The 54727-nt window shown below is 64.0% G+C and carries 59 protein-coding genes and 3 tRNA genes (2 of these 62 cut by a window edge); 28 read left to right on the forward strand and 34 right to left on the reverse strand.

The features are described from left to right. Positions 1 to 64 carry the beginning of a hypothetical protein gene (locus IVB41_RS29825; RefSeq protein ID WP_035961364.1) on the reverse strand. Its footprint begins 446 nt before the window's first position, so only the first 64 of its 510 coding nucleotides appear in the window; the start codon lies at positions 62 to 64; the stop codon falls past the left edge of the window. 283 nt (positions 65 to 347) lie between these two features. Here IVB41_RS29825 and IVB41_RS29830 point away from each other — a divergent pair, with 283 nt between their 5' ends. Then, entirely contained in the window at positions 348 to 833 is a 486-nt protein-coding gene (locus tag IVB41_RS29830) for a hypothetical protein (protein ID WP_247437762.1), read from the forward strand. 39 nt (positions 834 to 872) lie between these two features. Continuing rightward, positions 873 to 1406 carry a hypothetical protein gene (locus tag IVB41_RS29835; protein ID WP_247437764.1) on the forward strand — a complete coding sequence of 178 codons (534 nt, stop codon included), beginning with the start codon at positions 873 to 875 and terminating at the stop codon, positions 1404 to 1406. 61 nt (positions 1407 to 1467) lie between these two features. On the opposite strand, the gene rlmB is transcribed toward IVB41_RS29835, so the two are convergent. Continuing rightward, the gene (gene rlmB / locus IVB41_RS29840) at positions 1468 to 2298 is read right to left on the reverse strand and encodes a 23S rRNA (guanosine(2251)-2'-O)-methyltransferase RlmB (protein ID WP_247437766.1); all 831 of its coding nucleotides are present in this window, start codon (positions 2296 to 2298) and stop codon (positions 1468 to 1470) included. A gap of 206 nt (positions 2299 to 2504) precedes the next feature. On the opposite strand from rlmB, the gene IVB41_RS29845 reads away from it, so the two are divergent. Further along, positions 2505 to 2590: transfer RNA gene (locus IVB41_RS29845), tRNA-Tyr, on the forward strand. A 121-nt stretch (positions 2591 to 2711) separates the two neighbouring features. Here IVB41_RS29845 and IVB41_RS29850 read toward each other — a convergent pair. Then, a complete protein-coding gene (locus tag IVB41_RS29850) occupies positions 2712 to 3743 on the reverse strand; it encodes an LLM class flavin-dependent oxidoreductase (protein ID WP_247437769.1) in 1032 nt (343 codons plus the stop codon). A gap of 154 nt (positions 3744 to 3897) precedes the next feature. Beyond that, positions 3898 to 4827: a LysR family transcriptional regulator gene (locus IVB41_RS29855; protein ID WP_407062505.1), complete on the reverse strand. Its 930-nt coding sequence runs from the start codon at positions 4825 to 4827 to the stop codon at positions 3898 to 3900. Positions 4828 to 4934: 107 nt separating this feature from the next. On the opposite strand from IVB41_RS29855, the gene IVB41_RS29860 reads away from it, so the two are divergent. The 3 genes from IVB41_RS29860 to IVB41_RS29870 are packed head-to-tail and all read left to right on the forward strand — an operon-like array spanning position 4935 to position 8052. Further along, on the forward strand, positions 4935 to 6293 hold the full coding sequence (locus tag IVB41_RS29860; protein WP_247437775.1) for an MFS transporter: 1359 nt from the start codon (positions 4935 to 4937) through the stop codon (positions 6291 to 6293). After that, positions 6290 to 6787: a GAF domain-containing protein gene (locus tag IVB41_RS29865; RefSeq protein WP_247396519.1), complete on the forward strand. Its 498-nt coding sequence runs from the start codon at positions 6290 to 6292 to the stop codon at positions 6785 to 6787. The genes IVB41_RS29860 and IVB41_RS29865 overlap by 4 nt, the downstream gene beginning before the upstream one ends. 17 nt (positions 6788 to 6804) lie before the next feature. Further along, complete coding sequence (locus tag IVB41_RS29870; protein ID WP_247437777.1) at positions 6805 to 8052, forward strand: amidohydrolase family protein; 1248 nt, start codon at positions 6805 to 6807, stop codon at positions 8050 to 8052. Here IVB41_RS29870 and IVB41_RS29875 read toward each other — a convergent pair. Next, on the reverse strand, positions 8049 to 10106 hold the full coding sequence (locus IVB41_RS29875; RefSeq protein ID WP_247437779.1) for an ATP-dependent helicase: 2058 nt from the start codon (positions 10104 to 10106) through the stop codon (positions 8049 to 8051). The two genes, IVB41_RS29870 and IVB41_RS29875, sit on opposite strands and share 4 nt — an antisense overlap. A 127-nt stretch (positions 10107 to 10233) precedes the next feature. Between IVB41_RS29875 and IVB41_RS29880 the strand changes: the two genes are divergently transcribed. Next, the gene (locus IVB41_RS29880) at positions 10234 to 10824 is read left to right on the forward strand and encodes a TMEM175 family protein (protein ID WP_247287077.1); all 591 of its coding nucleotides are present in this window, start codon (positions 10234 to 10236) and stop codon (positions 10822 to 10824) included. A gap of 9 nt (positions 10825 to 10833) precedes the next feature. On the opposite strand, the gene IVB41_RS29885 is transcribed toward IVB41_RS29880, so the two are convergent. Next, on the reverse strand, positions 10834 to 11220 hold the full coding sequence (locus tag IVB41_RS29885; RefSeq protein WP_247438242.1) for a YciI family protein: 387 nt from the start codon (positions 11218 to 11220) through the stop codon (positions 10834 to 10836). A gap of 195 nt (positions 11221 to 11415) precedes the next feature. On the opposite strand from IVB41_RS29885, the gene IVB41_RS29890 reads away from it, so the two are divergent. Continuing rightward, positions 11416 to 11595 (forward strand): hypothetical protein, encoded by a 180-nt coding sequence (locus IVB41_RS29890; protein ID WP_247287073.1) that lies wholly within the window; start codon positions 11416 to 11418, stop codon positions 11593 to 11595. Between the two features lie 29 nt (positions 11596 to 11624). After that, on the forward strand, positions 11625 to 11828 hold the full coding sequence (locus tag IVB41_RS29895) for a hypothetical protein (protein WP_247287433.1): 204 nt from the start codon (positions 11625 to 11627) through the stop codon (positions 11826 to 11828). 7 nt (positions 11829 to 11835) lie between these two features. Here the strand turns inward: IVB41_RS29895 and IVB41_RS29900 are convergent, their stop codons facing one another. Continuing rightward, on the reverse strand, positions 11836 to 12549 hold the full coding sequence (locus IVB41_RS29900) for an ABC transporter substrate-binding protein (RefSeq protein WP_247437781.1): 714 nt from the start codon (positions 12547 to 12549) through the stop codon (positions 11836 to 11838). A 361-nt stretch (positions 12550 to 12910) separates the two neighbouring features. On the opposite strand from IVB41_RS29900, the gene IVB41_RS29905 reads away from it, so the two are divergent. After that, positions 12911 to 15331, forward strand: coding sequence for an ATP-binding protein (locus tag IVB41_RS29905; protein ID WP_247437783.1), 2421 nt, complete (start codon positions 12911 to 12913; stop codon positions 15329 to 15331). A gap of 347 nt (positions 15332 to 15678) precedes the next feature. Beyond that, a tRNA-Gly gene (locus tag IVB41_RS29910) sits at positions 15679 to 15752 on the forward strand. Between the two features lie 904 nt (positions 15753 to 16656). On the opposite strand, the gene IVB41_RS29915 is transcribed toward IVB41_RS29910, so the two are convergent. From IVB41_RS29915 to IVB41_RS29935, 5 genes are all read right to left on the reverse strand, one after another. Next, positions 16657 to 16989, reverse strand: coding sequence for a hypothetical protein (locus IVB41_RS29915; protein WP_247287070.1), 333 nt, complete (start codon positions 16987 to 16989; stop codon positions 16657 to 16659). A gap of 64 nt (positions 16990 to 17053) precedes the next feature. Next, the gene (locus tag IVB41_RS29920; protein WP_247437786.1) at positions 17054 to 17317 is read right to left on the reverse strand and encodes a GlsB/YeaQ/YmgE family stress response membrane protein; all 264 of its coding nucleotides are present in this window, start codon (positions 17315 to 17317) and stop codon (positions 17054 to 17056) included. Between the two features lie 25 nt (positions 17318 to 17342). Then, positions 17343 to 17801 carry a YidB family protein gene (locus IVB41_RS29925; RefSeq protein WP_247437789.1) on the reverse strand — a complete coding sequence of 153 codons (459 nt, stop codon included), beginning with the start codon at positions 17799 to 17801 and terminating at the stop codon, positions 17343 to 17345. A 226-nt stretch (positions 17802 to 18027) separates the two neighbouring features. Next, a complete protein-coding gene (locus IVB41_RS29930) occupies positions 18028 to 18234 on the reverse strand; it encodes a hypothetical protein (protein ID WP_027567534.1) in 207 nt (68 codons plus the stop codon). Between the two features lie 95 nt (positions 18235 to 18329). Continuing rightward, positions 18330 to 19193, reverse strand: coding sequence for a formate/nitrite transporter family protein (locus IVB41_RS29935; protein WP_247437791.1), 864 nt, complete (start codon positions 19191 to 19193; stop codon positions 18330 to 18332). Between the two features lie 193 nt (positions 19194 to 19386). Here IVB41_RS29935 and IVB41_RS29940 point away from each other — a divergent pair, with 193 nt between their 5' ends. Genes IVB41_RS29940 through IVB41_RS29955 form a run of 4 tightly spaced genes read left to right on the forward strand, consistent with a single transcriptional unit; the run spans position 19387 to position 21598 of the window. Next, positions 19387 to 19839, forward strand: a complete 453-nt coding sequence (locus IVB41_RS29940) for a DUF2231 domain-containing protein (RefSeq protein WP_247437795.1) — start codon at positions 19387 to 19389, stop codon at positions 19837 to 19839. Next, entirely contained in the window at positions 19836 to 21170 is a 1335-nt protein-coding gene (locus tag IVB41_RS29945; protein ID WP_247437796.1) for a sorbosone dehydrogenase family protein, read from the forward strand. The genes IVB41_RS29940 and IVB41_RS29945 overlap by 4 nt, the downstream gene beginning before the upstream one ends. Before the next feature lie 18 nt (positions 21171 to 21188). Beyond that, positions 21189 to 21392 carry a hypothetical protein gene (locus IVB41_RS29950; protein WP_007611681.1) on the forward strand — a complete coding sequence of 68 codons (204 nt, stop codon included), beginning with the start codon at positions 21189 to 21191 and terminating at the stop codon, positions 21390 to 21392. A gap of 35 nt (positions 21393 to 21427) precedes the next feature. Next, the gene (locus IVB41_RS29955) at positions 21428 to 21598 is read left to right on the forward strand and encodes a hypothetical protein (RefSeq protein ID WP_007611679.1); all 171 of its coding nucleotides are present in this window, start codon (positions 21428 to 21430) and stop codon (positions 21596 to 21598) included. 56 nt (positions 21599 to 21654) lie between these two features. Here IVB41_RS29955 and IVB41_RS29960 read toward each other — a convergent pair whose 3' ends face one another. Both IVB41_RS29960 and IVB41_RS29965 read right to left on the reverse strand, forming a co-directional pair. Continuing rightward, complete coding sequence (locus tag IVB41_RS29960) at positions 21655 to 22038, reverse strand: type II toxin-antitoxin system VapC family toxin (protein WP_085351261.1); 384 nt, start codon at positions 22036 to 22038, stop codon at positions 21655 to 21657. Further along, positions 22035 to 22292: a type II toxin-antitoxin system Phd/YefM family antitoxin gene (locus IVB41_RS29965; protein WP_027567528.1), complete on the reverse strand. Its 258-nt coding sequence runs from the start codon at positions 22290 to 22292 to the stop codon at positions 22035 to 22037. The genes IVB41_RS29960 and IVB41_RS29965 overlap by 4 nt, the downstream gene beginning before the upstream one ends. Positions 22293 to 22637: 345 nt before the next feature. On the opposite strand from IVB41_RS29965, the gene IVB41_RS29970 reads away from it, so the two are divergent. The 7 genes from IVB41_RS29970 to IVB41_RS30000 all read left to right on the forward strand — a co-directional run bounded on the left by IVB41_RS29970 (position 22638) and on the right by IVB41_RS30000 (position 29606). Beyond that, positions 22638 to 24029 carry an MFS transporter gene (locus IVB41_RS29970; protein ID WP_247287064.1) on the forward strand — a complete coding sequence of 464 codons (1392 nt, stop codon included), beginning with the start codon at positions 22638 to 22640 and terminating at the stop codon, positions 24027 to 24029. Positions 24030 to 24151: 122 nt separating this feature from the next. Continuing rightward, positions 24152 to 25000 carry a 3-keto-5-aminohexanoate cleavage protein gene (locus IVB41_RS29975; protein ID WP_247437798.1) on the forward strand — a complete coding sequence of 283 codons (849 nt, stop codon included), beginning with the start codon at positions 24152 to 24154 and terminating at the stop codon, positions 24998 to 25000. Positions 25001 to 25114: 114 nt separating this feature from the next. Continuing rightward, positions 25115 to 26320 carry an MFS transporter gene (locus IVB41_RS29980; RefSeq protein ID WP_247437800.1) on the forward strand — a complete coding sequence of 402 codons (1206 nt, stop codon included), beginning with the start codon at positions 25115 to 25117 and terminating at the stop codon, positions 26318 to 26320. A 167-nt stretch (positions 26321 to 26487) separates the two neighbouring features. Next, positions 26488 to 27717, forward strand: coding sequence for a CaiB/BaiF CoA-transferase family protein (locus IVB41_RS29985; RefSeq protein WP_247437803.1), 1230 nt, complete (start codon positions 26488 to 26490; stop codon positions 27715 to 27717). Between the two features lie 202 nt (positions 27718 to 27919). Next, positions 27920 to 28798, forward strand: coding sequence for a 3-keto-5-aminohexanoate cleavage protein (locus IVB41_RS29990; protein ID WP_247362035.1), 879 nt, complete (start codon positions 27920 to 27922; stop codon positions 28796 to 28798). Between the two features lie 103 nt (positions 28799 to 28901). Continuing rightward, positions 28902 to 29117 carry a hypothetical protein gene (locus IVB41_RS29995; protein ID WP_007602925.1) on the forward strand — a complete coding sequence of 72 codons (216 nt, stop codon included), beginning with the start codon at positions 28902 to 28904 and terminating at the stop codon, positions 29115 to 29117. A 96-nt stretch (positions 29118 to 29213) separates the two neighbouring features. After that, the gene (locus IVB41_RS30000) at positions 29214 to 29606 is read left to right on the forward strand and encodes a RidA family protein (RefSeq protein WP_247437806.1); all 393 of its coding nucleotides are present in this window, start codon (positions 29214 to 29216) and stop codon (positions 29604 to 29606) included. Position 29607: 1 nt separating this feature from the next. Here the strand turns inward: IVB41_RS30000 and IVB41_RS30005 are convergent, their stop codons facing one another. Then, positions 29608 to 30270, reverse strand: a complete 663-nt coding sequence (locus IVB41_RS30005; protein WP_247437808.1) for a TetR/AcrR family transcriptional regulator — start codon at positions 30268 to 30270, stop codon at positions 29608 to 29610. Positions 30271 to 30506: 236 nt separating this feature from the next. Between IVB41_RS30005 and IVB41_RS30010 the strand changes: the two genes are divergently transcribed. The 3 genes from IVB41_RS30010 to IVB41_RS30020 all read left to right on the forward strand — a co-directional run bounded on the left by IVB41_RS30010 (position 30507) and on the right by IVB41_RS30020 (position 33650). Beyond that, positions 30507 to 31742: an acyl-CoA dehydrogenase family protein gene (locus IVB41_RS30010; RefSeq protein ID WP_018460217.1), complete on the forward strand. Its 1236-nt coding sequence runs from the start codon at positions 30507 to 30509 to the stop codon at positions 31740 to 31742. Between the two features lie 132 nt (positions 31743 to 31874). After that, positions 31875 to 32933: a phosphotransferase family protein gene (locus tag IVB41_RS30015; RefSeq protein WP_247396559.1), complete on the forward strand. Its 1059-nt coding sequence runs from the start codon at positions 31875 to 31877 to the stop codon at positions 32931 to 32933. Between the two features lie 90 nt (positions 32934 to 33023). Continuing rightward, the gene (locus tag IVB41_RS30020) at positions 33024 to 33650 is read left to right on the forward strand and encodes a LysE family translocator (RefSeq protein ID WP_247437820.1); all 627 of its coding nucleotides are present in this window, start codon (positions 33024 to 33026) and stop codon (positions 33648 to 33650) included. A gap of 139 nt (positions 33651 to 33789) precedes the next feature. Here the strand turns inward: IVB41_RS30020 and argE are convergent, their stop codons facing one another. Next, positions 33790 to 34962: an acetylornithine deacetylase gene (argE, locus tag IVB41_RS30025; RefSeq protein ID WP_027567519.1), complete on the reverse strand. Its 1173-nt coding sequence runs from the start codon at positions 34960 to 34962 to the stop codon at positions 33790 to 33792. 405 nt (positions 34963 to 35367) lie between these two features. After that, complete coding sequence (locus tag IVB41_RS30030) at positions 35368 to 36153, reverse strand: SDR family NAD(P)-dependent oxidoreductase (protein ID WP_247437822.1); 786 nt, start codon at positions 36151 to 36153, stop codon at positions 35368 to 35370. A 134-nt stretch (positions 36154 to 36287) separates the two neighbouring features. Here IVB41_RS30030 and IVB41_RS30035 point away from each other — a divergent pair, with 134 nt between their 5' ends. Next, the gene (locus IVB41_RS30035; protein WP_027567517.1) at positions 36288 to 36986 is read left to right on the forward strand and encodes a histidine phosphatase family protein; all 699 of its coding nucleotides are present in this window, start codon (positions 36288 to 36290) and stop codon (positions 36984 to 36986) included. A 67-nt stretch (positions 36987 to 37053) separates the two neighbouring features. Continuing rightward, on the forward strand, positions 37054 to 37821 hold the full coding sequence (locus IVB41_RS30040) for an SDR family NAD(P)-dependent oxidoreductase (protein ID WP_247437824.1): 768 nt from the start codon (positions 37054 to 37056) through the stop codon (positions 37819 to 37821). Between the two features lie 166 nt (positions 37822 to 37987). Here IVB41_RS30040 and IVB41_RS30045 read toward each other — a convergent pair whose 3' ends face one another. Beyond that, positions 37988 to 39220, reverse strand: coding sequence for a serine hydrolase (locus IVB41_RS30045; protein ID WP_247437827.1), 1233 nt, complete (start codon positions 39218 to 39220; stop codon positions 37988 to 37990). Positions 39221 to 39382: 162 nt separating this feature from the next. Between IVB41_RS30045 and IVB41_RS30050 the strand changes: the two genes are divergently transcribed. Beyond that, positions 39383 to 39458, forward strand: a tRNA-Trp gene (locus tag IVB41_RS30050). A gap of 73 nt (positions 39459 to 39531) precedes the next feature. Here the strand turns inward: IVB41_RS30050 and IVB41_RS30055 are convergent. The 16 genes from IVB41_RS30055 to IVB41_RS30130 form a co-directional block, all read right to left on the reverse strand. Continuing rightward, positions 39532 to 40566, reverse strand: a complete 1035-nt coding sequence (locus IVB41_RS30055; protein ID WP_247437829.1) for a Gfo/Idh/MocA family protein — start codon at positions 40564 to 40566, stop codon at positions 39532 to 39534. Further along, positions 40563 to 41774, reverse strand: coding sequence for a class I SAM-dependent methyltransferase (locus IVB41_RS30060; RefSeq protein WP_247437831.1), 1212 nt, complete (start codon positions 41772 to 41774; stop codon positions 40563 to 40565). Before IVB41_RS30060 ends, IVB41_RS30055 begins: the two co-directional genes overlap by 4 nt. After that, positions 41767 to 42984 carry a class I SAM-dependent methyltransferase gene (locus IVB41_RS30065; RefSeq protein WP_247437833.1) on the reverse strand — a complete coding sequence of 406 codons (1218 nt, stop codon included), beginning with the start codon at positions 42982 to 42984 and terminating at the stop codon, positions 41767 to 41769. Before IVB41_RS30065 ends, IVB41_RS30060 begins: the two co-directional genes overlap by 8 nt. Next, positions 42981 to 43598, reverse strand: a complete 618-nt coding sequence (locus IVB41_RS30070; protein ID WP_247361960.1) for a WbuC family cupin fold metalloprotein — start codon at positions 43596 to 43598, stop codon at positions 42981 to 42983. The genes IVB41_RS30065 and IVB41_RS30070 overlap by 4 nt, the downstream gene beginning before the upstream one ends. Beyond that, complete coding sequence (locus tag IVB41_RS30075; protein WP_247437835.1) at positions 43576 to 44241, reverse strand: class I SAM-dependent methyltransferase; 666 nt, start codon at positions 44239 to 44241, stop codon at positions 43576 to 43578. Before IVB41_RS30075 ends, IVB41_RS30070 begins: the two co-directional genes overlap by 23 nt. A gap of 25 nt (positions 44242 to 44266) precedes the next feature. Continuing rightward, complete coding sequence (locus tag IVB41_RS30080) at positions 44267 to 44659, reverse strand: LIC12192 family sporadic carbohydrate cluster protein (protein ID WP_247361956.1); 393 nt, start codon at positions 44657 to 44659, stop codon at positions 44267 to 44269. Continuing rightward, positions 44652 to 45458 (reverse strand): sporadic carbohydrate cluster 2OG-Fe(II) oxygenase, encoded by an 807-nt coding sequence (locus IVB41_RS30085; protein ID WP_027567508.1) that lies wholly within the window; start codon positions 45456 to 45458, stop codon positions 44652 to 44654. Before IVB41_RS30085 ends, IVB41_RS30080 begins: the two co-directional genes overlap by 8 nt. Further along, positions 45455 to 46573 (reverse strand): DegT/DnrJ/EryC1/StrS aminotransferase family protein, encoded by a 1119-nt coding sequence (locus tag IVB41_RS30090; protein ID WP_247437836.1) that lies wholly within the window; start codon positions 46571 to 46573, stop codon positions 45455 to 45457. Before IVB41_RS30090 ends, IVB41_RS30085 begins: the two co-directional genes overlap by 4 nt. Then, a complete protein-coding gene (locus IVB41_RS30095) occupies positions 46563 to 47669 on the reverse strand; it encodes a DegT/DnrJ/EryC1/StrS aminotransferase family protein (protein WP_247437838.1) in 1107 nt (368 codons plus the stop codon). The genes IVB41_RS30090 and IVB41_RS30095 overlap by 11 nt, the downstream gene beginning before the upstream one ends. Before the next feature lie 8 nt (positions 47670 to 47677). After that, positions 47678 to 48637 (reverse strand): transketolase family protein, encoded by a 960-nt coding sequence (locus tag IVB41_RS30100; protein WP_247437840.1) that lies wholly within the window; start codon positions 48635 to 48637, stop codon positions 47678 to 47680. Between the two features lie 10 nt (positions 48638 to 48647). Next, the gene (locus tag IVB41_RS30105; protein WP_247437842.1) at positions 48648 to 49496 is read right to left on the reverse strand and encodes a transketolase; all 849 of its coding nucleotides are present in this window, start codon (positions 49494 to 49496) and stop codon (positions 48648 to 48650) included. Further along, positions 49493 to 50521: an aminoglycoside phosphotransferase family protein gene (locus tag IVB41_RS30110; protein WP_247437844.1), complete on the reverse strand. Its 1029-nt coding sequence runs from the start codon at positions 50519 to 50521 to the stop codon at positions 49493 to 49495. Before IVB41_RS30110 ends, IVB41_RS30105 begins: the two co-directional genes overlap by 4 nt. Continuing rightward, on the reverse strand, positions 50518 to 51138 hold the full coding sequence (locus tag IVB41_RS30115) for a hypothetical protein (RefSeq protein ID WP_247437845.1): 621 nt from the start codon (positions 51136 to 51138) through the stop codon (positions 50518 to 50520). Before IVB41_RS30115 ends, IVB41_RS30110 begins: the two co-directional genes overlap by 4 nt. Then, positions 51135 to 52136 carry an SDR family oxidoreductase gene (locus IVB41_RS30120; RefSeq protein ID WP_247396612.1) on the reverse strand — a complete coding sequence of 334 codons (1002 nt, stop codon included), beginning with the start codon at positions 52134 to 52136 and terminating at the stop codon, positions 51135 to 51137. Before IVB41_RS30120 ends, IVB41_RS30115 begins: the two co-directional genes overlap by 4 nt. 27 nt (positions 52137 to 52163) lie before the next feature. Then, positions 52164 to 53735, reverse strand: coding sequence for a PfkB family carbohydrate kinase (locus IVB41_RS30125; protein WP_247437847.1), 1572 nt, complete (start codon positions 53733 to 53735; stop codon positions 52164 to 52166). 83 nt (positions 53736 to 53818) lie between these two features. Further along, a protein-coding gene (locus tag IVB41_RS30130; RefSeq protein ID WP_247437849.1) for an SDR family oxidoreductase crosses the window boundary here: on the reverse strand, positions 53819 to 54727 show its 3' portion. Its footprint extends 120 nt past the window's final position; only the last 909 of its 1029 coding nucleotides appear in the window; its start codon lies off the right edge, out of view; its stop codon occupies positions 53819 to 53821.

Genomic DNA, 54727 nt, shown 5'->3' on the forward strand with positions numbered 1-54727 from the left:
CCATGGCAGAGCCCGTCACCAGGGTCGCCGCAATCGCCGTGGCTCCGAGAAGTTTGATATTCATGATTGTTGGCTCCCATTTTGTTGACGGGGGCTAAACGCCGAAGACGCCGGACGTTCCGCTGAAACCGGCGGATTTTTGTCAGCAACAGTCAAACGGAAGTGAGCACGCGCCTTGGTTCCAGACTGCTGGATCCGGCGGCGTTAATGCTTCGCTAGCTCGCTTTGGCGCATTTGAGCGGCGCGCAATCCTTACACATTAGGCTTACCGGCAATTGGTGAGAGGGCCTTAACCCTCTCTGCGTCGCCATCGGGTAGGTTTGTCGCCGGATAAATGGGATTTCTTCATGCGCGTTGTGGCGCTCGCTGCTTTTCTGATCGGACTGCCCGCGACGGCGTTTGCCGGCGGCGGCTTCGATATCGTCGTTCCCGGTCGGCCGGGCGTGCCCATCATCATCAACAACATCGACGCGTCCTATGCCGTGGTCGAGGGGACCTGGGGCTTGGGGAAGAACGTCCAGGTGCAGCCCACAATCTATGGCGGACGCTATGTCGCCGAGCGCCAGCCCACGGACGTCGGCCACTACTACCCGACGCTGGGCCTGCGGCCCGGCTACGGCCGGCTCGAGGTCGAGCCGCCCGCGAACCGCAAATTGCCCAAGCCGCCCGAGAGCTATCACCAGAGCTGGGGCGCCCAATCGGCGCCGCTGCCGCCGCAGATGGACGTGCCCGTCAATCCGCCGCCGGTGATCCTCGCGCCTGAGATCAACGACCAGCCGCGGCGTCCTCGGCCGCGGCCGCGTGCAGAGATACCCGGCAGGCCGCCGGGTTAAGAAACGAAAACAACAAACGAAAATCAACAGGAGAGAGTAATGCGTCAGATGATTTCGGGACTGGTCGCGGCGGCTGCCGTGATGTTCGTAGCCACCGCGCCCGCCGCGGCCTGCGGCTTCAATCCGTGCCAGCCGGTCGCGCCGGTCTATTCCGGCTGCAACACCGGTTGCGGCGGTTACGGGGCCGGCTACGGTTACGGCTACGGCGCCTATGAGCGTCTCGCCGAGCCCACCACGCAATATTATCACGTCAACCAGGGCCCGACCTACACCGGCCCGGGCGCCTTCGCGCCGTATCCGACCTACCGTGAGGACGCGGTGGTTGCGCCCGCCAATTACGGCTACGGCCGTGGCTATGGCTATGGGCACGGCTATGGCTATCGCGCCGCCGCGGTGGAAGCCCCGGCCGCCTATCCCTACCGCCGCCCGTATTACCGTCCGTATCGCTACGGCTACGGCCCGCGCGCCGGCTATCTGCCGCGCACGCACTATGGCTACGGTCCGCGCTACGGCTACGCTCCGCGCCATGCGCCGTACTATGGCGGCCACCGCGTGCTGCGCCGCTATTACTGATCGCTTGATCGATTGAACCAACGAGACGCCCGTCCGCGATGCGGACGGGCGTTTTGTTTTTTTACCGCTTCATCAGCCCGAGCCGGCTGGCGCCGACATAGAGCGAGAGCACGGCGGCATTCGAGACGTTGAGGCTCTTGATCTCGCCGGGCATGTCGAGCCGCGCCACGACGCTGCAGGTCTCGCGCGTCAATTGCCGCAGGCCCTTGCCTTCCGCGCCCAGCACCAGCGCGAGCGGCTCGCGCAGGGTGACCTCGGAAAGATCGGCGCTGCCTTCACTGTCCAGCCCGACGGTCTGGAAGCCGAGCTCGTTCAGCGTGGTCAGTGCACGGGCGAGGTTTTGCACCGTCACCATCGGGACCAGCTCCAGCGCGCCGGAGGCGGCCTTGGCCAGCACGCCGGTCGCTTCCGGACTGTGGCGCGCGGTGGTGACGATCGCCTTCACCGCAAACGCCGCCGCCGAGCGCAGGATCGCGCCGACATTGTGCGGGTCGGTGATCTGGTCGAGCACCAGCACGATGCCGTCCTGCTCCAAATCCTCGATGTCGGGCGAGGGCAGGGGGTCGGCCTCGGCGAGCAGGCCCTGGTGCACGGCGTCGGGCGACAGCAGCCGGTCGATTTCCTGGGGCCGGACGATCTCGGGCGTGACCGGGATCGCGATGTTCTCGTCCGCCAGACGCCTTGCGGCGTTCTCGGTCAGCGTCAGCTTGCGGATCTGCCGCAGGGGGTTGGCGAGCGCCATGGTGACGGTGTGCCAGCCATAGAGGATGACAGGACCGTCGGTGTCCGAATCGCGATCGCGCCGGGCCTGGCGCCCGGCGGATTTTCCGGGCCTGTTGAAGGGCTTAGACCCGCCGCGGGGGCCCCTCGGGTTGAATTTTCGATCCTTCATGGGCTCGCTTGTGTCACGGGTCCCGGAATATGGCAATTTGGGTGGCTTCGGGGGCGATTTTAGCTGTTCGCCTCGGTTGACTTTACCCCATCGCTTCGCCGATAACCGCGCCCGGTCGCGCCCCCATCCGGGCTGTCGCGGCCTTCACGTTCCATGGCCGTCTTCGGTCGCCGGCAAGGTCCGGCCCGATTGTGCTGCCGTCGAGCGGGGGAGTGTCCCGAGTGGCAAAGGGAGCTGACTGTAAATCAGCCGCCTTATGGCTTCGCAGGTTCGAGTCCTGCCTCCCCCACCAGCCTTCGCTCGCTTCGCGAGCTACGGCTCGGCAAGCCGGCACCGATGGTCATGGCGCGAAGTGAGCGAAGGCTGTCGCGCCGTAGCCCGGAGGGCGCAGGCGGACTGGCTCAGAGCGTAAGTCACCCCATCATCTCCCGCACCATCGGCACCACCTTCCGCCCGTAGAGCTCGATGCTCTTCATCAGCTTGCCATGCGGCAGCGGGCCGGCCGAATATTTCAGCTGAAACCGCGAAATGCCGAGTGTCTTTGCCGTCTTGGCGATCTTGCGCGCGACCGTCTCCGGCGAGCCGACATAAAGCGAGCCGTGCTCGGCCTCGTTCACGAACTCGTCGCGGCCCATCGGTGGCCAGCCGCGTTCCTTGCCGATGCGGTCGCGCATCGCCTTGTAGTCGGGCCACAGCTCCTCGCGCGCCTGTTCGTCGGTCTCGGCGACATAGCCTGGCGAGTGCACGCCGATCGGCTGTGCCGGGCGGCCGAACTCCCTGAACGCGCGATGATAGAGGTCGACGAAGGGCGCGAAGCGCGCGGGATCGCCGCCGATGATCGCGAGCATCAAGGGCAGGTCGTAATGCGCCGCGCGCACCACCGATTGCGGACTGCCGCCGACCCCGATCCAGGTCTTCAGCGTGCCGTTCTCGACCGGGGGATAGACCAGTTGATCCTTCAGCGGCGGACGCAGCTTGCCTTCCCAGGTCACCGGCTTCTGCGACAGCAGTGCGGCGAACAGATCGAGCTTCTCCTCGAACAGCTCTTCGTACTTGCGCAAATCAAAGCCGAACAGCGGGAAGGATTCCGTGAACGAGCCGCGGCCGAGGATTACCTCGGCCCGCCCGTTCGAGAGTGCATCCAGGGTGGCAAAGCGCTGGAAGACGCGGATCGGATCGTCCGAGCTCAGCACCGTCACGGCCGAGCCGAGATGGATGCGGCTGGTCCGCGACGCGATGGCGGCCAGCACGGTCTCAGGGGAGGAGATCGCGAAGTCGGCGCGGTGATGTTCGCCGAGGCCGATGAAGTCGAGGCCGAGCTCGTCGGCGAGCACCGCCTCGTCGACGACGTTGCGGATCGCTTGCGCGTGCGGAACCATCGCGCCGGAGGCGTCCCTGGTGACGTCGCCAAAGGTGTCCAGTCCGAATTCGAGCGGTGCGGTCATTGATGCGGTCTCTGCGGGCGCGGCTTGCGCGCCTGTCACTGGGGGAGGGGATTGCTTTGGTTGGAGCTAAGCAGCGGGGACTGGTGCACAATGCTGCTTCGAGAAACCCATTGTTTCTCTTTTTTCATGGTGTCGGGGGCCCACCGCCCGCGGCTCAGTCGGACCTGGCGAACATCTCGACCAGGGTGTCGCGCAGCCAGCGCTGCGCCGGTACGGTGTCGTTGCGCTGGTGCCAGAACAGGCTGACGATGCGTGGCGGCGCCCTGAGCGGAAGCGGCATGGCGTGCAGGAACGGCGCGTGCCGGGATTGCGAGCGCAAATCGCTCGGCAGCACGGCGATCAGGTCGGACTGGCGCACGATTTCGTAGGCGGCGCTGTAGTGATTGACGGTCGCGACCAGGTTGCGCGACAGCCCACGCGAGGCGAGGAAGAGGTCGTAGGACGGCAAGGTCTTGCCGGCGAGGCTCACATCGACATGCCCCGCGTTGAGGAAGCTGCGCGTGCTCAGCCGCTTCATCGCCCCGAGCGGATGGCCGCGCCGCATGAAGCAGGCGTAGTCGACGGTCCACAGCGAACGCGAGCGGATGGCGGCCGGCTGCTGCGCCTCGTTGACATAGACGCTGAGCACGCAATCAACGCGATTGTCTTCGAGCTGGTCGGCGATCTCCACGACCGTGTTGGGGACGGTGTGGATGCGCGCCTTCGGCGCGACCTTGCCGAAATGGTTCAGCAGGTTCGGCATCACCAGCGAGGCGACGTAATCCGACATCGACAGGCTGAACTCGGTCTGCGCACGGCGCGGATCGAACACCTGCTCGTCGAGCGCGCCGCGGACGGTTTCGAGCGCTTCGCCGATCGGCTCCCACAACACCACGGCGCGCTGGGTCGGACGGATGCCGGTGCCGGACCTGACGAACAGGGGATCGCCGAGCGCGTCCCGCAGGCGTGCGAGCGCGTTGCTGACCGCCGGCTGCGTCATCAGAAGCGCGTTAGCAGCGCGCGTGACGCTGCCCTCGGTCATCAGGGCCTCGAAGACTTTCAGCAGGTTGAGGTCGAGCGTTCGAAAGGACAGAACATTCACCACAGTGATGTACTAGATCATGATTATAAATTATGACGATAATATCTCCTTGTCTATGGTTCCCCCAGGGAATGAGCGGAGTGCCGGGCCGCCAGACAGAGGGGACTTTCATGTCGATGATCTCGGCGCGCATCGAGCGCCTTCCATTTGCGCGCTTCCACGGGCATCTGCTGCTGATGGGCGGGCTCGGCTACATGTTCGACGCGATGGACGCAGCCGTGCTGGCGTTCATCCTGCCGGTGCTGCGCACGACCTGGAATCTGTCGAGCGTGCAGATCGGCGTGCTCGGCAGCAGCACCTATATCGGCTTCCTGTTCGGCGCGCTGCTGGCGGGCACGCTGGGTGACCTGATCGGCCGTCGTGCGGTGATGATGTCGGCGCTGGCGCTCTATTGCGTCGCATCCATCGTCAGCGCGGCGGTGAACGACTGGTCGTCCTTCTTCGCCGCCCGCGTGGTCGCGGGCATGGGCACCGGCGCGGAGAGCGCTATCATTGCGCCCTATCTGGCGGAATTCGTCGCACGGCGTTACCGCGGCAGCTTTACCGGCGCGCTCGCCGGCTTCTTCTCCTTCGGTTTCGTCGCGGCGGCCTTGCTCGGCTATTTCATCGTGCCCGCCTATGAGAACGGCTGGCGCATCGTTCTGGTGATCACCGCCGTGCCGGTCGTCATGCTGCTGTGGTGGCGCAGGGCGCTGCCGGAATCGCCGCGCTGGCTGGAAAGCCGGGGCCGGGAGAAGGAAGCCGCAGCCGTGCTGGACAGGATCGAGGCCGGATTTGTGAGCCAAGGCCACGTCCTGCCGCAACCGGTCGTCGAAATCACGGCGCCTGCCGTGACGGGTGGGACGCTGCTTGCCAATTTCGCCGCGCTCCTCGCCGGCCGCCAGGCGCGCATCACCATCATGACCTGGATCATGTGGCTTACGATCACGTTCAGCTATTATTCCTTCTTCGTCTGGATCCCCGGCCTTCTGGTCCAGAACGGCATGAGCATCACCAAGAGCTTCGCCTATTCGATCGCGATCTATTGCGCGCAGATTCCCGGCTATTTCAGCGCTGCGTACTTCAACGAGCGCATCGGCCGGCAGGCGACGATCGCCTCCTACATGGTGCTCGGCGGCGCCAGCGCGCTTGGACTGGCATTCGCGCAGAGCGACCAGCACATCATGGTCGCCGGAATCTTGCTGTCCTTCTTCATGAACGGAACCTATGCCGGTGTCTATGCCTATACCGCCGAGGTCTTTCCGACGGCGGTGAGAACCACCGGCGCCGGGCTCGCCTCCGCGATCGGCCGCATCGGTGCGATCGTCTCGCCGATCCTGGTCGGCTACCTCTATCCCAATTTTGGCTTTGCCGGCGTGTTCGGCCTCACCACGAGCGTGCTGCTGTTAGGCGCGCTCACCGTGGTGCTGATGGGGGTGCCGACGCGCGGCCGTTCGCTGGAAGAGATCGCGGCGGGTGAAGTCGCATGAGGGAGACGAAACACCGATCCGATCCGCTGCTCTGCGCCGTGGCGGCCGCGCAGGGCAGGGCGGATCAGCCGGATGCCCTTTATTCGGCGCTGGACGACGCCTTGAAATCGGCGATCGGGCACAAGCTGTTCACGATCCTGACCTATGACGACGACACAAGGGAAGCAGCGCGGGTGTATTCCAATCTTCCCGGACCTTACCCGGCGGGCGGACGCAAACGCCTGGCGCCGGGGCCGTGGACCGAGGCCGTGCTCGACCGCGGCGAGGCCTATATCGGCCGGACCCGGGACGATCTGCGCGAGGTGTTCTCCGATCACGAGCTGATCGCTTCGCTCGGCTGCGAGAGCGTGCTCAACATGCCCGTGCGCTGGCGCGGGCGCACGCTCGGCTCGCTCAATCTGCTCCATGAGGCAGGCTGGTACGTCGAGGACGATAGCGCCGCGTGTCTTCCATTCGCCCAGCTCGCCTTGCCCGCGCTGCTCATCCAGTCCTGATAAGACAGGAAGTCGTCATGTCCCGTGTGCTCTTCAAGAACGCCGCTCTGCTCGATCCGCTTCAGCCGGACCTCCTGGAGGGACATCACGTGCTGGTCGAGGACAATCTGATCAAGGAGGTCTCCGATCGGCCGCTCCAGGTGGAAGCCGACCGCATCGTCGATCTGAAGGGCAAGACGCTGATGCCCGGCCTGATCGACCTGCATGTGCATGCGATCGCCGTGGAGCTCAATTTGGCGCAGCAGGTGCACATGCCGAACGTGCTGGTGACGCTGCGCTCGACGCTGCTGCTGCGCGGCATGCTGCGGCGGGGCTTCACCACGGTGCGCGACGCCGGCGGCGCCGGCCATGCGCTGAAGCAGGCGATCGAGACCGGGCTCACCGACGGTCCGCGGCTGTTCGTCTCGGGACGTGCGCTCAGCCAGACCGGCGGGCACGGCGACATGCGTGCCCGCTCGGACTACCTCGCCAGCGACGCACCGTGCCCCTGCTGCGTGCGTGTCGGCGCGCTGGCGCGCGTTGCCGATGGTGTCGACGGCGTGCGCAGGGCGGCGCGCGAAGAGCTCCAGATGGGCGCCGACCAGATCAAGATCATGGCCTCCGGCGGCGTCGCCTCACCGACCGACCCAGTTGGTGCCTTCGGCTACTCCGAGGACGAGATCCGCGCCATCGTCGAGGAGGCACGCGGGCGTCAGACCTATGTGCTCGCCCACGCCTACACCGCTGCCGCGATCGAACGCGCGGTGCGCTGCGGCGTGCGTACCATCGAGCACGGCAATCTGGTCGATGTTCCGACCGCGCAGCTGATGGCCGAGAAGGGCGCCTATGTGGTGCCGACGCTGGTCACCTACGAGGCGCTGGCCAACGAGGGCGCTCAGTATGGCCTGCCGCCGGAGAGCGTGGCCAAGATCGCCGATGTCCGCGACGCCGGGCTGCGTTCGCTCACGATCTATCGCGATGCCGGCGTGAAGATGGGGTTCGGCAGCGACCTGCTTGGGCCGTCGCAGCGTCTGCAGAGCGACGAATTCCGTATCCGCGCCGAAATTCTCGGGCCGCGCGCCGTCATTGCCAGCGCGACATTGGTCGGCGCCGAGGTGCTCGGCATGGAGGGTAAGCTCGGCCGCATCATGCCCGAAGCCATCGCGGACCTGCTGGTGGTCGACGGCAACCCGCTGCGCGACGTGGTCTGCCTGCTCGGCCAAGGCGAGCACATTCCGCTGGTGATGAAGGCAGGCAAGGTCCAGTTCGATCGGCTGGGCGCCTAGCGCCACATCCCGCGCATCCGCGCGCCGATGTCGACCTTTGGCCCTTGCGCGGCAGTGCGCGCTGAGCTTGCGCCGGCCTTCGGCCAGGCGGTCCGCTCGAACAGATAGACGAGCTGCTCCGGAATGAAGCGGGTGCGCGAGGCATAGACGTGGCGGTCGCCCTTGGCGGCCTGGCCGTGGGTGAAGAAGCGCTGCGGCACCACGAGGTGCAGATCGTCCTTGGCGCGCGTCATCGCGACATAGAGCAGGCGGCGTTCCTCCTCGAGCTCGGCGCTGGTGCCGGCGCCGAGATCCGACGGCATGCAGCCGTCGACGACGTTGAGCACGAATACCGATTTCCACTCCTGGCCCTTGGCGGAGTGGATGGTGGAGAGGATCAGATAATCCTCGTCGCGCAAGGGTGGCCCGGATTTGTCGCTGGTCGCATCCGGCGGGTCGAGCGTGAGCTCGGTCAGGAATTTCTCGCGCGAGGCATAGCCGCTCGCGATTTGCTCGAGCTGCATCAGATCGGCGCGACGGGTCTCGGAATCCTCGTGGAGGCGATCGAGATGCGGTTCGTACCACAGCCGCACGCGTTCGAGATCGGCCGGCCATTCCGAATAGCGCAGATTTTCGATCGTGCGGACGAAGTCGGTCCAGTCCGCGCCGGTGCGCGCCGGCACCGGGAGCTGGCCGAGCGCGGCGAGCGGATCGGTGCTCTCGGCCATCTGGTCGAGCACACGCTGCGCCGTCGCGGGTCCAATGCCCGGCAACAGATGCAGGATGCGGAAGCCAGCGACGCGGTCGCGCGGATTTTCGGTGAAGCGCAGCAGCGCCAGCACGTCCTTGACATGCGCGGCGTCGAGAAACTTGAGCCCGCCGAACTTGACGAAGGGAATGTTGCGGCGGGTGAGCTCGATCTCGAGAGGACCGGAATGCGAGGACGTCCGGAACAGCACCGCCTGGTGCTTCAGGAGCGCGCCTTGCTCGCGGTTGGCCAGCACTTCCTCGACGATATAACGGGCCTGGTCGGCCTCGTCATGCACGGTGACGAGCTGCGGCTTTTGCGCGGAAGTACGGTCGGTCCAGAGGTTCTTGGTGAAACGCTCGCGCGCCAGGCCGATGACGCCGTTGGCCGCCGCCAGCACGGGTTGCGTCGAGCGGTAATTGCGGTCGAGCGTGATCATCTCGGCGCGCGGCGAGAAGCTCTGCGGAAAATCCAGGATGTTGCGGACAGTGGCCGCGCGGAACGAATAGATCGACTGCGCGTCGTCGCCGACGACGGTGAGGCCGCGTCCGTCCGGCTTCAGCGCGAGCAGGATCGAGGATTGCAGGCGGTTGGTGTCCTGATATTCGTCGACCAGCACGTGATCGAAACGGCCGCCGATTTCTTCCGCGATCAGGGCATCGCTCATCATCTGCGACCAGTAGAGCAGGAGATCGTCGTAATCGAGCACGTGCTGGGTCTGCTTGGCCTCGACATAGGCCGCGAACAGGCCCTTCAGCTCGGCCGCCCAGCCTGCGCACCAGGGATAGTGTGCCCCCAACACCTTCTCGATCTCCATCTCGGCATTGACGCAGCGCGAGTAGATCGACAGGCAGGTGCCTTTTGCGGGAAAGCGGCTCTCGGTCTTCGACAATCCGCGCTCGTGGCGGACCAGGTTCATCAGGTCGGCGGAATCCTCGCGGTCGTGAATGGTGAAGGCAGGATCGACGCCGATCCGCTCGGCATATTCGCGCAGCAACCGTGCGCCGATGCCGTGGAACGTGCCGGCCCAGGTGAGCGCGTCGCGCATGATCGCGGCATTGTTCTCGCCGAGGACTTTCCGGGCGATGCGCTCGACCCGGCCGGACATCTCGGCCGCGGCGCGGCGCGAGAACGTCATCAAGAGGATGCGGCGCGGATCGCTGCCCGCGACGATCAAATGCGCGACGCGGTGGGCCAGCGTATTGGTCTTGCCGGAGCCTGCACCGGCGATGACGAGCAGGGGCGCGCCCACGGTCGCACCCTCGGCCACGCCATGCTCCACGGCGCGGCGTTGCTCCGCATTGAGCGTGTCCAGATATGTCGCCACGAATCGCCCCGGTGAAACAGCCAGAGTCGGCGATCCCGCTGCGAATCGCAATGCGTCTGGACGAGACCGATGTTAAGACCTAGGGACAAGACGGCCCAAGGTTCCATTCCGAAAAGCGTCTCCCGGCATGACCGAGCTCAAATCCGACCAGTTCGAGATGCGACGGCTGGAATCGCTCAGCAACACCATCTTTGGCGTCGCCATGACGCTGCTCGCCTACGACCTGCCCAAGGCCGCGGTGTTCACCAGCGCGCCCGACTGGAACGATCTCGCCCGGGTCTATTCCGGCAAGCTCGCGGGTCTTGCGCTCAGCTTCATCATCGCCGGCGTGTTCTGGATCAGCCATCACCGGCGGCTGGCGCGCCAGCCCGTCGGCAGCCGCGGCGCGGTGATCCTCAATCTGTTCTTCCTGCTGTCGATCGTGCTGCTGCCGGTGACCAACGGCCTCTACACCAACTACCCCACGAGCAGTGCGGTCGCCGTGCTCTACGGCCTGCACCTGACCGCGATCGCCGGCCTCAATGCCTGGCTGTGGTGGAGGATCCTGGGCGGCTGGCGCCAGGAGATCATGGCTTCGCTGTTTCCGCTGCTGGTGTTTATCCCGGGCACGGTCGTTGCGGCGTTCGCGCCGCAAGTCGCGCCGTTCGTGTGGTTCATCGCCTTCGGCGGCCTGCTGATCCAGCGCTTCTATGTCGGGCCGACCGGGACGGACAAATAGGCCTGCCGCTCATTCGCCGGAGGGCGTCGTGCCGAACCCGTCGGCCGGCACGTAAAGCTTGACCGGGCGGATTTCGTAGACCGCTGACGGATTGACCTGGCGCAGCGTCCGCGCGGCCGCGATCGCCTCCTCGTCCGTGTCGTATTCGACGAGGTGGAAGCCCAGAAGCTGCTCCTTGGTCTCGGCAAACGGGCCGTCCAGCACGACGCCCGCGCCGGGGCCACGCAGGGTGCGGGCCTTTCGGGTCTCATCCAGGCGGGCGGCCGGGCCGAAATGCCCGCTTGCCCGGAGGGGCGCCTGAACCTCGATCACTTTGGCCACGACCGCGGCGTCCTTCTCGGGCGTCCAGGACAAGATATCGTCTTCCACGTGATAAGCCAGGATAGCGTAAAGCATCGTCACCTCGTTGATTTTCGCTGCGCGCGTCCGAAGGACGTATCACCACCGCCGCGGCCGACAATGGGGCTGCGGAAAATATTGCGTCGGGGTGCGGCGACGAAACCTTCCCGAAACCCGATTGCGGCCGAAAAATGTGAACGCCGCTCGAATGCGGCGCGACTGATTGCCACCAAGAACGCTTCGGAGGCGGCCATGTCGACCATCAAGATCATCTGCGACGCGCGTCGGGCGGGAAAGTCGGACGCTGCGGATCTGCACGACCAGAGCGGCCACCACCGCTATTACGGCAGCTCGGCCGAGAGCGGCGGCGAGCGCATCGTCGAAAGCCGGCGCGGCAAGCGCCCGCCCGCAATGAGCGTTTGCGGCTTCTAAGCCCAACGACTGCGAAACAGCCTGTGACCATGAACGTCGTGCAGATATCGATCGCCGCGATGCCGTTCCTGCTCTCGCTCGCGAGCAGGTCCGGCAAGGCGATCGCGCCATGCCTGCTTGCGGGCATCTTCACCGTGCTGCTCGGCAGCGAGCCGCCGCGGGCGGCCATGGCCTGGTGCGTCGGGCTGCTGATCGCCGCGGTTGCGGTGCGGGAGCGGGCTCGCACGAACTGACTGCGTGTCACATCCCGCTCAGCACCTGCTTGATCAGGGTTTCCCGCAGCTGGGCGAGGTCGCCGCTCGCCTCCATCTGCGCGATCATCCTTCCGACCTTCGGCACGAGATCGCGATGCCGTTCATGCAGATGGTGGTAGATGCTGATGCGCTCGAGTGGTGGTGAGAGCGGACGGATCCTGGCCTGGAGATTGAGTTTCTTCACCGCAGCCAACCCACTGAAGAGGTCGGTGACCATTACGTCGAAGCGGTCGGCATCGAGCATCTTGACCATGTTGTCGAGACTTGTGGTCGCCGTGACCCGGGTCATGCCGCGCGTGCCGGCTTCCGACGAGCCGACGCCGCGTACGATGCCGATGCTGTAGTCCCTGATTGAATTCCAGCCGACGACGTCGAACTGCAGTTTCGTGGTGAAGACAGTGGGCTCGATGTAATTGATCGCAGGTGTCACCTGGATCAGCGTCGGATAGTCGCGAGACAATGTTCCGATCCGCTGGATCTCGCCGTCGACCTCGCCGGTACTCGACAGCGTGAGCGCGCGCTTGCCGGGGACATCCTCGAATTCGAGCTTGATGTTCAGCCGGGCATAGACCGCGCGGAGCATCTCGCCGCCGACATATTGATCGGGGATATCGGCGATGCGTGCCAGCCGGATGACCTCTTGCCCCTGCGACGGGCCTGCCGCGAGCAGCAACAGGCAGGCCACGACTATCCGCCTCATGACGCATCTCCCTGGCCATGCCTTTGGGCGTGCTCTGCTACCATCGGATTCCGGTGCCGCGCGATCTATCTCAGATGGCAGCTGCGCCGGTCCGCAACGTTGATAGCGCATTCTTGCTGTGCGGACGGCTCCGGACTTTCACCGATGTTATTCTAGCACGCGAGGTGGTAGTTTGCGTGAATCCTGTTGCTGGGCGCAAGATATGACCCTGTCGAGCTCAAGCCGCCCAAGGGCCGACAGGATCAAGGGCCGACAGGATCGCCACGTCTACGCGTGCTGAGGCAGGGCCTCAACCGTTCACCTTGCTCGCGGCTGCGATCGGTAAGCTGAGCAGGTGCCGCCATTTTCGAGGACATGGTGCATGGGCAACGCAGGTGACGATGAGACCAAGCGTGGCCGCGCCATTGCGCCGGCGGCTGCGAAGCAGGATTTGACCGGCATCGGCACCGCGCTCGCGCCTGCGATGTTCGCGGCGCTCCTGTCGCGGATCTTCAACTGGTCGCGCAGCGGCGTCGGGCCCCGGCTGCTGGCCGCCGTGCTGCTGTTCTCGTCGGTCGTGACGCTGACCCTGACCGCGCTCCAGCTCTATCTGGATTACAATCGTGAGGTCGGACTGATCGAGACGCGGCTGGACGAGATCGGCCGCAGCACCACGGGCAGCCTCGGAGAGAGCTTGTGGAATCTCGACCAGAACCAGCTCAAGCTCCAGCTCGATGGCATTCTGCGGCTGCCTGACATCCGTGCGGCGGAGGTCCGCGAGATCGCCGATCGGCCTAATCCGATCCGTGTCGAAGTCGGCGAGCGAAACACCCGTTCGATCATGACCCGGGAATTCCCGCTGAGCACCAAGGTGCAGGGGACCTCGCGCGCCATCGGCACGCTCCGGGTCGAGGCGACGCTGACCGACGTCTATCAGCAATTGCTGAACAGGGCCCTCGTCATTCTGGCAAGCCAGGCGGCAAAGACGTTCCTGGTCTCGTTGTTCATCATCTACATGTTTCATCTGCTGGTGACGCGGCATCTCGTCGCCATCGCCGAGTACGTCGGCAAGTACAGCCTCGGACGGCCGCCGCCGCCGCTGCGCCTGGAGCGCCGGCCGCCTTACGAGGCCGACGAGCTGGACAAGGTGGTCGTTGCTTTCAACGCCATGTGCGCCAACCTCGAACATGCCTATGGCGAGCTGCGCGAGGCCAATGGCAATCTCGAGCGTGACCTGAAGATCCGGCAGCGCGCCGAGGAGAACGCCCACGCGAGCGAGCAGCGCTTCCGTGATTATGCCGAGACCGCATCCGACTGGTTCTGGGAGACCGGGCCGGATCACGCCTTCACTTACATCTCTGATCGGTCCGACTCCTTCGGGATAGATCGAACCGCCATGATCGGCAAGCGCCGCTTCGATGTCGCGCTCGGCCGCTCCACCGAGGCGCAGAAATGGCGCGCGCACATCGCCACCTTGGAGCGGCACGAGCCGTTTCGAAAATTCGAGTATCGCGCCCTTACGGCCGGGGGCGCGCGCTATTTCAGCGTCAGCGGGCGGCCGGTGTTCGCCGCGGACGGATCTTTCAGGGGCTATCGCGGCTCGGCCACCGACCTGACCGAGCAGCACGAGACCGAGGAGCGGCTTCGTCAATCCCAGAAGATGGATGCGATCGGTCAGCTCACCGGTGGCGTCGCGCATGACTTCAACAACGTGCTCACCGTCATCACCGGCACCATCGAGATCATCCGGGAGGGGCTGGCGGACAAGCCCGACCTCGCCGCGATCGCCCAGCTCATCGACGACGCGGCGGCGCGAGGCGCTGAGATCACCTCGCAGCTCTTGACCTTTGCGCGTCGCCAGCCGCTGGAGCCGCGCGAGATCGACGTCAATGGCCTCGTGCTCGAGACGGCGAAGCTGTTGAAGCCGATCCTGGGCGGAAACGTCGAAATCGTGACCCGCCTCGCGGACGACGCCTGGCCGGCGATGGCCGATCCGTCGCAGCTGTCGTCGGCGATCATCAATCTCGCGGTCAATGCGCGCGATGCTATGCCTCGCGGCGGCACGCTGACGCTCGAGACCGCAAACCGCGAGTTCGATGGCGCGGATGGTGCCGGTGACGGCGACGCCACGCGCGGCGCCTTCATCATGGTCGCGGTGGCCGACACCGGCCATGGCATCCCCGCCGACATCCGCGACCGCGTGTTCGAGCCGTTCTTTACCACCAAAGGGGTCGGTCGCGGCACCGGGCTCGGCCTCAGCATGGTCTACGGTTTCGTCAAGCAGAGCGGCGGCAGCGTTGCGATCGAGAGTGAGGAAGGCCGCGGCACCGTGATTCGGCTGTTTCTGCCGCGATCTGCGGGCGGAGCGCAGGCGAGGACCGGGTCGCTGCAGGCGCCCGCGGCGGCGCGCGGGCACGAGACGATTCTCGTCGTCGAGGACGATCCGCTGGTGCAGGGCTATGTCATTGCCCAGCTCGGCAGCCTCGGCTATCGCACCCTCGCAGCCGGCGACGGCGCAACTGCGCTTGCGCTGGTGCAGCAGGGCGCCCAATTCGATCTGCTGTTCACCGACATCATCATGCCCGGCGGCATGAACGGGCAGGAATTGGCCGAGGCCGTGCGGCGCCTCCGCCCGGGGATGAGGGTGCTCTATACGTCCGGCTATACCGACAACGCCCTCGACCACGAGGGTCATCTCGGTCCCGGCGTTGCGCTGCTGAGGAAGCCGTACCGGAAGGCGGACCTGTCACTGAGGATCCGCGAGGTGCTCGCCGGCGAACCGCCCCCTGAGCAGCACGCTTGATACCAATGAAAAAGGCGCGGCGGGGAGGCCCCCGTCGCGCCCGATTTCTTGCTCGCTGGTCCAGGGCCGAGAGCGCCCCGATGCCAAGCCCTTATTCAAAGCTTAGCGGGCGATCCCAGCGAGGTGACAGCGCTTGGTAAGAGACACTGGATCACCTCCTTTCGTTGGTTGCGGAAGACTTCAATATAGGCAGCAATTCCGGTGTTGTTAAGGGGGAGGCGGGTCGGGAGGAACCCACGCTGCTCGCAAGGCCGGGAAGGTGCTGGAAGGCCGTTTCTTGAGCAGTCTTGGGCCGTTGATCTTGGGCAGTTGAGACCGCCGCCCGGCCGTGTTAGGGAGCCCCTGTCGCGGGTGTAGCTCAATGGTAGAGCAGCAGCCTTCCAAGCTGAATACGAGGGTTCGATTCCCTTCACCCGCTCCAAGGCTTTCAATGCCAGCCCGAAGACAGGGGTCACGGTACGTACCTAAGACGTGGGTGACAGCCTCGTGCCGAATGGGTTGTCGAGAGGTTGCAGGGTTTTCTGCTCCAGGTCGAAGTATCTCAGATCAGAATGCATGAAGCTGACGAGCCAAATGCCCTCGCTCAGCGCGAGGGTTCTTGCAGCTGCACTCGGAGGCGTGACTCGTGTGTCGAATACCGGGAGCGGTAAGTTGAAGGCCAAGGCGAGCGCTCCCCGGAAAAAGCGGCGAGCTGCCCAGCCCAACGCCTCTTGGCCGTAGTGTCCGGCGCCGAGCGAAGGCAACCACGCGCTCAATTGGTTCGGTCGCCGGACCTGGCCTTCTTGGGTGAAGCAACACCTCGCTCCCGGCGGGACTTCGCAGGAGCTTCAGGTTCGATCCCATTCTGCTGGTCGAACTTCCTGATCCACGATTGAATGTAGCCCGGATCGTCCGGACAAAGCTGTTCAAGCAAACGAAGGTTCTGCGCTCTGAATTCCACTAGGGTTTTCGGCAATTGTGCCTCCTCAAAACCCTGCCCATATCTAGGCTGCTGCATCGGGAAAAAGTGGTCAAGCCAAAAAGGGCGCTTGAAAAAATCGGTGCGTTGATGCAGCGCCGACAGCGAAAACCCCGCTGGGGAAAGCGGGGCTTTCTGGTAGGAGTGAAGCTTAGGGACGCTTCGACTGTATGACGCGCGATAGCGAAAAGGTTCAAAGCCTAAAAGGCGAACCACGCCAACACCGCAATGATCGGAATGATCGGAATGATTGCCACGCCGAAAAGCACCAAGGGTGCAGGTTCATTGCCGGTCCTGTTGCTCAATGCTGATCTCCTTAAAATGCTCGGGTTAGCGGCGTGCCAAGGGGCTCTTAGGGGCTCAAACGTCACGTTTTCGGACTTGGCTGCGGCGCAGGTGTGGCTTGCGGAGAAGGTGCCGGATTGCTCAGTTGCTGAGGCGCTGCGGCCTCGCCGCCTGCGTGAGGAACGCAGGTACCGATGTTGCTGAGCAGCCGTTTGGCCTGGAGGTCGCGCACCTTTGAGTATTCGCGTCGTCGCTCGATATTGGCCGCGGCCCATCGGTCCCAAGCCTCGAAAGCGTCCGTATAGTGCTTTCGCATCTGCTCCTCGGCGGCAAGGCAATCGGCAAACTTGTCGAAAACCAGGTCGGTGTTGACCGGGGTCATGCCTCCTACCAAGACAACGAGCATCCATTTCATCTTGCCGATCGCCTTTCGCGCCGGGCGAATTCTCCGCTAACGCGCGGAATTCCGTCCACTGTGGTTAGATGGCCCGACGGCTGCGACCAGCTACAAAACCGTAGACGAAAAGCACGATGATGGCGCCTACCACTGCCCCCACTAGTCCTGCGCCTTCTCCTGGCCGGTACCAGCCGAGGGATTGGCCAAGATAGGTCGCAATGAATGCGCCCACTATTCCCAAGATCGTGGTCAGGATGAAACCCGAGGGCTCGTTGTCGCCGGGCATGATGAACTTCGCGATGACGCCTGCGATGAAACCGATGATGATCGTCCAAATGATGCTCATATCTTTTCTCGAGTCTTGAGGAGTGTTATCCCGCGGATTGCGCCGGAAGACGTCCGTCCGGCGTGTATTTGTCCACCGCTGCCGGGAGCTCGCGCGACAATCGGTCGAGGATCTCCTGCTGAGACAGGCCGGTCTGCTGCTCCAGTTTTTGAAGAACGTCCGGACCGATCGCCTGCTGGAGTTCGGGCGGGGTGACTTCGCGGTTTGGCCCCTGATTGATCCAGGATTGAGCCGCATCGCCTTGCCCGTTCTGCCTGAAGTGTTCGAGCAACTCGCCGATCCCGCCGTTCAGCAGCGAACCGACACCGCCGCCTCCCACAAGGCCGCCAAGATTGCCGAGCATGCCGCCCAGGGAATCCTTGGTACCCGACGGCTGACCGGAGGTAGCATTGCGAAGCATGTCGGCGAGCTTGTCCCGATTTTGATAACCGGCGATTGCGAGCATACCCAAGAGGGCGGTCATCGATGGCATTCCGCGGCTCATTTCGGGCTCCTGAGTTCGATGATGGGCAATCGTGTGCAAGAAATGGCGCCCGCCTTGTACTGGCCGCCGCATCACTCATCGCCCACAACATATGCGGGGCTGGGAAGTTCCACGTTTTCCCAGAACCACGTTTCCTCGGAACGATGGGCTGTCAGTCATTGCCAGTCCCGAACAAATTGATGCGTCTCGCTTGACCGACTTGGCGTTTCGGGTCGGCAGAGCGACTCTATTCCTGTTCGCTATCCTTCTCCTCGCGCTGCTTGCGGGCACGATCGACTGCGCCGCCCTGCGGCTGCCCGCTGACCTTCACGCCGGGGAGATGATCGATCTTGTTGTTGGCCGCATCTTCGGAACGCTGCAACTCACGATCGATGATGTCGCGTGATCCTTCGGCCGGTTCCTTGTCGAATGGGCTCTTGATGTTGGTGCTCATGATTGATCCTGCTCGTCGCCGCATGTTGATTTGTTGAGGCAAGCTCGGCTCGCGCCCATCGTTCCTGTCGAGGCGGCAGCTTTTGTGCCGGCTTTTTATTCCCTGTGGTCGTCGATTTCGGGGGCGACCTGTCCGTAGTTCAGCAGGGCCACGAGGGTCGTTCCGCCCAGAATATTGCCGAGGAGTGTCGGTACGAAGAAGTCCGAGGCATATTGCGACAGCGATGCCCGGCCGCTCTGTACCAGAAAGGCGCACTCGACCGAGCCCGCGATGATGTGCGCGAACTGGCCGAGCGCGACCACGTAGGTCATCACGACGATGATGTGTGCGCGCGATCCCTTGGCCGCCGGAAGAAGCCACGCCATCAAGGCGATCAACCAGCCGGCAAAGATCGCTCGGACAAGGGTCGTCGCGAACGTGCCCTCGATGGTGTGGCGGCTGAGATCGACGAAGGCGTCCACGATGCGTGGTTCGAAGATGCTGGTGTGCGCGAGCACGGATCCGACCGCCCACGTTCCCGCGATGTTGGAGGCGAGGACCAGGCCCCACAGCTTGATCACGCTTGCCAGCGTGCCGAGATCCCTGTTGTGCAACAGCGGCAGGATCGGCGTCAGCGTGTTCTCGGTGAAGAGCTGCTGCCGTCCCAGCACCACAACCAGGAAACCGACCGTGTAGCCGAGCGGAGCCACCAGGCGCCGGGTGGCCTCGTCGGAAATCAGCGCGTGAAACTCGCCCTGGACGATCAGGGACAATCCCATCGAAAGGCCGGCGGCAAGACCGGACAGTACGATGGCCCACCATCGCCGTTCCAGTTCCTGCTCACCCTCGGCGCGGATCGTCTCATGGATCAGCGCTGCGCTGGGCCGGCTCTGGGATTCGATCTGTTTCGTCTGCCGCCGCGAGACGCCGTCGAGCTTCGAGGCTGGATTGAAGGAGGCGCCGTCGCCAGGCTGGTCCACTCCGCGGTCTCCTGAAGGGCAGGTTCATCTCTATGCCGGGATCAAGGCCCGGAGCGGCAAGGGGTTCCTGGTAAGTGCTCGCACGCCGCAACGCTGTCGAGGCGCAGCGGCGCCGCGGTGCACCATCAGGAACCTTCGTGGAAAGCGGGTGTTTTCCACCGGGGAGAGGCAGCGATCTGACAAGAGGCCAACCGTGCAACAAGACGTGCGCGTGCGCGCGACCGCACAAATCGCGGGCCATCCGATTCATCCGATGCTGGTGCCGATCCCGATCGCGTGCTTCATCGGGGCGCTGCTGACCGACATCGCCTATGTCGTCACTGCCGAGATCATGTGGGCGGATTTTTCCGCCTGGCTTCTGGTCGTCGGCGTCATCTTCGGCGTGCTGGCCGCCATCGCCGGCCTGACCGATTTCCTCGGCAACCGCCTGGTGCGGGCGCAGCCGCCGGCCTGGCCGCATCTGATCGGCAACGCGCTGGCGCTGGTCCTGGCGACCATCAATGCGTTGATCCACACGCGCGATGCCTGGACCTCGGTGTGGCCGACCGGGCTCCTTCTTTCAGCCATCACCGTATTGATCCTGCCGGTCACCGGCTGGCTCGGCTGGGCCATGGTGTACCGCCACGGCGTAGGAGTTGCGCGATGAACTCCGCAATCGCTCGGATGCTGTTGTGTGCCTCGCTGCTGTGTCTCGCCGGCTGCAACGACGGCAGTGGCGATCCGAAGGCGCAAACCGGCGCCAACCCGACGCTTCCCGACATCCAGCAATATCTGCTGCCGCCGATGCACATCGCGCGCATCGTCGGCTGGAAAAAGGACGAGACGCCGGCCGTTGCGCAGGGCTTGCAGGCCAAGGCCTTCGCGACCGGCTTGCAGCATCCCCGATTCCTCTACGTGCTGCCCAACGGCGACGTGCTGGTGGTGGAATCCAAGGCGCCGAAGGGCGCTCCGATCAAGCGGCCCAAGGAAATCGTGATGGGATACATCGAGTCCTGGGCGACATCCGGCGGCGACACCGGCGAGAGCAACCGCATCACGCTGCTGCGCGACAGCAACGGCGACGGCGTCCTGGACACGCAAAGCGTCTTCCTCGACCATCTCAACTCGCCGTTCGGCGTCGCGCTGGTTGGCAACGATCTCTATGTCGCCAACACCGATGCGATCGTCAAATATCCCTACACCGAAGGCGATACCAAGATCACCGCGCCGGGCACGGTGCTGACGCTGCTGCCGGGCGGACCGATCGACCATCACTGGACCAAGAGTCTGGTCGCGAGCCCAGACGGCTCGAAGCTCTATGCCGGCGTCGGCTCCAACAGCAACATCACCGAGAACGGCATGGAGGCCGAGCACAATCGCGCCGCCATCCTCGAGATCGACCGTGCCAGCGGCCGCTGGCGCATCTTCGCAAGCGGCTTGCGCAATCCCAACGGCCTCAGTTTCGAGCCGCAGACGGGGGCGCTGTGGACGGTGGTGAACGAGCGCGACGAACTCGGTCCCGATCTCGTGCCGGACTACATGACGTCGGTGAAGGACGGCGGCTTCTATGGCTGGCCCTACAGCTATTACGGCCAGCACGTCGATCCGCGCGTCAAGCCGGAGCGTCCCGACCTCGTTGCCAAGGCGATCGTGCCTGACTATGCGCTGAGTTCGCATGTGGCGCCGCTTGGAATGGCTTTCAACACCAGCGCGAGTTTGCCGGCGGCCTATCGCGGCGGCGCGTTCGTCGGCGAGCACGGTAGTTGGAACAGGCAGGTCTTGAACGGCTACAAGGTGGTGTTCGTGCCGTTCACGGACGGCAAGCCCAGCGGCCCGCCGCAGGACGTCGTCACTGGCTTCCTCAACAGCGACAACCAGGCGCGCGGGCGGCCCGTCGGCGTCGCCATCGACAAGACCGGCGCGCTGCTGGTCGCCGATGACAGCGGCAACACGGTGTGGCGCGTGACCGCCGCGCACCCGCAGCTCACGCAGCGATAGATCTCGAGGAGTTAAATGATGGGCCTTGCTCAATACACGATCGTCCCCGTGCAGGACGAATGGGGCGTGCTGCACGACGGCGACGTCAAGAACAGATACTCCACCAAGGAAGCGGCCTTCGAGTCGGCGGTTGCCGCAGCATCGTTGGCGCTTCGCGAGGGGCACGAAGTTCATGTCAGCGTGCCCGGCCGCGAAGCCGGCGAAAACGCGCTGGGAATTTGATGGACACTCCGAGCGACACACTTCAGGAGCCTGCGATGACCAAGCCCCGTGAGCCGAACGGCATTGAGCCCTCCCGCTCCGAAGACGACATCCAGCGCGACCAGCTCGGGCCGCGCGGCGTGCCGAATGCGCCGGATCCGGCCAAGATGACACCTCAACGAGACAAGAAAACGCCGAAGCAGGTCGATCCCGGCCATACAGCCTGACGGCTGCCGGCGGCTTTTCTGTTCGGCCGGTAAGTCGCCGCACCGGCGGTCGTCGACTACGCCGCCGCAACGATATCCGTCTTGGCAAAGTCGTCGCCGACATAAAGAAGTGCGCAGCCATGCTCCTTGGCGACATCGTAGGCGAAGCAGTCACCAAAGTTGAGACCGGCAGGACGAATGCCTTTGCCCCAACGCGAGTAGATTTGCGCCACGCGTTCGGCCGAAGCTTGGGTCACCGAGATCACGTTCAAACCGAGATCGTTGATCAGCTTGTTCATCTCTTCGTCGACGCCCCGCCGTGCCGCGACGATCAGGCTTTCTGCAACGGAGGCCGCCGAGATCAGGATTTCGTCGGCGGTGTCAAGCGCGGTGATGCAAGCATCGGCTTGTGGTTCGTCAAGCACAATCGCCATCAGTGCGGAGGTATCGACCGCGATCATTCCGGCAGTCCGTCATCGCCGAAAAGAAAGTCCTGACTGCGTGCGGCGCTCGGTCCGGGAATAGCCTTGGCCCCGCCGGTCCTTCGTGCCGCCTCGAGCAGGGTCCGGCGGGCGGCGCGGTCCGGCGGAAGCTTGACCGGGACGAGCCGCACCGCCGGATGTCCATGCCGCGTCAGGATCACCTCGTCGCCGGCCTCTGCGCGGCGGACAAGATCGGTCAATTGTCCTTTTGCGTCGGTAACGGAGACCCGCATCTCATTGTCCTTCCTCAATTTCCATAAAATGGACCATGCAATGGTCCAATGTCAACCACCTCCGACCAGCCATCGTCGGACGCGATCTCGCGGCCGATCTCAGCATGAGCCTGCCGGCGGTGTTCGCCGGGACGTGGGCTCTCGCACAAATAACATCATGTTAGGTTTGTCGAATAACTGGGTAATTGTGTTAGCCCGGCGATAGCCTATCGTCGCCACCAAGCAGACACCTATCGGCAGTGACAAGCGCTCGCGGAACTCCGCAGAGCGGCCGGGGAGGGGTGCCCAATTTTGAGCGAAGCCCGTCAACGGGACGTCAGCAAAACCCAAGGGAGGAATCTTGAGATGACCGCGATCCATCAGATGAGTCAGTCCAGGAAAGCCGCTGCCAGCGGCTGGATCGGGTCGGCTCTCGAATATTATGACTTCTTCATCTACGCGACCGCCGCGTCACTGATCTTCCCGCAAATCTTCTTCCCGTCGGAGAATCCCACCGTCGCGATCGTGGCCTCGCTGGCGACTTATGGCGTCGGGTATGTGGCCCGGCCGATTGGCGCGTTCGTGCTCGGGCACTGGGGCGACACCCATGGCCGCAAGACGGTTCTCATCGTCTGCATGTTCCTGATGGGCATCTCGACGATGGCTGTGGGTATCCTGCCGACCTACCAGCAGGTTGGCATCCTGGCGCCAATTCTGCTCGTTTTTCTGCGCCTCGTGCAAGGATTTGCCGTTGCCGGCGAAATCTCAGGCGCAAGCTCGATGATCTTGGAGCACGCGCCGTTCGGTCGGCGGGGCTTCTATGCCAGCTTCGCGCTTCAGGGGGTGCAGGCCGGACAGATCCTCGCCGCAGCAATCTTCCTGCCCTTGGCGGCCTATATGCCGACCGAGGCCTTCAACAGCTGGGGCTGGCGGATTCCCTTCCTGCTCAGCTTCTTCGTCATCGTCGCGGGCTACATCATCCGTCGCGAAGTCGACGAGACCCCTGCCTTTGCCCGCGAGGGCGAACGGGGAGAAACGCCGCGCGCGCCCATCGTCCAGGCCATCAAGCTGAGCTGGCGCGACATGCTCAGGGTCATCTGCATGGCGCTGATGAATGTCATTCCTGTCGTTGCGACCATCTTCGGCGCGGCCTATGCGGTGCAGCCGGCCTACGGGATCGGTTTTGCCAAGGACGTTTATCTCTGGATCCCCGTGCTCGGAAACATGCTGGCGGTTTTCGTCATTCCCTTCGTCGGCAATCTCTCCGACAAGGTCGGCCGCAAGCCTCCGATCATCGTAGGCGCGCTTCTCTCCGGCTTGCTCGCCTTTTGCTATCTCTATGCCATCAGCATCAGGAATGTGCCGCTGGCAATCTTGGTGTCGCTGCTGATGTGGGGCGTAGTTTATCAGGGCTACAACGCGATCTTCCCGAGCTTTTACCCGGAGCTGTTTCCGACCCGCACCCGCGTCTCGGCGATGGCGATATCGCAGAACATCGGAACCACCATCACCGCATTGCTTCCCGCCCTGTTTGCGACCGTCGCGCCGCCCGGCTCGACAAACATCCCGTTAACGGTGGGGGCGATTGCCTTCGCTATCACGGTCATCGCCGCGCTGGCGGCCCTGACCGCGCGGGAAACCTATCGGATCAGGATCGACGATCTGGGCAATCCCAATGCCGTTCCGATGCCGCGGGCAGATTATGACCGCCAGCGGGCCGGCGATGCAGTGAGCGGGGCTGCCACGGTTCGGACCTGACGGTATGGTAGAGGCAACTGCCGCCGCGATCGACGATGTTCGCGGCGGCAGGGCCTCACTGCATAGTCAGGCTGCCGATTCGAATTTGGTGCGCGTGAGCGCAATCAATATGAGGTTGCAAGATGAACCCCGTCGTCGTCGCTGTCGCCATCACCGGCTCCGTTCCGCGCAAGAAGGACAATCCGGCGGTCCCGATCCTGCCGTCCGAACAGATCGAGTCGACGCACCAGGCCTTCGAAGCCGGTGCCACGCTCGCCCACATCCATGTTCGCAACGACGACGAGACGCCGTCCTCCGATCCCGAGCGTTTCGCCGTGGTGCAGGAGGGGATCAGGAAGCACTGTCCTGACATGATCGTTCAGTTCTCGACCGGCGGGCGGGGCCGCGATCCCTCGGCGCGCGGATCGTCGCTCTACCTGAAGCCCGACATGGCCTCGCTGTCCACGGGATCGGTGAACTTTCCGACCATCGTCTACGAGAACAGCGCCGCGCTGGTGGAGACTCTCGCCACCGGCATGAAGGCGAATGGCATCCGGCCGGAAATTGAGATCTTCGATCTGTCGCATCTGCACGGGGCCCGCCGCTTGATCGAGGCCGGGCTGATCGACGCGCGTCCGCACGTGCAGTTCGTCATGGGCGTCAAGAACGCCATGCCCGCGGACGAGCATGTCCTCGACATTCTACTGGGAGAGCTCAGGCGGCTGATCCCGAAGGCGACGTGGACGGCAGCCGGGATCGGACGCCACCAGGCCGAGGTCATGGGCTGGACGCTCGCGCGGGGCGCCGATGCGGTCCGCACCGGACTCGAGGACAATATCAGGATCGACAAGGCGCGCCTCGCTGCCAGCAACGCCGAACTCGTGGTCGTCGCCGGTGAGGCTGTCGCGCGCCACGGCCGGCGCGTGGCGACTGCGGCCGAGGCGCGATCCCTGCTCGGGATCGCGGGGCAGGGAGCTCCTGCCGCCTCCTGACATGCTCCCGGCCGCCTGCTGCCATTCGGCGGCCGGCGTTTCCCTGCACTGAGTCCGGGCGTAAGACTGGCGTCACAGGCGTGATCTGCGCCTGGCGGGCAGGCGACGGTTGGAATGCGGTTTCTGAAATCTGACAGCAGGCTCATCGGTGTCCTGCTGGTGCTCGCGGTCTCCCAGCTTGTTGGGTGGGGTACGATAGGTCTTCCCGCCATCGTCGGACGCGATCTCGCGGCCGATCTCGGCATGAGCTTGCCGGCGGTGTTCGCCGGGACGTCCGTGCTCTATGTGTCGATGGGACTGTGCGCGCCCTGGCTCGCCAAGTCGTTTGCACGGCACGGTGCACGAAAGGTGATGATCTCAGGTACGGTCCTCACCGTGCCGGGCTTCATACTGTTGTCCCTCGCGCGCGAGCCGATGCTGTATTTCGCCGCCTGGATCGTCCTCGGCATCGCCGGCAGCGCCACGCTGTCGACCGGCGCCTATATCATGCTGAACGAGGTCGCCGGGCGGCAGGCCAAGAACGCGATCGGCGCGCTGATGCTGGTGACTGGCTTGTCGAGCAGCATCTTGTGGCCGACGACGTCGTTCCTCAGCGGTCTGCTCGGCTGGCGCGGGACGTGCCTGGTCTATGCGGCCATGATGGTCGTCATCAACCTTCCGCTCTACGCGTTCCTCGCCCCGCGCCGGAAAATCGCCGCGGGTCGTGGTGGTGAGTCGGTGAAGTCTTTGCCGCCGCCTGCGATTCCCAGGAGCACCTTCAGCCTCGTCGTCGCCGCGATCACGCTGAACGCCTTCGTCAATTTCGGCATCGGCGCTATCATGATCGAGTTGCTCCGGGCGGAGGGGCTTCCCCCGGCGCAGGCGCTCGCGTTCGGCTCGATGCTGGGCGTGATCCAGGTCAGCGCGCGCGGGCTCGATTTTCTCGGCGGAGGGCGGTGGGATGGAATCACGACCGGGCTCGTCGCCGGCACGGCGCTGCCGATCGCCATGCTGCTGCTGATGACGAGCGAGGGCGCGACCTGGGCGGTTGCGGCCTTCATCCTGCTCTACGGCGCCGGCAGCGGCGCGATGGCGGTGGCGCGGGCAACGATCCCGCTCGTGTTCTACGATCAGACCGAGTTCGCCAAGGCGATGTCGATGATCGCGCTGCCGCTCAATCTCGCATCCGCGGTCTCGCCGCCGCTCCTTGTCGGCCTGCTCACCCAGTTCGGCAGCCGCGGCGCGCTCGGTCTCACCTTCGTCTGCTCCTGCGCCACGGTGCTGATCCTGGTCCTGCTCGGCCGGCGGCGGCCGCAGGTGGCTGCAGCGGCCGCGACCTGAGAATATTCGCGCTGCGGAAATTCGCCGCGGTGACCTTGGCCGGGCGGGCGGCCGGATAGCTGTATGCCGCCAGCGCAGTGCTCGGACCGCCAAAATAGTGTATCCGCAGGGAGCGCGGCCCGCGATCTCGCCGCCGCGCCAATATCCAGGTCCCGGAGGAATTCGACATGTCGGCCCTGCCGCTCTCAGGCATCAAGATCCTTGACCTCACCCGCGTGCTTGCCGGGCCTCTGTCGGCCCAGATGCTGGGCGATTTGGGCGCGGAGGTGATCAAGATCGAGCGGCCGGGCACGGGTGACGACGCGCGCGCCTTCGGCCCGCCCTATCTGACCGACCCCGAGGGCAAGGCCAACAACAACAACTCGTTTTACCTCTGTGCCAACCGCAACAAGAAGTCGGTCACGGTCAACATCGCCAAGCCCGAGGGGCAGGCGATCATCCGCGAGCTCGCCAAGGACGTCGACGTTTTCATGGAGAACTACAAGGTCGGCGATCTCAAGCGCTACGGCCTCGACTACGAGTCCATCAAGGCGATCAATCCCGGCATCATCTACTGCTCGGTGACCGGCTTCGGCCAGACCGGCCCTTATGCGCCGCGCGCCGGCTATGACGCCATCCTGCAGGCAATGGGCGGCCTGATGAGCGTCACCGGCCATATCGACGGCGAGCCCGGCGAGGGGCCGATGAAGGTCGGCCCCTCGATCGTTGACTACATGACCGGCATGAACACCTCGATCGGGATTCTCTCGGCGCTCTATCATCGCGACGCCAATGATGGCGTGGGACAGCACATCGACGTCTGCCTGTTCGACACCGTCATCGCGTCGTTGTCGCACTGGCTGCAGATCTACCTCGTCAACGGCAAGACGCCGCCGCGCCGCGGCACCTGGGGCAATGGCGGCATGCCGGCCGGCGTGTTCCGCTGCACCGACGGCGAATTGATGCTGGTGGTCGGAAATGACGGCCAGTTCCAACGCACCTGCGCCGTGCTCGGCGCGCCCGAGCTCGCGACCGACAAGCGCTTCGTCAAGAACAACGACCGCGTCGTGCACGGCAAGGAGATCATGGCGATCTTCGCCGGCCTGTTCCTGAAGCAGCCGGTGGCCTATTGGCTGGACAAGCTGGAGGAGGCCGGCGTGCCGTCAGGTCCGATCAACAATTTCGAGCAGGTGTTTTCCGATCCGCATGTCCAGTCGCGCGGCATGCGGGTGAAGGTCGATCATCCCTTCCAGCCCGATCTCTCGCTGATCCGCAACGCGCTGACGCTCTCGGAAACCCCGATCAAGGACTACCGCGCCCCGCCGCTGCTCGGTGAGCACACCCAGGAGGTGCTCGCCAGCAAGCTCGGCTATGATGCCGGCAAGATCGAGACGCTGAAGCAGCAGGGCATCATCTAGCGATTTCTTACCCTCGCTCCTTGTGGGAGAGGGTGGCTCGCCGCATAGCGGCGAGACGGGTGAGGTTCTGTCCGCGCGCGCCGTTGTGAGTTGAGTTCGTGGAGAGAACCCCTAATCCGGCGCTTCGCACCACCTTCTCCCGCAAGGGGAGAAGGAGGAGGTCCGGTGCTCGTGGCGCGTTTTACGAAAAGGGACAGTACGCATGACCCCGACCAAGACCATCATCACCTGCGCGATCACGGGCAATCTGACAAAGCCCGAGCAATCGCCGCATCTGCCGATCACGCCCGAGCAGATCGCGACATCGGCGCTGGAAGCTGCCGAAGCCGGCGCCGCGATTGCCCATATCCACGTCCGCGATCCCGCGACGGGGCGGCCTTCGATGGAGATCGATCTCTATCGCGATGTGGTGGATCGCATTCGCGCCCGCAACACGTCTCTCGTCATCAACCTCACGACCGGTCCCGGCGGGCGCTTCGTGCCTTCAGTCGAAGACCCTCGCGTCGCCGCTGCAGGCACCACGCTGCTCCAGCCCGAAAAGCGAGTCGAGCACATCGAGCTGCTCAAGCCCGACATCTGCACGCTCGATCTCAACACCATGAACTCGGGTGGCGAGGTGGTGATCAACACTCCGCGCAACGTCCGCATCATGGCCGAGCGGATGAAGGCCGCCGGCGTGCTGCCGGAGATCGAGCTGTTCGATTCCGGCGACTGCCATCTGGCCCGCGATCTCCTTGCCGACGGCACGCTGAAAGGACCGGGCCTGTTTTCGCTCGTGCTCGGCGTCAAATACGGCTTCTCCGCAACGCCCGAGACGATGTTCTATGCCCGCAGCCTGTTGCCGCCGGGCGCGATCTGGTCGGGCTTCGGTATCGGCCGCGCTGAATTCCCGATGGTGGCGCAAGCCTATTTGCTCGGCGGCCACGTCCGCGTCGGCATGGAGGACAATCTTTATATGTCAAAGGGCGTGCTGGCGAAGACTAATGCCGAGCTGGTTGCGCGTGCCGCCGGCATCGTCAAGGGCCTGGGTGCGAGCGTCGCGACCGCCAACGAGGCCCGCGCGATGCTCGGGCTTGCCTGAGGCTTGCGGGCCATCCCCAGATAATCCCGGTCCGTACTCACACAGGCTTCCGCTCCGCGCGCGACTCAGATTCGATCCTTCCACTCAGTCCGGGAGGGAACGCATGTCCTACACGATCGGGTTTCAGGCCAAGAACCAGAAGGCAATTCTGGCGACCGAGGCGGCAACGGCCAACCAGGCCGTCGCGATCGTTGCCGCGTTGCGGCAAAGCGCCGACGAAATAAAGTTCATCCGCTCGCCGCAGGAAGGCGACATGGGCATCGAGATGCTGCTGCTGCTCGCCAAGGAAGAGGCCGAGGAGATGCCGCAGCACGCCTAGGCGGGCTCGGCGACACACTTCGGTCGAAAGCGAAGCATGACGGCTGCGCTATGATGTAGAAAGCCGTCATCTCGCTTGAACCGAAGGTGGCCGTCCATGAAACGCGAAGCGCTCCGCGTCGAACCGATCTCGACATTCCTTGACCGCCGGAACGCCCCGGTCTCGCCTGTCACGCGCGCCGGCAACATGATCTTCGTCGCAGGGCTGCCGCCGTTCGACCCCGACACGGGCGAGATCGCGGACGTGCCGATCGAACGGCAGAGCGAACTGATCATGGAGCAGATGAAGCTGTGCCTTCAGACGGCAGGCGCAAGCTTCGACAACGTCATGAAGTGCAACGTCTATTGCACCTCGACACAACACTTCGCCGCGTTCAACGCCGTCTATGCGCGCTATTTCCCGCACGATCCGCCGGCGCGGATCTTCGTCTGCACGCCGGAATGGTTCGGCCCCTTCGACGTCGAGATCGACTGCATCGCGATGATGTGAGTTAGCGCGCCGCTACCTTTGGCGGCGCCTTCGCCTCTGTCCGTCCCGCCGTCAGCGCCATCGTCGCCACGCTGACGACGCGCGCGACCACGTCCTCGACGTCGTCGAGATCGCATTTGCCTTCCGATAATTTCGTCAGCCGCTCGCTCTCGCGGATGGTGTGGTGCGCCATGGCGAGCGCGAAATTCAGGCCCCAGTAGATATCGACGTCGCTGCGATCGGGCAGGGACCTTCGCATCGCGCCGGCGAATTTCCGCAAATGGTCGATCTCGCGGTTCTTGATGCGGCGGATCGGAGGCACGGATTCGATCGAGGCGCGGATCATGAAGCGCGCCGCGCTCGACCGTTGGTTCTCGGGACCGAGGCAGCCGCGCAGCGTCGGGCCAACGAGGGCGTGCAAGATCACCTCGATCGGCGCTCGACCGCCGCCTTGTTCTTCCGCCGCCTTCAATTCGCGCAAGCGCTCGCGGTTGGTGGCGATCGAGCGTGTCACGAACAGCTCCGCGATCAACTCGTCCTTCGAGCCGAAATGATAGTTCACCGCCGCGAGGTTGACATTGGCCTCCGCGACGATGTCGCGCAGCGTAACGTCGCCGAACCCCCGATCGGCGTAGAGCCGTTCGGCGGCGGCGAGAATGGCAGTCCGGGTATGATCGCTGGCCATGGGAGCCCCTCGGGGAGGGAGTTGCAATTCAAACAGTTGTATGAAACTATCGTTTGAAGGCCGGGAAAGTCAATCCGCAATCAGGAGTCGTTCGCAAAAGTGCGAATGGGTTCCGGAGCGTCCGCAAGCCGCGCATTCGCACTTGCGGGTCGCACAATGCGGGTGGACAGTCCGGCGCAAAACAAGTTCGCCAAACAAAATCGCCAAAACGAGTTGGCAAAGACGAGGAGCGTCCCATGGATTTCGATCTGTCGCCGAAGCAGAAGGAATGGCTCGACCGCGTGCAGTCCTTCATGGCCAAGCACGTGCGCCCGGCCGTGCCGGTCTATGATGAGCAGGATCGCAGCGGCGAACGCTGGAAGGTGATCCCGGTGCTCGAGGATCTCAAGAAGAAGGCGAAGGCCGAAGGCCTCTGGAACATGTTCATGCCGCCCAACGAGCATGAGGATGACGAATTCCGCGGCGCGGGACTGACCAATCTCGAATACGCGCTGCTCTCCGAGCAGATGGGCCACATTTCCTGGGCTTCGGAAGTCTTCAACTGTTCCGCGCCCGACACCGGCAACATGGAAGTGTTCATGCGCTACGGCTCCAAGGAGCAGAAGCGCAAATGGTTGCGTCCGCTGATGGACGGCGAGATCCGCTCCGCCTTCCTGATGACGGAGCCGGCGGTGGCCTCGTCCGATGCCACCAACATCGAGACCAGCATCGTGAAGGACGGCGATCACTACGTCATCAACGGCCGCAAATGGTGGTCGTCCGGCGTCGGCGATCCCCGCTGCAAGATCGCGATCCTGATGGGCAAGACCGATTTCAAGGCGGCCAAGCACCAGCAGCAGTCGCAGATCCTGGTTCCGCTCGACACCCCCGGCATCAAGGTCGAGAAGATGCTGCCGGTGTTCGGCTTCGACGACGCGCCGCATGGCCACGCCCAGGTGCTGCTCGAGAATGTGCGGGTGCCGAAGGAAAACATCCTGCTCGGCGAAGGCCGCGGCTTCGAGATCGCGCAGGGCCGTCTCGGTCCCGGCCGTATCCATCACTGCATGCGCACCATCGGCAAGGCCGAGGAGGCGCTGGAGAAAATGGTGAAGCGGCTTACCTCGCGCACCGCCTTCGGCAAGCGCATCGTCGAGCATTCGGTATGGGAGCAGCGCATCGGCGAGGCCCGCACCAATATCGAGATGACGCGGCTGTTGTGCCTCAAGGCCGCCGACATGATGGACAAGGTCGGCAACAAGACCGCGCAGGCCGAGATCGCCATGATCAAGGTCGCAGCCCCCAACATGGCGCTGAAGATCATCGACGAGGCGATCCAGGCCTTCGGCGGTGCAGGCGTCTCGGACGAAGCCGGCCTTGCCAAGGACTACGCCCACATCCGCACGCTCCGTCTCGCCGACGGCCCGGACGAGGTGCACAATCGCGCCATTGCCAGGCTCGAGGTTCGGAAGTATGCAAACTCTTCCAGTCATTAAGCGGGAGAGCATGCTGGCGCTCCCGATTTGAAGAAACGACAGGGCATGATCCGTGATCGGATGACCGCTTGACGCAAGTGCGCTGGGGGTTACCGATTAGGATCATGTTCGGACTGAAGAGGGAGCGTCATCGTGGCTGACGGCGTCAGGAAAGACGAAGAGTTCTCGGGCACCAAACCAGTCGAGGAGCGTCATCGCATCGACGAGATGCGGCTCGAAGCCTGGATGCGCGACAACGTCGAAGGCTATGAGGGACCGCTGGTCGTCCTCCAGTTCAAGGGTGGCCAGTCCAACCCGACCTACCGGCTCGACACGCCGAACCGCTCCTATGTGATGCGCCGAAAGCCGTTCGGCAAATTGTTGCCGTCGGCGCACGCGGTCGATCGCGAATATCGGGTGATCGCGGCGCTGGGAAAGCAGGGCTTTCCGGTCGCGAAGGCCTATGCGCTGTGCCAGGACGACAGCATCATCGGTTCAGCGTTTTACATCATGTCGATGGAAGACGGCCGGGTGTTCTGGGATCCGACGCTGCCGAGCCAGACGCCGGAAGATCGCCGAAAGATCTTCACCAGCAAGATCGAGACCCTGGCCAAGCTCCATATGTTCGATCCCGTCGCGATCGGTCTTGGCGACTTCGGCAAGCCAGGCAATTATTTCGCGCGCCAAATCGACCGCTGGACCAAGCAGTACCGCGCGTCCGAGACCCAGACCATTCCGGAGTTCGAGAAGGTCGCCGAATGGCTGCCGAAGACCGTGCCGGAGCAGGCGCGCGTCTCGATCGTCCACGGCGACTATCGCCTCGATAACATGATTTTCCATGCGACGGAACCGCGCGTGCAGGCCGTGCTCGATTGGGAATTGTCGACGCTCGGCGATCCCATGGCCGACTTCACCTATCTGCTGATGCAGTGGGTGATGCCCGGCCTGGACGGTGCCGACCTCAAGGCGCTCAACATCCCGAGCGTGGAAGAGGCCGCGCAGATCTACTGCAACGTCACCAAGATGACGGTGCCTGACCTCAACTGGTATTTTGCTTACAACCTGTTCCGCCTCGCCGGCATCACGCAAGGCATCGCCGGCCGCGTCCGCGACGGCACCGCGGCGAATGCCAAGGCGCTGGAGTCAGCCAAGCGCACCGTACCGCTGTCGAAAGCGTCTTGGGAGTATGCGCAGAAGGCCGGCGCGGTTTAAGGACTCCGAAGGCGCTGCCGGCGGCCGCGCCTTTGCTTGCGTTCCTCTCGTGTCCGGGACACGGGACAGAATGACGAGAGAGATACCCGCATGATCGACCACACCACGCTCATCACCTACATCCTCATCGTCCTCGGCTTCGTCTTCATTCCCGGTCCGGCGACGCTCCTCACCATGGCGCGCGCCGCGAGCTCGGGAACCAGGGTCGGCATCGCGACGGGCGCGGGAATTGCGGCTGGTGACGTGGTCCACACCACCATGGCAATCGTCGGCCTCTCTGCGATCATTGCAACGTCGGCGCTGCTGTTCAGCGTCGTCAAATACGCGGGCGCGGGCTTCCTGATCTATCTCGGCATTCGCTCCATGCTCGACAAGACGCCGATCGAGGTGAATGGCGGTGCGCCCGCGATCAGCGCAGCGCGGGCCTTCCGGCAGGCCGTGCTGACCGAAGTGCTCAATCCCAAGACCGCGCTGTTCTTCCTCGCGTTCCTGCCGCAGTTCGTCCGTCCAGAACACGGCTCGACGACGCTACAGCTCGCGCTCTTCGGCGCTGTGTTCGTGTTGCTCGGCCTCCTCAGTACGGTGGTGTTCGCCGTCGGCGCCGGCCGCCTCGGCAATTTGCTACGCCGCCATCCGGCCGTCGTGAAATGGCAGGACAAGGTGGTCGGGACGATCTACTGCGCCGTCGGTGTGCGGCTGGCCTTGCAGGAGCGATGAGGCGCACCGCTCACGTGGGATACGCGCTGCCCCACATACTCCCGTCATTGCGAGGAGCTCTTGCGACGAAGCAATCCAGACTGCCTCCGCGGAACCATTCTGGATTGCTTCGCTTCGCTCGCAATGACGAGGAGAAGCCTTACCCCTTCACGCAATGCGCGATCAGCTTCTCCACGAAGCCGGCGCATTTCTCCAGCTCCGCCATTTCCACGAATTCGTCCGGTGTATGCGCCTGCGCGATCGAGCCGGGGCCAATCACGACGGACGGGATATCGGCCATGCTGGCGAACAGGCTTGCCTCGGTGCCGAACGCGACTTTGGCGTGGTCGTTGCGGCCAGCCAGGCTCTTGGCCAGCGTGACGATTGTCGCATCGGCCGCCGTGTCAAGCGCAGGGTAGTCGAGGATCTCTTCGAAATCGATGCCGCAGTCCGGATGCTGCTTCTTCATCGCTGGCTCGATCTTCGCCTTGGCCCAGGCGACGATCGCATCCGTCACCTCGCGCGACTCCGTAATTCCGATGCCGCGGCATTCGAAATCCACCGTACAAGTATCAGGGACGATGTTCAGCGCGGCGCCGCCATGGACGATGCTGGTGAGCAGCGTCGAGTGCGGAACGTCGTAGAGGCTGTCGGCCGCTCGCACGGCTGCGAGCGCCACGGCGCGACGGCGGATTTCGACGATCAGCTCGGCGGCGTATTCGATGGCGTTGACACCCTCGGGCGCGATCGAGGAGTGGCGGGCGAGCCCCTTGAAGGTCGCGCGCACGCCGTGCTTGCCCTTGTGGCCGATGATGACCTTCATCTCGGTCGGCTCGCCGATGAAGGCGCCGAGTGGCTTGATCCGTTTCTTCGCGACCTCGCGCAGCATCGGCCGCACGCCGACGCAGCCGATCTCCTCGTCATAGGAGATCGCCAGATGGATCGGTGTCGCGAGCTTCGCTTCCAGCATCTCTGGCACCATGGCGAGGCACACCGCGACGAAGCCCTTCATGTCGGTGGTGCCGCGGCCATAGAGCCTGCCGTCGCGCTCGATCAGCTTGAACGGATCGTGGCTCCAGTCCTGGCCGACCACGGGCACCACGTCGGTATGCCCCGACAGCACCAGGCCCGGGCAGTCCTCAGGTCCAATGGTGACCCATAGTGAGGCTTTCTGTCCGGTCTCGTCGACGATGCGCTCACCCTTGACGTCGAGCGTGGCGAGATAGCTCTCGATATGCGCGATCAGGGGCAGGTTGGAGCGATCGCTGATCGTGTCGAAGCCGACGAGGTCGGCGAGCAGCTTGCGAATACGGTCGGGTCTTGAGCTTGGCATTTTCACGTTCTTGTCAGGGGAATGGAAGCTGAAGTGCTTGCACGAACCATACCAATGTTGCGGGTGGTAGGGCAAACCAGCACAAATCCGAGCCTGCAACGCCTTGCGTTGCCGTCGAGCAAAACACGCGAGCCGTGGCCCAACGCGCGGCGGCGAAACTTTGCCGAAATTCGGAAACGGCGTATGCCGTCTTTCATTTGAGGGTGAGACGACCAAAGCAAAGCTCGGGCGAACAAGCCGCGAGGATGCGAAGGTGCATCTGCGATCGAGAATGTGAATGGAAGCGTGACGCTGCCATCCAAAGACTCCGTCATCGCGAGCGCAGCGAAGCAATCCAGTCTGCCGCCGCGGAAAGATTCTGGATTGCTTCGCTGCGCTCGCAATGACGGTGCTGAAGCAGTTGCGCTAAACCGGTTTCCCCGTATACGGCATCGACGCCGTGAGGCCACCGTCCACCGGGAAGGCCTGGCCATTGACATACGACGCCTCGTCGCTGGCCAGAAACAGTCCCATCGCGGCGAGCTCGTGCGGCTGGCCGGGGCGCTTGAGCGGATTGAGCTGGCCGATCTTGTCGGCGGTGCCGCGCTCCTTGGCGCGGTCGAAGATCGGTTTGGTCATGCCGGTCTCGATCAGGCCCGGGCACACTGCGTTGATGCGCACACCGGTGCCGGTGAGCGAATACGCCGTGGTCTGCACCAGGGAGATGACGCCGGCCTTGCTCGCGGCATAGGGGTGACCGCTGGCGCCGGCCTTGAGGCCCGCGACGGATGCGGTCAGCACGATCGCACCGGACTGCTGCTTCACCATGTGCGGCATCGCATGCTTCACCGCGAGAAACGGCCCGATCAGATTGATGCGCAAAACCTCCTGCCATTGCTCGACGGTCTGCTCGCCGAGCGGGACGAGTCCGCCGGAGACGCCGGCATTGGCCCAGATCACGTCGAGGCGGCCGTGCGTCTTCACCGCCTTGTCGATCACGGCGATGACGTCCTTTTCGGAGCCGGCATCCGCCACCATCGCTTCCGCGACACCGCCGGCCTTCTTTACCTCGTCGACCGTCTCCTTCACCGCCTCGCTGCGATCGACCGCGATCAGCCTGGCGCCTTCTCTGGTGAACAGCAGCGCGGCCGCGCGGCCGATGCCGCTGCCGGCACCGGTGATGATGACGGATTTGCCTTGCAGACGGCCCATGCGGTTTCTCCATTTGGTTGGCACGCGACGCTTGCCGCGCGACGGAATTTCAAACAAGATTTCAAACGGTAAAGTGTCTTGAGACACGTTCACTACTGACGTACAGCGACATCAAACGGGATGGAAGGGTTTCGATGGCAGGTGCAGACAAGCCCAAAGTGGTCACGACACGCTGGTGGTGGGTCCGTCACGCGCCCGTGCGCAATGACGGCGGCAACATCTACGGTCAGTCTGATCTCGCCTGCGACACCAGCGATACCTACGTCTTCAATGCTGTTGCCAAGGTGCTGCCACGCAAGGCGGTCTGGTATTCGAGCAATCTGATGCGCACGCATCAGACCGCCGAAGCGATCTGGGCGGCCGGCTTCCCGAGGCCTGCATCGATGAAATGGGAAGCCGACCTCGCCGAACAAAATCTCGGCCGCTGGCAGGGCATGAACCGCGCCGAGTTCATCGCCAGCCGTCCCGTCGGCTCGAGCTGGTTTGCCGATATCAACGAGCCTGCGCCCGGCGGCGAAAGCTTCATGGATCTCTACAACCGTGCCCGCCGCACCATCGAGCGGATCAACAATGAGGCCGCCGGGCAGGACGTGATCGCGGTTGCACATGGTGGCACCATCAAGGCGGCGCTGGGCTTGGCGCTCGACAATCAGCCGGAGCGGGGGCTCGCGTTCGATATCGACAATTGCTCGGTGACGCGGCTCGACTATTTCGCAAGCCCCGAGCGCAGCGTCTGGCGGCTGCCGATGGTGAACCAGCAGCCGTGGATCGCGGACGACGCGCATGCGGCGATGCATCAACCCGCGGGACCGGAAGTCAAGAAGCTCGCCTGAGCAATTGCCCGGTCGCGCGGATGCGGCGTAAGCTTCAAGCAATCAAAACGTACTCTGGGAGAGAAACATGACCTTGTTCGACATGAAGGGGAAAGTCGCCGTCATCACGGGCTCGACGCGCGGCATCGGGCTTGCGATCGCCGAGCGCATGGCCGAGCACGGCGCCAAGGTGGTGATCTCCTCGCGCAAGGCCGACGTTTGCGACCAGGTCGCCAAGAGCATCAACGACAAGTTCGGCAAAGGTACCGCGGTGGCGATCGCCGCCAACATCTCGTCGAAGGAAAACCTGCAAAACCTCATCGACGAGAGCAACCGCGCCTTTGGCAAGATCGACGTGCTGGTCTGCAACGCCGCGTCGAACCCGTATTACGGCCCGCTCGCCGGCATCTCCGACGATCAGTTCAGGAAGATCCTGGACAACAACATCGTCGCCAACAACTGGCTCATCTCGATGGTGGTGCCGCAGATGATCGAGCGCAAAGACGGCTCGATCATCATCGTCTCCTCGATCGGCGGCCTGAAAGGCTCGACCATCCTCGGCGCCTACGCGATCTCGAAAGCCGCAGACATGCAACTCGCGCGCAATTTGGCCTGCGAATATGGCCCACACAACATCCGCGTGAACTGCATCGCGCCGGGCCTGATTAAGACCGATTTTGCGAAAGCGTTGTGGGACAATCCGGAGAATTTGAAAGCCTCGACCGTGCGTTCGCCGCTGCTGCGCATCGGCATCCCCGACGAGATCGCGGGCGCCGCGGTGTTCCTGGGCTCGAAGGCCGGCGACTTCATGACCGGCCAGACCATGGTGATCGACGGCGGCGCGACAATCAGTTGAAGCACCAGTAGGTGTCATCGCCCGCGAAGGCGGGCGATCCAGTACTCCGCGGCCTTCGTTGGAGAGCTCGCTCCCACGAGATCCGCCGCGGCGTACTGGATGCCCCGGTCAAGCCGGGGCATGACAGCGAAAATGTGGATGCAGCGCCGCGCGTAGCGGCGCCGTCTCAATCCACCGCCGCGTACACCAGATCCCGCACCAGCGTTCGCGTAAAATCGCGCTGTCCCGGGCCCTGGCTCATGAACACGACGAACAGATCCTCCTTCGGATCGATCCAGAAGAACGTCCCCGCAATGCCGCTCCAGAAAAACTGGCCGACGCTGCCGGGGAAGGGCGCGATGCCGGCATCGCGGCGCACCGCGAAGCCGAGGCCGAAACCATGGCCGGGTGACAGCAGAGTGCCGTTGGTCACGACGTGAGGTCCGAGATGATCGGAGGCCATCAGCTCCAGCGTCTTGCGGCCGATGATCCTGTTGCCGTCGAGCGTGCCGCCATTGCGCAGCATCAGCGCGAAACGGGCATAGTCCATGGTGGTCGAGACGAGGCCGCCGCCGCCGGACTCCATGATTGGCTGCTCGAGCATGTTGAACAGCGCGACCTTTTCGCCGGTCCAGGGATCGGCTGCGAACGGCTCGGCGAGCCGGCCGGCATTGGCCTCCGCTGTCGCAAAGCCGGTCTCGGCCATCTGCAAGGGCGTAAGAATGCGCTCAGCGAGGTACGCGCCGAGCGACTTGCCGCTGACAACCTCGATGATGCGACCGAGGATGTCGGTGGAGCGGCTGTAGTTGAACTCGTCGCCGGGATGGCAGACCAGGGGGAAGCTCGCCACCAAGGCGGCGTGCTCGGCATTGGTGATCTTGCGGCTGCGCACCCGCGAGTCCTGGTAGATCTTGTGCACGGGGCCGTCGCCCTGGTGCTCGTAGGTCAGGCCAGAGGTGTGGCGGAGCAGGTCCTGCACCGTCATCGGGCGCTTTGGCGGAACCAGTTCCAGCTTGCCGCCGCTGACCACGCCGACCTTTTGGTTGGCGAACTCCGGGATGAATTTCGCGACGGGGTCGGCAAGGAGCAGGTGGCCGTCCTCGACCAGCGTCATGATGCCGACCGACACGATCGGCTTGGTCATCGAGAAGATGCGGAAGATCGAATCATGCGCCATCGGCGCTGCACCTGTCGGGCTCTGTCTGCCGAGCGCCTCGAACCAGCCGACCTGACCGTGCCGTGCCACCAGCACGGTGACGCCGGGCACGGTTCCCTTGTCGATCTCGCGCTTGAAGGCGTCCGACATGGCTTGGAGGCGAGGGCGCGACAGCCCGAGCGTCTCGGGGCGGGATTCCGGCAGCGGAGGGGTCTTCGGCGCAGTCGAGGGGCGAGGGGCTGTCGCGGACGCTTGGGCAGTCATGGGCACTCCCGGTGCTTATTATTGTTCGGAGCGGACTGTGGCCCAGAAGGCGCGGCACAAACAAGCGAAGCCAGCGCGCTTCACCCTTGCAATCCGGCCTTGCAATCCGGCCGCCCCCTGTGCTTCAAAGCGGCCTGATCCGGGCGGCAACGCAGGGTCCGTAGGAGTGTAGCTCAATTGGTAGAGCACCGGTCTCCAAAACCGGGGGTCGCAGGTTCGAGCCCTGCCACTCCTGCCAGCGAAATCAAACACTTAGCTGGAACGTGGGCGATCAGCCATCGCCCGGATATTGCCGCCGGACGGCGTGAAACCTAGCGATCGACCCGCGCTTTCCAGATCGCCTCCGCAAGGGCGATGTCGGCCACGGAATCCTCGCCGGACGCCAGCGGCGTCCTCTGTTCCACGATATCGGCGACGAATGCATCGGCCTGACGCCGAAACGCCCAGCTCGTGTCGCGCGGCAATTGCGTGCGTTGTCCTTGCTGATCGAGGATGACCTCCGCCTCCTGCTCGGCAAAAGGCGGGGGCAATTCGATGGTCAGCTTGCCCCGCTCGAATTCGATGCTCAGCCCCTCGCGCCAGACGCCTTCGGATTCATTCGCGAGTTGCAGCGCGCAGGCGACGCCGTCGAAGTCGAGTGTCACGGTCGCCGCGCCCGAGGTCTCGACGGTGCTTTCCGCAACTGTCGGTGACGATCCGAGCACGTAGCGCGCGAGATTGATGATATGGCTGAACACGTTCAGAAAATTGTCGTAGCCGGGTCGCATCGCGCCCGGCATCCAGTCGGGGCCGTCCTGCCAGAGCTCGAGCCCGTCCGGCCGCACTTCGCCGGTCATGACGAAATTGTCCTGCGAGCGGCCAGTGCTGCCACCGAAGCACCAGCCTCGCACGCCGACAATGCGTCCAAGCGACTGATCCGCTCGCAGGCGCGCCAACTCGGCAATCGCGCGCGCCACTCCGGCGTCGTGACGCTTCATGTAGCCGATGCTGTAGACGAGGTTGTGCCGTCGCGCCGCCTCCGCCAGTGAGACGGCCTGAGCCGTAGTGTAGGCCATCGGCTTTTCCGAGAGCACATGGCGACCGCTGTTCAATGCATCCAGCACGATCGGGCCGGTGGCGCGACGCTTCGTCACGACGACGACGGCCGACACCTCGCTATCCGCCAGCAATTCCCGGTGCGTACCGTAAACCCGGGCGATGTCGAATTTCTGCGCCGCTGCGGCGGCGAGATCAGGCCGCAGATCCGCAATCGCGACAACGCGGCAGGTGGGGTTGGCGGCGAAATTGGCGAGGTGGCACATCTGACCGACCATGCCCGTTCCGACGATGCCAATGCCTGGCCTCACTTGCTAGGACCCTCGAAGCGTTTCCGGAGAACGAGGAAATGCGCCGGGTGTCCCCAGGTGTTGATGAACGCCTGGTCGGATTGGGTGAGGGCTATGACTGTGGACGCATCCCGTCGCCCGATCGCGCCAAAGATACGGTGGAAACTGTCGAGGGTCGCAATGATGGCGTCGATGTCGGACGCATCGTCGGCGAGAACATCTGTCGCCGGAATCGTCTCGCGCAGTGACGCGAGGCTCGCGATCGCACGGGGCAGGCTGTCGCCGAAGGGATCGTCGATCATCGCATCGACATCGGCAACCAATGTCTCGATCGAAGCCGAGATCGCGTCGACCGCTTCGGTTTTGCCGGCCAGATAGAGCTTCCGGCCGCCGAGAAAGCTCAGACGACTGCGGCCGAGGTGGCGCGTCGCGCGCCACAGCTTCTCGTCATCGGGCAGGACCTTCTTGTGCCAGTAGACATCCAGGCTGTCGCGATAGGCGGGCCAAGCCGAATGGATATCGAATCCCTGCTCGTGCGCCGCCGTGCACAAGGCGCCCGCGTCGAGGAAGTAGCGGTGCCGGACGAACGGATTTTCGAGCACGTCCATCAGCCAGGATTCGAAGCGGCGCGTGTGCGGAATGCTGTTCCATTTCGCATCGAACAGCAGCTTCGCCGTTTCCAGCCCGGGACGGCCCGTCAGCACCTTGCCGGCCGCATGAATCGCCTTGAGCGCGAGCTCGAAGAAGCCGCCGTAGCGCTCGTAGTAGGAAACGACGGCGTAACCGTCCGGATTGAGCAGCCGGTGAAAGATGCCGAGCCAATTTTCAGTCGGCTGCACCGTGTAGATGAATCCCTCGGCATCGATGATGTCGAAACGGCGATCGCTGTGAAATCCTTCGACGTCGAACGATAGGAGTTCGCGGAGACGTTGGGCCTGGTTGAAATGCGCGAAGTAAGCCTGGATTTTCGCGTGCGCATGCCGGTTCGGCTCGGCGAGCGTCATGTTTGCGCCCCAGCCGGCGAACACCAGCGCGTTCTCGCCGGAATCGGGGCCGAATTCGAGCACGTCTGCGTCGCGGAACAGCCGCGGCGGCAGCACCAGCTTGTCGGAAAACAACTCACGCCGCAGGTTGGCATAGGCTTCGAGTTCGGCGGCGGATTTGAAATTGCCGAACGTCGGCAGGACGTCCTGACGTTCGTAATAGTTGAAGAGCTTGTCCTCAGCCATGACGCGACCCTGCGGCGGCCTCAAGGCGATCGAGCTCGCTCCAGATGTCCGATGGCGCGAAGATCGAAACGATGTGGAGCGGACGCTTCACGTTTTCGCGCAGCCGGCTGCCGACCTTGTCTTCGTTCTCCTGGTTCACGGCCAGAAGACAAACGAGCGGCTCCGACTTCCCGGCGAGGTCCTCCGGCGGGCGGATCGGAATGCCGGTGCCGGGCAGGAACAAGCCTTGGCGCTCCTTCTGGTCGTCGACCGAGAGGTCGATGAGATCCGCGAGTTCATGGGCATTGGTGAAGGTGCAGGCGCGGCAGCCGGCGCCGTAGATGGCGATCTCGGCGCCGTTCGCGCGGGCCTTGGCGAGGATCGGGCGAAGACGCGCGCCGTACTCCCTTGCGCGCTGGCCGAACCTCTCGCCGACGCCAGACGGCGCGGGCGGGGCCGTAACGTCGCGCGTCGTACGTCGCGCTGCGATCGCGAGGCTGCCGCCGCTGAAATTGTACTTCTTCACCGAGACCGCTTCGAAGCCGTGGCGCGCCAGCAGCGCGAGCAGCGTCGGCTCGGTGAAGTAGCTGACGTGCTCCTCCCACAGGACCGAGAGGTCGCCCGCGGTCGAGCCGGGCGCGAAATCAGGCACGTCGATGAACAGCAGACCGTCGTCGCGCAGCGCGATTTTCACGCAGTCAAAAAAATTCTCGAAATCGACGATGTGTTCGAGCACCTGTCGTGAGACGACGAGGTCGAACTTGCCGGCCTCCGCGACCGCGTCGTGACACAGCGCCGGGCTGATCATGTCGGCATAGACCTTGATGCCGCGCTCGCGGGCGATCTTGCCCGACACCGGGTTGGGCTCGACGCCCACCAAAATCTTCGCACCGCGTTCGCGAAGCCTGTCCATGAACAGGCCGTCATTGCATCCGATCTCGAACACGGATTGGTGGGCCGAGAATTTGGCGACGGTATCGAGTTCGTCGACCTGGTGCGGCTCCGGCTTCCAGCTGCTGAAATTGTAGTTGAACTGCCGGTACAGAATGTCGGGATCGATTGGCTTGACGATCTGGGGCAGGCCGCATTCGCCGCAGGCGAACACCTCGAACGGATACCGTTCCTCCTGTTCGTCGCGGCTGTGCCGAAGCCGATGCGCAATCGGCATCTGTCCGAGGTCGATGACCGGGCGCAAATTGGTCGAGTGGCAGAGGCGGCAATGATCAGTCATCGAATAGGAACCTCTGCTGGATTGGCTCGTGAAGCATGGCGATGGGCCAGATGCTCCGCGGCGAGCGCACCGGTCCTAGTGACATAGACCTGCACTTCCGCGGCATCGCCGCCATCCGGTGCCCAGTCGGGAAACGCCGTGCGGGAGGGATCGAACGGACCGGCGGTGGTTTCGTGAAACACCAGCCACTCCGAGGTGATCAGGATCGAGTGAAAAACCTGCTCGGGCATCCGGTAATAGCAAAGCACGCCCCGGCCGTACGGCGCCATCTCGAGCACGTCGCGAATGCGGCCGTCGTCCTCGAAGATCACGACCTGCGCAGTGCCCTCGATCAGGTGAAACGATTCAGGTTTGCCAAAATGCTTGTGAGGCCGCACATAGGCCTCGCGGTGATGCACGATCAGCATCTCGTGCAGGCCGGACGAAGGATCGGGATGCGTGCACAGCCGGCTGCGCAGACGCGGATTGCCTGCGGCGATGCGCTTCAGCTCCGCGATCGTGGCGTCGTCCGCCGTGACGATGGCGTCGTCCGAATAATACACTTCGGGATTTTGCGCCCGCAACGAGGCCGGCCGGCGCAGGCCCGTTGCTTCATTCGAAGAAGATGAACCCATGGTCGCCCCGGTAGCCGCATTTGTCGTAGATCCAGGCCCACGTCTCCGGACCATGGAAACTCAGGCAGGTGAGCTGCCAGTAGAGCAGGTTCGCCTTCTCGCGCTCGTCGCGGAACGATTCCACCATCAGATATTTCGAGGCGCCGCGCCCCACGCGCTCGATCTCCGACACGGCGCGGAAGACGTCCTCGAGCGGAAGATTGTGGAGCACGCCGAGCGACACCACGAGATCGAAGCTGTGGTCGGGGTAGGGGAGCTCGACGGCGCTGCCGACCTTTAATTGCGGCCGCACCTCCTCCTTGGCGTTGGCGATGCCATAGTCGGAGATGTCGATGCCGGCGATGGTGAGGTCGGGGACGAGCTGGGTGAGTTCGTAGAGCAAATAGCCCTTGCCGCAGCCGACATCGAGCACGCTCATCCCGGGCCTGATGCCATAGCGGTCGATCAGCGTCTGGGCGAGCGGGCGCCAGCGTCCGTCGTAGCGGTAGCCGCCGTAGCCATAACGGCGGTCGCCGTCCCAGTAGTCGTGTCCCCATTGCCGAGCGACAGTGGCGGATTCCGCCTTGTCGTGCTCGACGACCCGCTGAACGTAGTTCCGCTTGGTCGATGCGTGCATCGGCTGGAGCAGGTTGATCTCGGCCATTGTCCTCAACCGGTCCGCAGCATCGTCACAGGATGGTCGCGAATTTGTTGACGAGCAGGATGTCCTCGACGGCCTGGATGTTGTCGCGCGAGGACAGCGTGATCTCCTCGACGGCCGCGTGCAGATCGCAGCCCTCGCTCAGCACCCGGCCATAGATCTCCCGCCGCCGTGCCTCGTCGGGCGGCAGCATGAAGATGCTGTAGAGAATCAGGCCGCGCAACCGCGGCAGCTCGTCCAGGATGTCCTCAAGCACCATGTAGCTGCCGGGCATGGTGTGCTCGGCGGCGCTGAGCAGATAATGCAGATTCTTCCGTCGCGCATAGTCGCGGATCACGATGTTCTGGACGTGCTGCGGGGTACGGCTGCCGTTCAATGGCCGGGCGCCGATATAGCCGCGATGGCCGGCTCGCTCAGCCATGGAAGCCTCCCGGGAGCTTGTATTGCATACCGACACGTGTCGCCGGGCGCAACAGGATCGGTTCGAAGAATTCGCCGAATCGCTTGTCCGCATAGGGCGACATGATGCTCTTGAAACGGCAGTTCATGCTCCAGCGCGAGCCGGCTTCCTCGTTGATGCGATTGCCGTGCATCAGGGTCTGGTTGAACAGCATCACGTGACCGTAGGGAATCTCGATGAAAGTCGCGTGCGGCTTGATGGTCTGGTAGAGTTCCTCGGCGCTGCGCAGGCTGGCCATCCGGTCCTGCATGTTGCCGTTCAGGGATGGCGGCAGCAGATACATCGATTTGGTGCGGTGGACGTCGACCAGCGGTACCCACACCACGACCTCGAACGGCGAGTCGCCCGACCAGACGTCGGAATGGGTGGCGAGCAGCGACGAATCGTCTCCCGGTAGCTGGATGCTGAGATTGACGCGGCGCTGCATGCAGAGCTCGTTGCCGACGATGGTCTCGATCGTCGAGCGCGCCAGACGGAAATAGGTCGGCCGGAACCAGGGCTCGGCGTTGAGACCGTTGAAGACATGCAGCCGCAGGCCGTTGAGATCATCTACGCTCACCCGCGTGTGGATGGTGTCGAGCATCGCGTAGGGGTCGTTGCCGTGTGGCAGCTTCAGATAATCCGCCGCGAGCTCGGCGGCGCGCCGTTGGATCCGATCGAGCCCGGCGCGATCGTCGGCCGGCGTGGTGACGAAGCCGTCGTCGATGAAGCGTTGCGCCAATGCCTGCTCATCGGCCTCGAGGAAAGCCGTGTCCGTCATGCAAAATACTCCCGGGCCGTCGCGCAAATATAGCTGATCTCCGAGGTCGAGAGGAACTGGTTGATGGGAAGCGTGAGGATCTGATCCGCCTGCCGCTCGGTCACCGGGAACGCGCCGCGACCGTGGCCAAGATGCGCCGCCGCTTCCTGGAGGTGGATCGGTACCGGATAGTGGATCGCGGTCTCGATACCCTTGTCGGCAAGATATTTCTGGAGGTCGTCGCGACGGTCCGTCTGCACGACGAAGGTGTGGAAGGTGTTGAACTCGATGTTGCGGCAAACCGGAATGAACAGGGGAAGGCCGCCGAGCTCGGCGCGATATTGCGCGGCGTTGCGGCGCCGGCGTTCAATGACAGAGGGCAGGTGACGCAAGCGAATCCGGAGCACCTCGGCCTGGACCGTGTCGAGGCGTGACACGATGCCCCATTCCTGGACGTCACTGCGATTGATCAGGCCATGATTGCGCAGGCGGCGAATTCTCGCGGCAAGCTCGGCGTCGGCGGTGACGACGAAGCCGGCGTCGCCCGCGGCATTGAGGTTCTTCAGCGGGTGGGCGGAGAAGCAGCCGAACGTTCCGATGGTCCCGCTCATCCGCCCGTCATAGGTCGAGCCGACGGCCTGTGCGCTGTCCTCGATCACGGCGAGAGCGTGCTTGGCCGCAATCGCCATCAGCGGGTTCATGTCTGCCATCCGCCCGGTCAGGTGCACCGGCATGATTGCCGTGGTCCGCGGGGTGACGGCAGCCTCGACCGCGGCCGGATCGATATTCTGGTCCGGCAGCACGTCCGCAAATACTGGCGTGGCGCCGACAGCGATGATGGCGGCGGTTGACGCCACGAACGAATTCGGCGGGGTGATCACCTCGTCCCCTGGACCGATGTTGAGCGCCCGCAACGACAGGATCAGCGCATCGGTGCCGGAATTCAGCGTCACCACATGCGGCGAGCCAAGATAGGTGGCGAGCTCCTCTTCGAGCTTCGCAACGGCCGCGCCGCCGATGAAATCGCCGCGCCGGAACACGCCCTCGACCGCCTGCATGATCTCAACGCGCTCTTCCTCGAATTGCGCGGGAAGATTGACGTAACCGATGCGCCGGCGGCCGGTGTCAGCGTCCATGGCAGAACTTCCGAACGATCTCGATGACGCGGTCCTGCTGTGCGCGCGTCAGATGCTGGTCGACGGGGAAGCTGATGACTTCCTGGGCATGGCGGTCGGTGACCGGGAAGGTGCCCGGCGCGTAGCCGAGGTGCCTGAGGCCTTCCTGCTGGTACAGCGGGATGGGATAGTGGATCTTCGCTTCGATGCCGTTGTCCAGGCAGTATTTGTAGAGCTCGTCGCGGCGCTCGGCGAACACCATGTAGAGATGGTAGACGTGCTTGACGTTGGGCCGGCGCGGCGGAATCCGCAGGCCGGGCAGACCGGCAAGGCCCGCATCGTAATAGGCCGCGTTCTCGATCCGACGGCGCGTGATCTCGCTGGTCTGGCCGATCAGCCAGTTGCCGACGACCGCCTGGAGGGAATCGAGCCGCGAATTGCAGCCGAGAATCGCGATCTCGTCGCGATTCTTCATGCCGTGGTTGCGGATCAGGCGAAGCCGCTCGTTCATCCCGTCGTCATTGGTGACGACGACGCCGGCATCGCCCCAGACGTTGAGGTTCTTGAGCGGATGCAGCGAGAAGCCGGCCGCGATACCGTGTGTGCCGGACCGTTTTCCCGCGAACTCCGACAGGATGCCCTGGCAGGAATCCTCGACGACGGGGATGTTGTGACGCTGGGCGATCGCCATCAGCTTGCCCATGTCGGTGACCTCGCCGGTCAACTGAACCGGCATCATCGCTTTGGTCTTCTCGGTGATCGCGGCTTCGACGTAGTCGACGTTCATGCAGAAGGAGTCGTCGCAGTCGACCAGCACCGGCGTCGCGCCGGTCTCGGCGATGGCACCGACCGTGGCAATGAAGGTGTTGGCAGCCGTGATGACCTCGTCGCCATGGCCGATGCCGAGCGCCTTGAGCGGCAATTTGAGCGCATCGGTGCCCGATCCGACGCCGATGGCGTGACGCACGCCGATCAGCTCGGCAAAGCGCCGTTCGAATTCCGCGACCGGCTTGCCCAGGGTGAAGTCACCGGTCGCCACCAGTCGGCCGATCTCGGCCAGGATCGGTGCCGGGTCGGAGAATTGCTCGAGCAGATAGGAATATCGAACGTCGTGCATGGGGCCCGTCAGGTGGAATGAAGTTGAGGAGAGGAGGTGTGCGAAGCGGGGAGCGCGCGCGCGACCGAGGTAGCAATGGCGTCGGCGGAAAGTCCGTGCTTCTTCAGCAGCGAGTCCTGCGATCCGTAATTGTGCATGAACCGGTCCGGCAGCGACAACCGCAGCATCGCGGGCAGGCCAGAGCCGAGCTTGTCGATCAGCGCCTCCGCGACCGCGCTGCCAAGGCCGCCCGAGGGCACGTGCTCCTCCAGCGTCGCCACCAGCCTGGTGCCCCGGATCGCTTGCTGCAGCGCCTCGGTGTCGAGCGGCTTGACGGTGTGCATGTGCAGGATGCCGGCGCGAATGCCTTGCGCCGCCAGCAGGTCGGCCGCAGCGATTGCGCGCTGGAGCATGATGCCTGTCGTGACCATGACGACGTCGCCGGGCGGGCGCATCAGGATCGCCTTGCCGATCTCAAAGCCGTGCTCGGCCTTCGAGACCACGGCGTCGCCACCTTTGCCGAGCCGGATGTAGATCGGCCCGGTCCAGTCGAGCGTTTGCTCCATCAGCCGCGTCGCCTCGTCGGCATCGCACGGGCAGACCACCGTCATGTTCGGCAGCGCCCGCATGATGGCGATGTCCTCGATCGCCTGGTGGGTGGGGCCGAGCGGCGCGTAAACCAGCCCGCCGCCATTGGCGATCAGCCGCACCGGCAGATTGTGCAGGCACAGATCGACCGCGACTTGCTCGTAGCAGCGGCGGGTGAGGAATGTGGCGATGGTGTTGACATAGGGCACGAAGCCTTCCATCGCGAGGCCGGCTGACATGCCGATGATGTGTGCTTCCGAAATGCCTTCGATCAGGTGGCGCTTGGGAAACTCCTTGCTCATCGCGCGCAAGGTACCTGCGCCGGGATCGGAGCCGATGTAGAGCACACGCTCGTCGCGTGCGGCGAGCTTGTGGACCATGTTCATCGCGGTGTTGCGCATGAGGACCCGATCAAAAATCCCCGACGGCGACGCGGATGGCGTCGAGCTCGCTGTCGGTGAGCTTGTTCTTGTGATGCCAATCGGCGTTGGATTCCGCGGCCGGCAGACCCTTGCCCTTGACGGTATGGCAGATGATCGCGGTGGGTTTTCCCGGAACGGCTGGGGCCTGCTTCAGGACTGTGCGCAGGGCGCCGACGTCGTGGCCGTTGAGCTCCTGGACGGCAAAGCCGAAGCTGCGCCACTTGTCCGCGAGCGGCTCCAGCGGCAGGACGTAATCGGTGGGTCCGTAGCTCTGCAGCTTATTGTAGTCGATCAGCGCGACCAGATTGTCGAGCCCGTGCTTGGCCGCGCCCATGGCGGCTTCCCACACCGATCCCTCGTTGATCTCGCCGTCGCCGAGCAGGACGAAGGTGCGGTAGCTGCGCTCGCGCATGCGCGCGGCGAGCGCGAGACCGACACCGATCGACAGGCCGTGTCCGAGCGCGCCCGTCGAGGCCTCGACCCCCGGCACCATTCCGTATTCGGGATGTCCGCCCAAAATGCTGTCGGGGCCGCAGAAACCGTCCAGCTCCGACAAGGGAAAGAAGCCGCGATCGGCCAACAGCGCATAGAGTGCCAGACAGCCGTGCCCCTTGCTGAGGATTGCGCGGTCGCGGGCCGGATCGCGCGGGTTGTTTGGGTCGATCCGCAGCACGTCATCGTAGAGCACGCGGACCATCTCGATCAGCGACAATGCCGGACCGACATGTCCGCGCCCCGCGGAGCGGACAGAACCGAGCACCAGTCGGCGCAGATAAAGGCTACGCTCGTCCAGCGTGCAGGTGAGGGCGGCTTCAGCGTGGGGCGAGATCTGGGTCACTTCGGTAAATCGGTTGGGCGAATCGTCTGGTGAAGCCGGCGGGCTTTGTCGAGCTGACCGGCGAGGCGGATCCTAACATCGCCACCTTGCGCAGCCATTGCGCGCCGGGAGCGGCTGTCCGGCAAATAGGCGTTCAGGACAATCAGGCACCAGATTCCCTTGAACACAGGATACAGTACGTCACGTCGGATCGCAAACGCGTCATCGCTCGCCTCGAAGGCGCGCGACAGCCGTTCAATCAAGCGATTCGCGCTCGCTTCCGGCAGGTCACTGCCGGGGTGAATGGCGGTGTCGGACACGAGCTTGACCGGATCGTCCCAGCCGAAATATTCGAAGTCGATGAATCGCAAGCGCCCGTCTTCAGCGCGCAGTGCGTTGTGCAGTCCGAAATCGGACGGACTCAGCGCGCGATGGGTGGGCGCAAGGTCCGCTGCGGGATCCCGACCCAGTTCCGCATAGCGCCGGCGGAGCTGCCGAATCGCGACGTCAATGCTGGGAACCAGGCTGCCTTCGAGGAACGCACGCAGGTCGGAATGATTATCCGAGGCTCGCCTCAATGCGTCCAGGCGCTGTTCGTACTGGGCGATGGCCGCCTCCGGCGAAAAGATGCTGGCTGAGGCGTTGCGCAAAATCTGCGCGCCTTCGGCTTCGCGCAGCTTCTGTAGCTCTATGAGGAAATCGGCGAGTTGGTCGGCGTCGTCGTCCTGGGGACGCAGCGCCGCGGCCTCGCCGTCGAACCATTGGTACAGCGCGCAGAATGCATCTGCGTCCTTCGCGACTGGCTGCGGTGTCGACGTGATGCCGTGGCGCGCCAGGAACGAGAGTGCATCATGCTCCTGTCCCAGGCGATCGCGTCCGTCGGACGGATAATGCTTGAGGGCGAGGGGCGGTCCATCCGCCATCTCCAGCCGAAACACCCTGTTGTTGCCGCCGGATCGTGCCGGCTGGGCGGACGCAACACGCGCACCGGCCAGGCGGCTGCCGATCGCCATCGCATCCGGCGCGTTGATGTCGGTCTCGCTCATGCCGCAAACACCTCGCGGCGGATATCGGCCCATGTCGCGATTGGCTTGCAGTGTTCGGGGTGGGGCGGCTGCGACTGCGTGAACAGGATCGATCGCGTGGCCTTCGGAAAATGCGGTTGCTCGAAGACGTCGACGAGGTCATCGATGAAGACGTCGAGCTTCAGGATCACGAGCCTCTCGATCTTGGCGGGCAGTGTGTCCTCGAAATAGACATCGCGGATAGCCAGCGCCGCATCCGCAGCGTCGACCAGGCCCGCCCCCCGCAGCCAGCTGCGCGCGGCGTCACGCAGGTCGATGCGGTCGGGGTCCTGATGACCGAATCGGGTCTTGTGGCTGACGATGCAGACCTTCGAGCCGGCCTGCTTGCAAGCCGCCAGGAATTCCCGCACCCCTGGATAGATTTCGGCGCCGCCAATTCCCTTGCCGTAGACGAAGCCTTGCAGTCCTTGCCAGGCGAGCTCGCCGCCCGCGCGGGACCGGAGATGATCCCGTAGGTCGGTCTTAAGCCCCTCCCACCCTTCCGGCACCAGCCCACGCTCACGTGCGACGGCGGCAAAGACCTTGTCGTAGCAGATGATCGTGTTGTCGAAATCGATGCCGATCTGCACGCCGCTCACTTCAGGCTGATGTTCTGCATCATCTTGATGTTGAAGTACCGGGGGTCGTTGAGCGAGTTCGGCAGGCGGCCGCCCTTGAAGGCGTTCACGAGACCGGACACGGCCTGCTCGATCGTGTGGGTCGGCGCAAAGCCGAGCTCGCGGCGGATCTTCTCCGACGAGACGTGGTAGGAGCGGAGATCGTCGGTCGGCTCGACGACGACGTCGACATTACTGCCGACCACCGACTTGACGATGTCGGCGATCTTCATCAGCGAGTGGTTTTCGTAACCGATATTATAGGTCTTGCCGTCGATCTTTGCGTCATCCTGCTGGAGCAGGAACAGATAGGCCGCTGACATGTCCTCGATGTGCAAATTAGGCCGGCGCTGCGTTCCGCCGAACACGCGGATGCGGCCGGTGTTGACCGCGAGATTTGTCAGGATGTTGACGACGACGTCGAGCCGCTGCCGCGGTGCGTAGCCGCAGACGGTGGCGGGACGAACCGTGCAGGTGACGAAACCGGACGCGGCCTCGTCGGCAAGGTCGGTCTCGCACATCGCCTTGAACTTCGAGTAGTCCGTGAGCGGCTCGCAGGACAGGTCCTCGGTCACCTCGGCTTCGTCCTTGATGCCGTAGACGCTGGACGAGGAGGCGTAGATGAAGCGCTTGATGCCCGCCTTCTTGGCGGCGCGCACCATCGGCCGGAAGCAGTCGTAATTGATGGACTTGCCGAGCCCCGGGTCCAGCTCGAACGACGGGTCGTTGGAGATGCAGGCGAGGTGAATCACGGCGTTGTTGCCGCGCAGGGCCTCGTTGATCGCGGCTTCATCACGGATGTCGCCCTTGATCAGGCGCAAATCGGGATTGCTGCGGACGGCATCGAACACGTCCTCGCCATACATGAACAGGTCGAGCACGGTGACCTTGTGGCCCGCAGCGAGCAACTGGGGAACCAGCACGCTACCGACATAGCCGGCACCACCGGTGACCATCACATTCCATTTTCGACCAATCACTGTTGTTCTCCAGAATCTGCCGTCGCGCTACTTCAGCAACGCGGTGACGAACTTGACCAGCGGCACCTTTTCGACCGAGCTGCGGTGGCCGACGATCCCGACCTTGATTGCGCCGGCCGCGTTGCCGATGAAGGCGACGTCCTCGATATTGCCGCCGGCGGCGACCAGCGGCGCGGTGATCGTCAGGAAGGCGTCCCCCGCGCCGACGGTGTCGACGACGGTCTTGGTGAAGGCGGGGACGCGCGTGACGCCGGTTTTCGACGAGAAAGGGTAACAGCCGAAGGAGCCGTGCGTGATGATCATGTTGTCGCAGTCGATCTTGCCGTGCAGGCCGGCCTCGATCACGGACGCGATGTCGCTGAACTTGTCGGTTGCAGCCAGACGCGCCTCCGGCGCGTCGATGCAGATGTAGTCGGCCCGCGGATACCTCGTGATCAGGTTGTAGCCGTGATTGCCGCTGTTGCTCTGGGCATTGACCGCCAGGAACTTGGAGTTGGCGATCAGGGTGTCGATCGTACTCGACGCGATCATGCCGTGACCGAAATCAGTGGCGATCACCACATCCGCGCTACGCACACGCTCCGTCGTGATACGGTCGATTTCCTTCCGATCGGCCTCGTCGAGCGGCGTGTCGTCCATGGTGTAGACTTCGAAGAGCTTGTGCAGATATCCCAGCTCGACGTACCGCGATTTGCGGGTCGTCGGACGGCCCTGAAGGCGGATCGGCGTCAACGTGACGTTTGGGCGGACATGCGCCCGAATGAACTCCTCAGGGTAGTCGTTGCCACCCAGCGTCGTGACGACCTCCACCGACTTGCAGAAGCTCGCGACATGGTTCGCCGCGGCAATGACGCCGCCGGCAAATTGCTCGCCACTCTTGAACAGCGTGGCGACGATGTTTTCCTTCGATGCCTTTCCGAGCGCCGTGACGTACTGGTATTCGTCGATGATGGTGTCGCCGACCAGCACGACGTGCATGTCCTGCACCTTGTCGATCAGTTTCAGCAGGCGATCGGCGCCGCCACCTTCACGGACTTTTTGCAGGTAGTCGCGAAGCGGCGGATCGTAGATGTCGAAATACCGGTTCACCAGCGACGAGGAGCTGAATGTCACGTCCCGGGTGAACACGATGCGTCCGCCGTGACGCTCGACGGCGTCGCGCTCGCTCCGGATCTTGCCGGTCACGTCGTCTTCGGGATTCTCGTAGTCGGATCCCTTCACGTAGATGTCCGGCCGCACCGTATCCAGGATCGGCTCGGCGCTGGAGGTGTGATTGATGCCGACCCAATCGACCGTCGCGAGCGAGGCCAGCATCTCGGCCCGCATGTTTTCGGGGAAGATCGGCCGACCCGGCCCCTTGTTGACGTAACGGTCAGCGGTGATCGTCACCATGACGACGTCGCCCTCGTTGCGCGCCGCCTGGATGTGTCTGATATGGCCGAGATGCACGAGGTCGAAGACGCCGTGGCAGAGCGCAACCTTCCGGCCTCGCGCTTGCGCGGACCGCGCGATCTCGCCCAGTTCCTCGATCGTCTTGATCTTTTCGTGCGCCGCCAGTTGGTCGTTCAACGCGGGATTGCCGGTCGGAATATTGCCCATGTGAATAACCTAAAGCGCCAGCCGGCCTCAGCCGGGCGGCCCGGAATTGATCGATTCGCGGCAACGATACCCGGCGAACCTGTTCACTGGCTTGCCTTCTGCGGCACGCCGGGCGCCGCGTCGTTGTTGTCCCCGAGATATTTGAACCAGTCCTTCGTGGCGTCCGCGATCTTGTCCACCGTCCACAGGGGGGCGTCCTTGTACTGATCCATCGACTTCAGCATCGTCGCGACCCCGTCCTCAAATTTTACCTTCGGCGTCCATTTCAGGATCCGCTTGATCTTGGTGATGTCGGCATAGGTGCAATCGGGCTCGCCGGGACGCTTGGGAATGTGGACCTTGTCGCCGCCGAGAAGCTCGATCAGCCGGTTGACACTGTAGGTGTTGTCCGAGCCGACATTGAAAATTTCGTTCGAGACCTCGGAGCGCGCGGCGGTCACGAAAGCGTCGGCGACATCGCTGACGAACGTGAAGTCGCGGGTCTGCTCGCCGTCGCCGACCACCGTGAAGGTCTTGCCGGCGAGCTTCTGCGCCATGAACACGCCGAACACGGCGCCGTAGGTGCCCGTGGTGCGGTGGCGCGGCCCGTACACGTTGAACAGGCGCAGCGCGACCGCGGGCAGCTTGTAGACCTGGCACCAGTGCATGACGCACTGCTCGCCGAGATTCTTGGTGAGGGCATAGGGATACATCGGCCGGATCTCGGCGCTCTCCGGCGTCGGATAGACGTCGGGAATTCCGTAGCAGGACGACGATGCGGCATAAACGAAGCGACTGACGCCCGCCTGCCGTGCAGCCTCGAGAACGTTGACGGTGCCGTCGACGTTGGCGCGGTGATACGGGATCGGGGACTCGATCGAGGGAACGATGTCTGCCAGCGCTGCGAGATGGAATACCCAGTCGATGCCGTCGAAATGCGGCTTGATCGATTCGAGCTCGGTGACGTCGGCCCGCACGATCTTCAGTCGATCAGAATCGACGCGCGAGGCCAG

It is taken from the genome of Bradyrhizobium sp. 44 (assembly GCF_023073095.1).
Classification (GTDB): domain Bacteria; phylum Pseudomonadota; class Alphaproteobacteria; order Rhizobiales; family Xanthobacteraceae; genus Bradyrhizobium.

Coding starts and splice junctions, on each gene's coding strand:
- IVB41_RS29860 (WP_247437775.1), top strand. CDS start 4,935: ATGTCGATGATCTCGGCGCGCATCGAGCGCCTTCCATTTGCGCGCTTC.
- IVB41_RS30070 (WP_247361960.1), bottom strand. CDS start 43,598: ATGGGTTCATCTTCTTCGAATGAAGCAACGGGCCTGCGCCGGCCGGCC.
- IVB41_RS29955 (WP_007611679.1), top strand. CDS start 21,428: ATGACCAAGCCCCGTGAGCCGAACGGCATTGAGCCCTCCCGCTCCGAA.
- IVB41_RS30060 (WP_247437831.1), bottom strand. CDS start 41,774: ATGGCTGAGGACAAGCTCTTCAACTATTACGAACGTCAGGACGTCCTG.
- IVB41_RS29960 (WP_085351261.1), bottom strand. CDS start 22,038: ATGATCGCGGTCGATACCTCCGCACTGATGGCGATTGTGCTTGACGAA.
- IVB41_RS29950 (WP_007611681.1), top strand. CDS start 21,189: ATGGGCCTTGCTCAATACACGATCGTCCCCGTGCAGGACGAATGGGGC.
- IVB41_RS30000 (WP_247437806.1), top strand. CDS start 29,214: ATGAAACGCGAAGCGCTCCGCGTCGAACCGATCTCGACATTCCTTGAC.
- IVB41_RS30010 (WP_018460217.1), top strand. CDS start 30,507: ATGGATTTCGATCTGTCGCCGAAGCAGAAGGAATGGCTCGACCGCGTG.
- IVB41_RS29970 (WP_247287064.1), top strand. CDS start 22,638: ATGACCGCGATCCATCAGATGAGTCAGTCCAGGAAAGCCGCTGCCAGC.
- IVB41_RS29880 (WP_247287077.1), top strand. CDS start 10,234: ATGACCGAGCTCAAATCCGACCAGTTCGAGATGCGACGGCTGGAATCG.
- IVB41_RS30075 (WP_247437835.1), bottom strand. CDS start 44,241: ATGGCCGAGATCAACCTGCTCCAGCCGATGCACGCATCGACCAAGCGG.
- IVB41_RS29885 (WP_247438242.1), bottom strand. CDS start 11,220: ATGCTTTACGCTATCCTGGCTTATCACGTGGAAGACGATATCTTGTCC.
- IVB41_RS29900 (WP_247437781.1), bottom strand. CDS start 12,549: ATGAGGCGGATAGTCGTGGCCTGCCTGTTGCTGCTCGCGGCAGGCCCG.
- IVB41_RS29895 (WP_247287433.1), top strand. CDS start 11,625: ATGAACGTCGTGCAGATATCGATCGCCGCGATGCCGTTCCTGCTCTCG.
- IVB41_RS29905 (WP_247437783.1), top strand. CDS start 12,911: ATGGGCAACGCAGGTGACGATGAGACCAAGCGTGGCCGCGCCATTGCG.
- IVB41_RS29945 (WP_247437796.1), top strand. CDS start 19,836: ATGAACTCCGCAATCGCTCGGATGCTGTTGTGTGCCTCGCTGCTGTGT.
- IVB41_RS29870 (WP_247437777.1), top strand. CDS start 6,805: ATGTCCCGTGTGCTCTTCAAGAACGCCGCTCTGCTCGATCCGCTTCAG.
- IVB41_RS29915 (WP_247287070.1), bottom strand. CDS start 16,989: ATGAAATGGATGCTCGTTGTCTTGGTAGGAGGCATGACCCCGGTCAAC.
- IVB41_RS29985 (WP_247437803.1), top strand. CDS start 26,488: ATGTCGGCCCTGCCGCTCTCAGGCATCAAGATCCTTGACCTCACCCGC.
- IVB41_RS29830 (WP_247437762.1), top strand. CDS start 348: ATGCGCGTTGTGGCGCTCGCTGCTTTTCTGATCGGACTGCCCGCGACG.
- IVB41_RS30065 (WP_247437833.1), bottom strand. CDS start 42,984: ATGACTGATCATTGCCGCCTCTGCCACTCGACCAATTTGCGCCCGGTC.
- IVB41_RS29930 (WP_027567534.1), bottom strand. CDS start 18,234: ATGAGCACCAACATCAAGAGCCCATTCGACAAGGAACCGGCCGAAGGA.
- IVB41_RS30110 (WP_247437844.1), bottom strand. CDS start 50,521: ATGAGCGAGACCGACATCAACGCGCCGGATGCGATGGCGATCGGCAGC.
- IVB41_RS30005 (WP_247437808.1), bottom strand. CDS start 30,270: ATGGCCAGCGATCATACCCGGACTGCCATTCTCGCCGCCGCCGAACGG.
- IVB41_RS29835 (WP_247437764.1), top strand. CDS start 873: ATGCGTCAGATGATTTCGGGACTGGTCGCGGCGGCTGCCGTGATGTTC.
- IVB41_RS30095 (WP_247437838.1), bottom strand. CDS start 47,669: ATGCACGACGTTCGATATTCCTATCTGCTCGAGCAATTCTCCGACCCG.
- IVB41_RS30045 (WP_247437827.1), bottom strand. CDS start 39,220: ATGACTGCCCAAGCGTCCGCGACAGCCCCTCGCCCCTCGACTGCGCCG.
- IVB41_RS30080 (WP_247361956.1), bottom strand. CDS start 44,659: ATGGCTGAGCGAGCCGGCCATCGCGGCTATATCGGCGCCCGGCCATTG.
- IVB41_RS30090 (WP_247437836.1), bottom strand. CDS start 46,573: ATGGACGCTGACACCGGCCGCCGGCGCATCGGTTACGTCAATCTTCCC.
- IVB41_RS30125 (WP_247437847.1), bottom strand. CDS start 53,735: ATGGGCAATATTCCGACCGGCAATCCCGCGTTGAACGACCAACTGGCG.
- IVB41_RS29890 (WP_247287073.1), top strand. CDS start 11,416: ATGTCGACCATCAAGATCATCTGCGACGCGCGTCGGGCGGGAAAGTCG.
- argE (WP_027567519.1), bottom strand. CDS start 34,962: ATGCCAAGCTCAAGACCCGACCGTATTCGCAAGCTGCTCGCCGACCTC.
- IVB41_RS29980 (WP_247437800.1), top strand. CDS start 25,115: ATGCGGTTTCTGAAATCTGACAGCAGGCTCATCGGTGTCCTGCTGGTG.
- IVB41_RS29965 (WP_027567528.1), bottom strand. CDS start 22,292: ATGCGGGTCTCCGTTACCGACGCAAAAGGACAATTGACCGATCTTGTC.
- IVB41_RS30100 (WP_247437840.1), bottom strand. CDS start 48,637: ATGCGCAACACCGCGATGAACATGGTCCACAAGCTCGCCGCACGCGAC.
- IVB41_RS29925 (WP_247437789.1), bottom strand. CDS start 17,801: ATGAGCCGCGGAATGCCATCGATGACCGCCCTCTTGGGTATGCTCGCA.
- IVB41_RS30030 (WP_247437822.1), bottom strand. CDS start 36,153: ATGGGCCGTCTGCAAGGCAAATCCGTCATCATCACCGGTGCCGGCAGC.
- IVB41_RS29995 (WP_007602925.1), top strand. CDS start 28,902: ATGTCCTACACGATCGGGTTTCAGGCCAAGAACCAGAAGGCAATTCTG.
- IVB41_RS29850 (WP_247437769.1), bottom strand. CDS start 3,743: ATGACCGCACCGCTCGAATTCGGACTGGACACCTTTGGCGACGTCACC.
- IVB41_RS30040 (WP_247437824.1), top strand. CDS start 37,054: ATGACCTTGTTCGACATGAAGGGGAAAGTCGCCGTCATCACGGGCTCG.
- IVB41_RS30020 (WP_247437820.1), top strand. CDS start 33,024: ATGATCGACCACACCACGCTCATCACCTACATCCTCATCGTCCTCGGC.
- IVB41_RS29975 (WP_247437798.1), top strand. CDS start 24,152: ATGAACCCCGTCGTCGTCGCTGTCGCCATCACCGGCTCCGTTCCGCGC.
- rlmB (WP_247437766.1), bottom strand. CDS start 2,298: ATGAAGGATCGAAAATTCAACCCGAGGGGCCCCCGCGGCGGGTCTAAG.
- IVB41_RS30035 (WP_027567517.1), top strand. CDS start 36,288: ATGGCAGGTGCAGACAAGCCCAAAGTGGTCACGACACGCTGGTGGTGG.
- IVB41_RS29990 (WP_247362035.1), top strand. CDS start 27,920: ATGACCCCGACCAAGACCATCATCACCTGCGCGATCACGGGCAATCTG.
- IVB41_RS29865 (WP_247396519.1), top strand. CDS start 6,290: ATGAGGGAGACGAAACACCGATCCGATCCGCTGCTCTGCGCCGTGGCG.
- IVB41_RS30085 (WP_027567508.1), bottom strand. CDS start 45,458: ATGACGGACACGGCTTTCCTCGAGGCCGATGAGCAGGCATTGGCGCAA.
- IVB41_RS29920 (WP_247437786.1), bottom strand. CDS start 17,317: ATGAGCATCATTTGGACGATCATCATCGGTTTCATCGCAGGCGTCATC.